General features: G+C 75.1%; 57 protein-coding genes (1 of these 57 cut by a window edge). 41 read left to right on the forward strand and 16 right to left on the reverse strand.

The window, feature by feature from the left end; translation table 11 throughout:
• The first annotated feature begins 316 nt into the window (after nucleotides 1-316).
• The 18 genes from Cph01nite_RS13770 to Cph01nite_RS13855 all read left to right on the forward strand — a co-directional run bounded on the left by Cph01nite_RS13770 (nucleotide 317) and on the right by Cph01nite_RS13855 (nucleotide 19,344).
• Nucleotides 317-1,201: a hypothetical protein gene (locus Cph01nite_RS13770; protein ID WP_239069267.1), complete on the forward strand. Its 885-nt coding sequence runs from the start codon at nucleotides 317-319 to the stop codon at nucleotides 1,199-1,201.
• On the forward strand, nucleotides 1,198-2,211 hold the full coding sequence (locus tag Cph01nite_RS13775) for an HAD-IIA family hydrolase (RefSeq protein WP_203675126.1): 1,014 nt from the start codon (nucleotides 1,198-1,200) through the stop codon (nucleotides 2,209-2,211). The genes Cph01nite_RS13770 and Cph01nite_RS13775 overlap by 4 nt, the downstream gene beginning before the upstream one ends.
• Nucleotides 2,212-2,353: 142 nt before the next feature.
• Nucleotides 2,354-2,611 (forward strand): hypothetical protein, encoded by a 258-nt coding sequence (locus Cph01nite_RS13780; RefSeq protein ID WP_203675269.1) that lies wholly within the window; start codon nucleotides 2,354-2,356, stop codon nucleotides 2,609-2,611.
• Nucleotides 2,608-3,456, forward strand: a complete 849-nt coding sequence (locus tag Cph01nite_RS13785) for a TlyA family RNA methyltransferase (RefSeq protein ID WP_203675128.1) — start codon at nucleotides 2,608-2,610, stop codon at nucleotides 3,454-3,456. The genes Cph01nite_RS13780 and Cph01nite_RS13785 overlap by 4 nt, the downstream gene beginning before the upstream one ends.
• On the forward strand, nucleotides 3,453-4,328 hold the full coding sequence (locus Cph01nite_RS13790) for an NAD kinase (RefSeq protein ID WP_203675130.1): 876 nt from the start codon (nucleotides 3,453-3,455) through the stop codon (nucleotides 4,326-4,328). Before Cph01nite_RS13785 ends, Cph01nite_RS13790 begins: the two co-directional genes overlap by 4 nt.
• The gene (gene recN, locus Cph01nite_RS13795; RefSeq protein WP_203675132.1) at nucleotides 4,325-6,061 is read left to right on the forward strand and encodes a DNA repair protein RecN; all 1,737 of its coding nucleotides are present in this window, start codon (nucleotides 4,325-4,327) and stop codon (nucleotides 6,059-6,061) included. The genes Cph01nite_RS13790 and recN overlap by 4 nt, the downstream gene beginning before the upstream one ends.
• Before the next feature lie 6 nt (nucleotides 6,062-6,067).
• Nucleotides 6,068-7,255 carry a putative cytokinetic ring protein SteA gene (steA, locus tag Cph01nite_RS13800; RefSeq protein WP_203675134.1) on the forward strand — a complete coding sequence of 396 codons (1,188 nt, stop codon included), beginning with the start codon at nucleotides 6,068-6,070 and terminating at the stop codon, nucleotides 7,253-7,255.
• Nucleotides 7,256-7,325: 70 nt separating this feature from the next.
• Entirely contained in the window at nucleotides 7,326-8,393 is a 1,068-nt protein-coding gene (locus Cph01nite_RS13805) for a copper transporter (protein WP_203675136.1), read from the forward strand.
• Entirely contained in the window at nucleotides 8,390-9,265 is an 876-nt protein-coding gene (locus Cph01nite_RS13810; RefSeq protein ID WP_203675138.1) for a hypothetical protein, read from the forward strand. Before Cph01nite_RS13805 ends, Cph01nite_RS13810 begins: the two co-directional genes overlap by 4 nt.
• Complete coding sequence (murJ, locus tag Cph01nite_RS13815) at nucleotides 9,214-10,896, forward strand: murein biosynthesis integral membrane protein MurJ (RefSeq protein ID WP_203675140.1); 1,683 nt, start codon at nucleotides 9,214-9,216, stop codon at nucleotides 10,894-10,896. The genes Cph01nite_RS13810 and murJ overlap by 52 nt, the downstream gene beginning before the upstream one ends.
• A gap of 72 nt (nucleotides 10,897-10,968) precedes the next feature.
• On the forward strand, nucleotides 10,969-12,633 hold the full coding sequence (gene pyrG, locus Cph01nite_RS13820) for a CTP synthase (RefSeq protein WP_275407405.1): 1,665 nt from the start codon (nucleotides 10,969-10,971) through the stop codon (nucleotides 12,631-12,633).
• Nucleotides 12,630-13,235: an NUDIX domain-containing protein gene (locus tag Cph01nite_RS13825; RefSeq protein ID WP_203675142.1), complete on the forward strand. Its 606-nt coding sequence runs from the start codon at nucleotides 12,630-12,632 to the stop codon at nucleotides 13,233-13,235. The genes pyrG and Cph01nite_RS13825 overlap by 4 nt, the downstream gene beginning before the upstream one ends.
• A gap of 167 nt (nucleotides 13,236-13,402) precedes the next feature.
• Nucleotides 13,403-14,140, forward strand: a complete 738-nt coding sequence (locus Cph01nite_RS13830; RefSeq protein ID WP_203675144.1) for a YqcI/YcgG family protein — start codon at nucleotides 13,403-13,405, stop codon at nucleotides 14,138-14,140.
• Between the two features lies 1 nt (nucleotide 14,141).
• The gene (locus Cph01nite_RS13835) at nucleotides 14,142-14,501 is read left to right on the forward strand and encodes a cupin domain-containing protein (protein ID WP_203675146.1); all 360 of its coding nucleotides are present in this window, start codon (nucleotides 14,142-14,144) and stop codon (nucleotides 14,499-14,501) included.
• Nucleotides 14,498-15,535, forward strand: coding sequence for an iron-sulfur cluster-binding domain-containing protein (locus Cph01nite_RS13840; protein WP_203675148.1), 1,038 nt, complete (start codon nucleotides 14,498-14,500; stop codon nucleotides 15,533-15,535). The genes Cph01nite_RS13835 and Cph01nite_RS13840 overlap by 4 nt, the downstream gene beginning before the upstream one ends.
• A 71-nt stretch (nucleotides 15,536-15,606) precedes the next feature.
• Nucleotides 15,607-16,824, forward strand: coding sequence for an ATP-grasp domain-containing protein (locus tag Cph01nite_RS13845; RefSeq protein ID WP_203675150.1), 1,218 nt, complete (start codon nucleotides 15,607-15,609; stop codon nucleotides 16,822-16,824).
• The gene (locus tag Cph01nite_RS13850; protein ID WP_203675152.1) at nucleotides 16,817-18,082 is read left to right on the forward strand and encodes an MFS transporter; all 1,266 of its coding nucleotides are present in this window, start codon (nucleotides 16,817-16,819) and stop codon (nucleotides 18,080-18,082) included. The genes Cph01nite_RS13845 and Cph01nite_RS13850 overlap by 8 nt, the downstream gene beginning before the upstream one ends.
• Nucleotides 18,079-19,344, forward strand: a complete 1,266-nt coding sequence (locus tag Cph01nite_RS13855; RefSeq protein WP_203675154.1) for an ATP-grasp domain-containing protein — start codon at nucleotides 18,079-18,081, stop codon at nucleotides 19,342-19,344. The genes Cph01nite_RS13850 and Cph01nite_RS13855 overlap by 4 nt, the downstream gene beginning before the upstream one ends.
• A 14-nt stretch (nucleotides 19,345-19,358) precedes the next feature.
• Here the strand turns inward: Cph01nite_RS13855 and Cph01nite_RS13860 are convergent, their stop codons facing one another.
• From Cph01nite_RS13860 to Cph01nite_RS13870, 3 genes are all read right to left on the reverse strand, one after another.
• Entirely contained in the window at nucleotides 19,359-20,327 is a 969-nt protein-coding gene (locus Cph01nite_RS13860; RefSeq protein ID WP_203675156.1) for a COX15/CtaA family protein, read from the reverse strand.
• A gap of 80 nt (nucleotides 20,328-20,407) precedes the next feature.
• Nucleotides 20,408-21,190 carry an ABC transporter permease gene (locus Cph01nite_RS13865; RefSeq protein WP_203675158.1) on the reverse strand — a complete coding sequence of 261 codons (783 nt, stop codon included), beginning with the start codon at nucleotides 21,188-21,190 and terminating at the stop codon, nucleotides 20,408-20,410.
• Nucleotides 21,187-22,122 carry an ABC transporter ATP-binding protein gene (locus Cph01nite_RS13870; RefSeq protein ID WP_203675160.1) on the reverse strand — a complete coding sequence of 312 codons (936 nt, stop codon included), beginning with the start codon at nucleotides 22,120-22,122 and terminating at the stop codon, nucleotides 21,187-21,189. Before Cph01nite_RS13870 ends, Cph01nite_RS13865 begins: the two co-directional genes overlap by 4 nt.
• A 162-nt stretch (nucleotides 22,123-22,284) precedes the next feature.
• Here Cph01nite_RS13870 and Cph01nite_RS13875 point away from each other — a divergent pair, with 162 nt between their 5' ends.
• The 9 genes from Cph01nite_RS13875 (at nucleotide 22,285) to Cph01nite_RS13915 (ending at nucleotide 30,060) form a co-directional block, all read left to right on the forward strand.
• Nucleotides 22,285-22,893, forward strand: coding sequence for a hypothetical protein (locus Cph01nite_RS13875; RefSeq protein ID WP_203675162.1), 609 nt, complete (start codon nucleotides 22,285-22,287; stop codon nucleotides 22,891-22,893).
• 178 nt (nucleotides 22,894-23,071) lie between these two features.
• Complete coding sequence (locus Cph01nite_RS13880) at nucleotides 23,072-23,857, forward strand: helix-turn-helix transcriptional regulator (protein WP_203675164.1); 786 nt, start codon at nucleotides 23,072-23,074, stop codon at nucleotides 23,855-23,857.
• The gene (gene sufB / locus Cph01nite_RS13885; protein WP_203675166.1) at nucleotides 23,854-25,311 is read left to right on the forward strand and encodes a Fe-S cluster assembly protein SufB; all 1,458 of its coding nucleotides are present in this window, start codon (nucleotides 23,854-23,856) and stop codon (nucleotides 25,309-25,311) included. The genes Cph01nite_RS13880 and sufB overlap by 4 nt, the downstream gene beginning before the upstream one ends.
• On the forward strand, nucleotides 25,311-26,624 hold the full coding sequence (gene sufD / locus Cph01nite_RS13890) for a Fe-S cluster assembly protein SufD (protein WP_203675168.1): 1,314 nt from the start codon (nucleotides 25,311-25,313) through the stop codon (nucleotides 26,622-26,624). The genes sufB and sufD overlap by 1 nt, the downstream gene beginning before the upstream one ends.
• Entirely contained in the window at nucleotides 26,621-26,953 is a 333-nt protein-coding gene (locus tag Cph01nite_RS13895) for a non-heme iron oxygenase ferredoxin subunit (RefSeq protein ID WP_203675170.1), read from the forward strand. The genes sufD and Cph01nite_RS13895 overlap by 4 nt, the downstream gene beginning before the upstream one ends.
• Before the next feature lie 20 nt (nucleotides 26,954-26,973).
• Nucleotides 26,974-27,738 carry a Fe-S cluster assembly ATPase SufC gene (gene sufC / locus Cph01nite_RS13900; protein WP_203675172.1) on the forward strand — a complete coding sequence of 255 codons (765 nt, stop codon included), beginning with the start codon at nucleotides 26,974-26,976 and terminating at the stop codon, nucleotides 27,736-27,738.
• A 116-nt stretch (nucleotides 27,739-27,854) separates the two neighbouring features.
• Complete coding sequence (locus tag Cph01nite_RS13905) at nucleotides 27,855-29,207, forward strand: cysteine desulfurase (protein ID WP_203675174.1); 1,353 nt, start codon at nucleotides 27,855-27,857, stop codon at nucleotides 29,205-29,207.
• Nucleotides 29,204-29,719: a Fe-S cluster assembly sulfur transfer protein SufU gene (sufU, locus tag Cph01nite_RS13910; RefSeq protein WP_203675176.1), complete on the forward strand. Its 516-nt coding sequence runs from the start codon at nucleotides 29,204-29,206 to the stop codon at nucleotides 29,717-29,719. Before Cph01nite_RS13905 ends, sufU begins: the two co-directional genes overlap by 4 nt.
• On the forward strand, nucleotides 29,716-30,060 hold the full coding sequence (locus Cph01nite_RS13915) for a metal-sulfur cluster assembly factor (RefSeq protein WP_203675178.1): 345 nt from the start codon (nucleotides 29,716-29,718) through the stop codon (nucleotides 30,058-30,060). Before sufU ends, Cph01nite_RS13915 begins: the two co-directional genes overlap by 4 nt.
• A gap of 85 nt (nucleotides 30,061-30,145) precedes the next feature.
• On the opposite strand, the gene ypfJ is transcribed toward Cph01nite_RS13915, so the two are convergent.
• The 4 genes from ypfJ to Cph01nite_RS13935 form a co-directional block, all read right to left on the reverse strand.
• On the reverse strand, nucleotides 30,146-31,021 hold the full coding sequence (ypfJ, locus tag Cph01nite_RS13920; protein WP_203675180.1) for a KPN_02809 family neutral zinc metallopeptidase: 876 nt from the start codon (nucleotides 31,019-31,021) through the stop codon (nucleotides 30,146-30,148).
• A gap of 67 nt (nucleotides 31,022-31,088) precedes the next feature.
• Nucleotides 31,089-31,724 (reverse strand): energy-coupling factor transporter transmembrane component T family protein, encoded by a 636-nt coding sequence (locus Cph01nite_RS13925; protein ID WP_203675182.1) that lies wholly within the window; start codon nucleotides 31,722-31,724, stop codon nucleotides 31,089-31,091.
• Nucleotides 31,721-32,473: an energy-coupling factor ABC transporter ATP-binding protein gene (locus Cph01nite_RS13930; protein ID WP_203675184.1), complete on the reverse strand. Its 753-nt coding sequence runs from the start codon at nucleotides 32,471-32,473 to the stop codon at nucleotides 31,721-31,723. Before Cph01nite_RS13930 ends, Cph01nite_RS13925 begins: the two co-directional genes overlap by 4 nt.
• Nucleotides 32,474-32,477: 4 nt before the next feature.
• Complete coding sequence (locus Cph01nite_RS13935) at nucleotides 32,478-33,146, reverse strand: biotin transporter BioY (protein WP_203675186.1); 669 nt, start codon at nucleotides 33,144-33,146, stop codon at nucleotides 32,478-32,480.
• Between the two features lie 142 nt (nucleotides 33,147-33,288).
• Here Cph01nite_RS13935 and Cph01nite_RS13940 point away from each other — a divergent pair, with 142 nt between their 5' ends.
• On the forward strand, nucleotides 33,289-34,887 hold the full coding sequence (locus Cph01nite_RS13940; protein WP_203675188.1) for an ABC-F family ATP-binding cassette domain-containing protein: 1,599 nt from the start codon (nucleotides 33,289-33,291) through the stop codon (nucleotides 34,885-34,887).
• On the opposite strand, the gene Cph01nite_RS13945 is transcribed toward Cph01nite_RS13940, so the two are convergent.
• The 3 genes from Cph01nite_RS13945 to Cph01nite_RS13955 are packed head-to-tail and all read right to left on the reverse strand — an operon-like array spanning nucleotide 34,860 to nucleotide 36,369.
• Nucleotides 34,860-35,795 carry an SURF1 family cytochrome oxidase biogenesis protein gene (locus Cph01nite_RS13945; RefSeq protein ID WP_203675190.1) on the reverse strand — a complete coding sequence of 312 codons (936 nt, stop codon included), beginning with the start codon at nucleotides 35,793-35,795 and terminating at the stop codon, nucleotides 34,860-34,862. The two genes, Cph01nite_RS13940 and Cph01nite_RS13945, sit on opposite strands and share 28 nt — an antisense overlap.
• Complete coding sequence (locus tag Cph01nite_RS13950; RefSeq protein WP_203675192.1) at nucleotides 35,792-36,037, reverse strand: hypothetical protein; 246 nt, start codon at nucleotides 36,035-36,037, stop codon at nucleotides 35,792-35,794. The genes Cph01nite_RS13945 and Cph01nite_RS13950 overlap by 4 nt, the downstream gene beginning before the upstream one ends.
• On the reverse strand, nucleotides 36,034-36,369 hold the full coding sequence (locus Cph01nite_RS13955) for a DUF3099 domain-containing protein (RefSeq protein WP_239069268.1): 336 nt from the start codon (nucleotides 36,367-36,369) through the stop codon (nucleotides 36,034-36,036). The genes Cph01nite_RS13950 and Cph01nite_RS13955 overlap by 4 nt, the downstream gene beginning before the upstream one ends.
• 145 nt (nucleotides 36,370-36,514) lie before the next feature.
• Here Cph01nite_RS13955 and fabG point away from each other — a divergent pair, with 145 nt between their 5' ends.
• From fabG to Cph01nite_RS13970, 3 genes are all read left to right on the forward strand, one after another.
• Nucleotides 36,515-37,267: a 3-oxoacyl-ACP reductase FabG gene (fabG, locus tag Cph01nite_RS13960; protein ID WP_203675194.1), complete on the forward strand. Its 753-nt coding sequence runs from the start codon at nucleotides 36,515-36,517 to the stop codon at nucleotides 37,265-37,267.
• Nucleotides 37,268-37,331: 64 nt separating this feature from the next.
• The gene (fabI, locus tag Cph01nite_RS13965; RefSeq protein ID WP_203675196.1) at nucleotides 37,332-38,099 is read left to right on the forward strand and encodes an enoyl-ACP reductase FabI; all 768 of its coding nucleotides are present in this window, start codon (nucleotides 37,332-37,334) and stop codon (nucleotides 38,097-38,099) included.
• An 80-nt stretch (nucleotides 38,100-38,179) separates the two neighbouring features.
• On the forward strand, nucleotides 38,180-38,701 hold the full coding sequence (locus tag Cph01nite_RS13970; RefSeq protein WP_203675198.1) for a SixA phosphatase family protein: 522 nt from the start codon (nucleotides 38,180-38,182) through the stop codon (nucleotides 38,699-38,701).
• A gap of 43 nt (nucleotides 38,702-38,744) precedes the next feature.
• Here Cph01nite_RS13970 and serB read toward each other — a convergent pair whose 3' ends face one another.
• Both serB and Cph01nite_RS13980 read right to left on the reverse strand, forming a co-directional pair.
• On the reverse strand, nucleotides 38,745-39,395 hold the full coding sequence (gene serB, locus Cph01nite_RS13975) for a phosphoserine phosphatase SerB (protein ID WP_203675200.1): 651 nt from the start codon (nucleotides 39,393-39,395) through the stop codon (nucleotides 38,745-38,747).
• 95 nt (nucleotides 39,396-39,490) lie between these two features.
• A complete protein-coding gene (locus Cph01nite_RS13980; RefSeq protein ID WP_203675202.1) occupies nucleotides 39,491-40,732 on the reverse strand; it encodes a glucose-1-phosphate adenylyltransferase in 1,242 nt (413 codons plus the stop codon).
• 107 nt (nucleotides 40,733-40,839) lie between these two features.
• On the opposite strand from Cph01nite_RS13980, the gene glgA reads away from it, so the two are divergent.
• Nucleotides 40,840-42,066: a glycogen synthase gene (glgA, locus tag Cph01nite_RS13985; protein WP_203675204.1), complete on the forward strand. Its 1,227-nt coding sequence runs from the start codon at nucleotides 40,840-40,842 to the stop codon at nucleotides 42,064-42,066.
• 32 nt (nucleotides 42,067-42,098) lie between these two features.
• On the opposite strand, the gene Cph01nite_RS13990 is transcribed toward glgA, so the two are convergent.
• Together Cph01nite_RS13990 and Cph01nite_RS13995 are read right to left on the reverse strand one after the other, a co-directional pair.
• Nucleotides 42,099-42,857, reverse strand: coding sequence for an Rv1486c family protein (locus tag Cph01nite_RS13990; RefSeq protein WP_203675206.1), 759 nt, complete (start codon nucleotides 42,855-42,857; stop codon nucleotides 42,099-42,101).
• Nucleotides 42,858-42,899: 42 nt separating this feature from the next.
• Nucleotides 42,900-45,377, reverse strand: a complete 2,478-nt coding sequence (locus tag Cph01nite_RS13995) for a DNA gyrase/topoisomerase IV subunit A (RefSeq protein ID WP_203675207.1) — start codon at nucleotides 45,375-45,377, stop codon at nucleotides 42,900-42,902.
• A 124-nt stretch (nucleotides 45,378-45,501) separates the two neighbouring features.
• Here Cph01nite_RS13995 and Cph01nite_RS14000 point away from each other — a divergent pair, with 124 nt between their 5' ends.
• The 4 genes from Cph01nite_RS14000 to Cph01nite_RS14015 all read left to right on the forward strand — a co-directional run bounded on the left by Cph01nite_RS14000 (nucleotide 45,502) and on the right by Cph01nite_RS14015 (nucleotide 50,822).
• Nucleotides 45,502-48,288: a GNAT family N-acetyltransferase gene (locus Cph01nite_RS14000; protein WP_203675208.1), complete on the forward strand. Its 2,787-nt coding sequence runs from the start codon at nucleotides 45,502-45,504 to the stop codon at nucleotides 48,286-48,288.
• Nucleotides 48,289-48,365: 77 nt separating this feature from the next.
• Nucleotides 48,366-48,938: a DUF5998 family protein gene (locus Cph01nite_RS14005; protein ID WP_203675209.1), complete on the forward strand. Its 573-nt coding sequence runs from the start codon at nucleotides 48,366-48,368 to the stop codon at nucleotides 48,936-48,938.
• Nucleotides 48,935-50,116 (forward strand): alkaline phosphatase family protein, encoded by a 1,182-nt coding sequence (locus tag Cph01nite_RS14010; protein ID WP_203675210.1) that lies wholly within the window; start codon nucleotides 48,935-48,937, stop codon nucleotides 50,114-50,116. The genes Cph01nite_RS14005 and Cph01nite_RS14010 overlap by 4 nt, the downstream gene beginning before the upstream one ends.
• 34 nt (nucleotides 50,117-50,150) lie before the next feature.
• A complete protein-coding gene (locus Cph01nite_RS14015) occupies nucleotides 50,151-50,822 on the forward strand; it encodes a thymidine kinase (RefSeq protein WP_203675211.1) in 672 nt (223 codons plus the stop codon).
• Nucleotides 50,823-50,829: 7 nt separating this feature from the next.
• Here Cph01nite_RS14015 and sepH read toward each other — a convergent pair whose 3' ends face one another.
• Nucleotides 50,830-51,927, reverse strand: a complete 1,098-nt coding sequence (gene sepH / locus Cph01nite_RS14020) for a septation protein SepH (RefSeq protein ID WP_203675212.1) — start codon at nucleotides 51,925-51,927, stop codon at nucleotides 50,830-50,832.
• A 165-nt stretch (nucleotides 51,928-52,092) separates the two neighbouring features.
• Here sepH and Cph01nite_RS14025 point away from each other — a divergent pair, with 165 nt between their 5' ends.
• From Cph01nite_RS14025 to Cph01nite_RS14035, 3 genes are all read left to right on the forward strand, one after another.
• Entirely contained in the window at nucleotides 52,093-52,677 is a 585-nt protein-coding gene (locus Cph01nite_RS14025) for a trimeric intracellular cation channel family protein (protein WP_239069271.1), read from the forward strand.
• A gap of 25 nt (nucleotides 52,678-52,702) precedes the next feature.
• Complete coding sequence (locus tag Cph01nite_RS14030) at nucleotides 52,703-53,569, forward strand: inositol monophosphatase family protein (RefSeq protein WP_203675215.1); 867 nt, start codon at nucleotides 52,703-52,705, stop codon at nucleotides 53,567-53,569.
• A gap of 219 nt (nucleotides 53,570-53,788) precedes the next feature.
• Nucleotides 53,789-54,088, forward strand: coding sequence for a DUF4193 domain-containing protein (locus Cph01nite_RS14035; RefSeq protein WP_013116932.1), 300 nt, complete (start codon nucleotides 53,789-53,791; stop codon nucleotides 54,086-54,088).
• Nucleotides 54,089-54,137: 49 nt separating this feature from the next.
• Here the strand turns inward: Cph01nite_RS14035 and Cph01nite_RS14040 are convergent, their stop codons facing one another.
• Nucleotides 54,138-54,671, reverse strand: coding sequence for a DUF3093 domain-containing protein (locus Cph01nite_RS14040; RefSeq protein ID WP_203675217.1), 534 nt, complete (start codon nucleotides 54,669-54,671; stop codon nucleotides 54,138-54,140).
• Nucleotides 54,672-54,774: 103 nt separating this feature from the next.
• Here Cph01nite_RS14040 and dut point away from each other — a divergent pair, with 103 nt between their 5' ends.
• Nucleotides 54,775-55,281, forward strand: coding sequence for a dUTP diphosphatase (gene dut / locus Cph01nite_RS14045; RefSeq protein WP_239069269.1), 507 nt, complete (start codon nucleotides 54,775-54,777; stop codon nucleotides 55,279-55,281).
• A 115-nt stretch (nucleotides 55,282-55,396) separates the two neighbouring features.
• Nucleotides 55,397-55,642, forward strand: partial view of a DUF3710 domain-containing protein gene (locus Cph01nite_RS14050; RefSeq protein ID WP_239069270.1) — the beginning only. 477 nt of this gene lie beyond the right edge of the window; 246 of the gene's 723 nt are visible here — the first part of the coding sequence; the start codon lies at nucleotides 55,397-55,399; its stop codon lies off the right edge, out of view.

Consider the following 55,642-nt stretch of genomic DNA (forward strand, 5'->3'; position numbering starts at 1 on the left):
CGGTGGTCGTCCTGCTGGCGGCGCGGGTCGGCGTCCCGGGGGTGCAGCTGGGTCCGGTCGTGACGCCTACCGTGACGGTGGGCGGCCGACCGGCGGCGGTGCGTACCGGGACGGGTCGGCGGACGCTCGCGACGGACGGTCGCCCTCGGCGCCGGGCTCGCGTCCCGAGCGCGGCGGGTCGTCGTACCGTGATGGCGGACGCCCGGCCGGGGGCGGCGGGCGCTCCTTCGGCGACGGTGGGCGCCCTGCCCGTCCGGGTACCGCCCGGACCTCGGCCGAGGGACGACGTCCTGACCGCGGAGGCCCGGACCGTCCCGTGCGCGAAGCGGCACGCGACACGCCGCGCGACGACCGCGACGTGCGCGTGCCGGACCCCGTGGTGCCCGACGACGTGACCTTCTCGCTGCTGGACCGCGACGTGCGCGGCCGGTTGCGCACGCTCAGCAAGGACAACGCCGATCGCGTCGGGCGGCACCTCGTGATGGTGGGACGCCTGCTCGACGACGACGCCGAGGCTGCGTACGAGCACGCTCAGGCCGCCGTCCGCAGGGCGGGACGCGTCGACGTGGTGCGGGAAGCAGCGGGCCTTGCCGCCTACCGCACGGGCCGGTACGCCGAGGCGCTGCGCGAGCTGCGGACCGTGCGCAGGCTGAACGGCTCGTCCGAGCACCTGGCGATCATGGCGGACGCGGAGCGGGGCCTGGGGCGGCCCGAGCGCGCCATCGCGCTCGCGCAGGAACCCGAGGCCTCGACCCTGGACGCCGACACGCAGATCGAGCTGGCCATCGTCGTCAGCGGTGCGAGGCTGGACCTGGGCCAGGCGGAGGCTGCTGTCGCGGCCCTGTCCGGCCCGTCCGTCCGTGCGGCGCGCGGCCTCGTCGCCGCCCGGGTCGCTCAGGCACGGGCGGCCGCGCTCGACGCGGCTGGACGCGCCGACGAGGCGGCGACCGAGCTCGCTGCCTACTCGCAGGAGACGCTCGACGAGTCGGCCGGGACGACCTTCGGGTACGACGAGGTCGTGGTCTACGACCTCGCCGAGGAGACGGACGGCGAGCCCGTCGACGGCGAGCCCGCCGACAGCGAGCCCGCCGACAGCGAGCCTGTCGACGTCGAGCCCGTCGACAGCGAGTCCGCCGACGTCGAGCCCGCCGACGGCGAGGCGGACGTCGACGGCACGACGGGTGACGGGGACGCCCGGTGAGCGCGCGCGGGCTGCTGAGCAGCGCGGAGCCGCTCGCGACCCGGTACGACCTCGCCCTGGTCGACCTCGACGGTGTCGCGTACCGCGGGCACGAGCCGATCGAGCACGCCGCGGACGGTCTCGCCGCCGCACGTGCGTCCGGTATGCGGCTCGTCTTCGTCACGAACAACGCGTCCCGGGAGCCCGAGGCCGTCGCCGAGCAGCTCACCGGGCTGGCGATCCCGACGCGCTCCGACGAGGTGATGACGGCTGCCCAGGCCGCGGCGGAGCTGCTCGCGACCCGCGTCCCGGCGGGGGAGCCCGTGCTCGTCGTCGGCGGTGCGGGTCTGCGCACGGCAGTCACGGCCAAGGGTTACCGCGTCGTGGCCTCGGCCGACGACGACCCCGTCGCCGTCGTGCAGGGGTTCGCGCCCGAGCTCGGGTGGGCTCAGCTCGCGGAGGCCGCCTACGCGGTGAGCCGCGGCGCGTGGCACGTCGCGTCGAACCTCGACCTCAGCCTGCCGACCGCCCGCGGCTTCGCTCCCGGCAACGGTGCGCTCGTCGGTGCGGTCAGGTCGGCCACCGGGGTCGAGCCGGCCAGCGCGGGCAAGCCGTCCCCGACGATGTACCACCTCGCGGTGCAGCGGGCGGGTGCCGCGCGCCCGCTCGTGGTGGGCGACCGCCTGGACACCGACCTCGCCGGTGCGCGGGCCGGTGACATCCCGGGGCTGCACGTCCTCACGGGTGTCAGCACGGCGCGCGACGCCGTGCTCGCCGCGCCCGGCGAACGACCCCACTACCTGGCGGCGGACCTGCGCGCGCTGCTCGTGCCGCACCCGGAGCCGGCACGGCAGGACGGGTGGTGGGTGTGCCGTGACGGGCGCGCCCGGATCGCCGCCGGAGCGCTCGAGCTGCACGGAGAGCCCATCGACCCGGTGGACCTGGTCCGCGCCGCGTGCGCAGCGACCTGGGACGCCGTCGACCGCGGGGAGAAGGTCGACCCGGCGACGGTGCCGGACCTGCTGCGCTGACGTCGCCGTGGTGCGGCCGCCCGGGGGTGGTCCGCACCGGCAGCGCCGCCTGTGGGTGGCGCACCGCCGTCGTCGCCGGCGGCAGGTAGCGTGGACGCGCGCCGCTCCGGCGAGAGGCACAGGGACGACGGAAGGACGTGACGTGAGCGAGCCCCAGCAGGGTGGCCCGGCGATCGACGCCGGGCCGGCGCCGGTCGGCGGCGCAGCTCGCGCGACCGCGTACGGAACCGCCGGCCCGCAGGCGACGGTGGACGACGCGCCGGTGACGGGTGACGACGCGGTGGACGAGGCGCTCCGGCGGCTGTCCGACCTCGCCGGTCAGGACCTGCGCCAGCAGGTCGCGGTCTTCGAGGACGTGCACGGCGCCCTGCAGGACCGGTTGGCGGACTCCGAGGGATGACGCCCACGATGACGGCTGCCCGGCTGGACGCCGAGCTCGTGCGGCGCGGGCTCGCGCGCTCGCGCGGGCACGCCTCCGACCTGATCGCCGCGGGACGGGTGCGGGTGGGTGGGACCACCGTCCGCAGGCCGGCCACCCTCGTCGACGACGGTCAGGACGTGCACGTCGAGCCCCGACCCGACGACCACGGCTACGCCTCGCGCGCTGCGCACAAGCTGGCCGACGCGCTCGACGCGTACGGACCGCAGGGCCCGCAGGTGGCCGACCGGGTGTGCCTGGACGCGGGAGCGAGCACGGGCGGCTTCACCGACGTGCTCCTGCGGCGCGGCGCGGCTCGCGTCGTCGCCGTCGACGTGGGTCACGGGCAGCTCGTGGACCGCCTGCGGCACGACCCGCGCGTCGACGTGCGCGAGCACGTCAACGTCCGGGACCTGCGCGCCGGGGACGTGCGTCCCGCGCCGGGACTCGTCGTGGCCGACCTCTCGTTCATCTCGCTGACGCTCGTGCTCGGACCCCTGCTCGCCGCGGCGAGCCCCGGCGCCGACCTGGTGCTGCTGGTCAAGCCGCAGTTCGAGGTCGGGCGCGAGCGCCTGGGGAGCGACGGCGTGGTGCGCGACCCCGCCCTGTGGCAGGCAGCGCTCACGGCGGTGTGCACGAGCACGACCGCGCTGGGCGCACGGGTGCGCGACGTCCGGCCCAGCACGTTGCCCGGCACGCACGGCAACGTCGAGTTCGTGCTGTGGGCCGTGGCGCCCGGTGGCGACCCGACCGCGCCCGTCGTCGACGTGGACCGGGCGGTGGCCGCGGCGGTCGGTCGCGCGACCGCGGAACAGGGCACCCGATGACGCGGCGCGCCCTCGTCGTGCGCCACAGCGGACGCCCGGAGGCGCTCGACGCCACCAAGGCCGTCCTGCGTGCGCTGCGGGACGCGGACGTCGAGACGGTGACCGCCTCGCAGCACACACGGGCAGAGGACCTGCCGCCTTTCGAGCTCGCCGTCGTCCTGGGCGGGGACGGCACGATCCTGCGCGCCGCCGAGCTCACCCGCGGCACGGACGTGCCGCTGCTGGGCGTCAACCTCGGCCACGTCGGCTTCCTCGCGGAGATCGAGCCGGCGGACGTCGCGACGGCGGTCCGACGGCTCACGGACGGTGACTACACCGTCGAGGAGCGCTCCACGCTCGACGTGCGGGTGATCGACGCCGCGGGCGAGGTCCTCGAGTGCTGGGCGCTCAACGAGGCGGCCCTGGAGAAGACCGACCCGGCGCGCATGATCGAGGTCGTCATCGAGGTCGACGGGCGGCCGCTGTCGTCGTTCGGCTGCGACGGGCTCGTCGCCGCGTCGGCGACGGGGTCGACCGCCCACGCCTTCTCCGCCGGCGGTCCGGTCGTGTGGCCGGACGTCCGCGGCATGGTCCTCGTGCCGCTCGCGGCCCACTCGCTGTTCGCCCGCCCGCTCGTCATGGGACCGAGCAGCGTGCTCGCGGTCGAGGTCATCGAGCGCTCGTCCTCGACCGCCGTGGTCACGTGCGACGGCCGACGCCAGCTGCCGCTCGCGCGCGGGACCCGCCTCGAGGTCCGGGTGAGCGACGTCCCGGTGCGCTTCGCGCGCCTCAACCCCGCGCCCTTCACGACCCGCCTGGTCCAGAAGTTCGACCTCCCCGTCGTGGGCTGGCGCGGCGCCCACCCCGACGACGACGAGGACGGTGCGCGGTGATCGACGAGATCCGGATCGACGACCTCGGCGTCATCGGGCGGGCGCACGTGCGTCTGGGCAGCGGGCTCACGGTGCTCACCGGTGAGACCGGGGCGGGCAAGACGATGGTGCTCACGGCGCTGGGCCTGCTGCTGGGCGGACGCGCCGACCCCGCGACGGTCCGCACGGGGGCCTCGAGCGCCGCCGTCGAGGGCAGGGTGCTGCTGCCCCCGGACTCGCCGGCGCTCGAGCGCGCGCGTGAGGCCGGCGCCGAGGTCGACGAGGACGGGACGCTCGTCGTGCTGCGCACGGTCGGGGCGGGGACCCCCGACTCCCCGGGCCGCTCGCGCGCGTACCTCGGTGGCCGCTCGGTCCCGCAGGGGCTGCTCGCCGAGATCGCCGAGGAGCTCGTGACCGTCCACGGCCAGGCCGACCAGATGCGCCTGCGGTCCGCCGCGCGGCAGCGAGCCGCCCTGGACTCCTTCGCCGGCGCGGCGCACGGTGCCGTGCTCGCGGAGCACGCGCGGGCGTGGGCGGAGCGCGCCCAGGTGCAGGCCGAGCTCGACGACCGCGTGGCGCGGGCGCAGGAGCGTGCCCGCGAGGCCGAGCTGCTGCGGCTGGGACTGGCGGAGGTGGAGCGCGTCGCCCCGCTCCCGGGCGAGGACCTCGAGCTCGCGACCGAGGCGGAGCGGCTCGGCAACGCCGAGGACCTGCGGGCCGCCGCCGCCGGTGCGCACGTCGCCCTCGTGGGGGACGAGGACGCCGCGGACGTCGGTGCCGCCGCGGTGGTGCTCGTCGAGGAGGCGCGCCGGTCGCTCGAGCTGGCCGGTCACCACGACCGTGCGCTCGCGGACCTGGCCGTGCGGGCGGCCGAGGCCGGGTACCTGCTGGCCGACCTCGCGACCGAGCTCTCCGCGTACGTCCAGGACCTGCAGGCGGACCCCGCACGCCTCGACACCGTGCAGCGCCGGCGGGCCGAGCTCACCGGTCTGACCCGCAGCTACGGGGAGGACGTCGCGGCGGTGCTCGAGTGGGCGCAGGACGCGTCGCGCCGCCTCCTGGACCTCGACGGCGGCGAGGAGCGCGTCGCCGAGCTCACGGCCGAGCGTGACCGGCTCGACGACCGCGTGCGGCGCCTCGCTGCGGACATCACCGGCACCCGCACCGACGCGGCGGTCCGTCTCGCGCAGGCGGTCACCGACGAGCTCGTCAGCCTCGCCATGGCCGGTGCCCACCTCGAGGTCGTCGTCCGGCCCGCCGACGAGCCCGGGCCGCACGGTGCGGACCACGTCGAGATGCTCCTGGTCCCGCACGCGGGCGCCCCCGCCCGCCCGCTCGGCAAGGGCGCCTCCGGTGGCGAGCTGTCGCGGGTGATGCTGGCGCTCGAGGTCGCGCTCGCGACGGCCGAGGGCTCTGGCGCGGCGACGCCCGGCACGTTCGTCTTCGACGAGGTGGATGCCGGGGTCGGCGGCCGGGCCGCCACCCAGGTGGGGGAGCGGCTCGCGCGGCTCGCGCGCGGCACGCAGGTCCTCGTCGTCACGCACCTCGCCCAGGTGGCGGCCTGCGCCGACCGGCACCTCGTCGTCACGAAGTCCGTCGCCGACGGCGTGGACGTCGTCACGGAGTCGGACGTGCGCGAGGTGGAGGGCGAGGCCAGGGTCCGCGAGCTCGCCCGGATGCTGTCCGGCCAGGACGACTCGTCGACGGCGCGCGCCCACGCGGCGGAGCTGTTGGCCCAGTCCGTGGGACGATGAGCCCCGATGAGAGTCTCCCTGCGCCGCCGCACGCCCGCGACAGATGACGCCGAGGTCGTCGGGCCCGCCCGCGTCGACCCCCGCACCAAGGGGCTGACGAAGCGGCTGAAGCCCGGTGACATCGCCGTGATCGACCACCTCGACCTGGACCGGGTGTCGGCCGAGGCGCTGGTCGCGTGCCGGCCCGCGGCCGTCCTCAACGCCGCCAGGTCCACGTCGGGCCGGTACCCCAACCTCGGCCCCGAGATCCTCGTCGAGGCGGGCATCCCGCTCGTCGACGACCTCGGCCCGGACGTCATGGCGCTCACCGAGGGCCACGTGCTCCGCGTCGTGGACGGCGCCGTCTACGACGGCGAGACGCTCGTCGCCGAAGGTGTGGCGCAGAGCGCCGAGAGCGTGGCCGCGACCATGGCGGAGGCCCGTGAAGGGCTGTCGGTGCAGCTCGAGTCGTTCGCGGCGAACACGATGGACTACCTGCGGCGCGAGCGCGAGCTGCTCCTGGACGGCGTCGGCGTGCCGGACATCGACACCCGCATCGACGGGCGCCAGGTGCTCATCGTCGTCCGGGGCTACCACTACAAGGAGGACCTGGTCACGCTGCGCCCGTACATCCGGGAGTACCGCCCGGTGCTCATCGGCGTGGACGGCGGTGCCGACGCGATCCTGGACGCCGGCTGGCGCCCCGACATGATCGTCGGGGACATGGACTCCGTGTCGGACCGCGCGCTGCAGTGCGGGGCCGAGGTCGTGGTCCACGCGTACCGGGACGGCCGCGCACCGGGGATCGCCCGGGTCGAGCAGCTCGGGGTGCCGCACGTCGTCTTCCCGGCCACGGGCACCAGCGAGGACGTCGCCATGCTGCTCGCGGACGACAAGGGCGCCGAGCTCATCGTCGCGGTGGGGACGCACGCGACGCTCGTGGAGTTCCTCGACAAGGGGCGTTCCGGCATGGCGAGCACGTTCCTCACGCGCCTGCGCGTCGGTGGCAAGCTCGTGGACGCCAAGGGCGTGTCCCAGCTGTACCAGCACCGGATCTCGAACGTGCAGCTCACGCTCCTCGTGCTGGCCGGTCTGTTCGCGCTCGGCGTCGCCCTGGCCTCGACCGCCGCCGGTCAGACCCTCTTCGGACTCGTCGGCGCGCGCGTCGACGACCTGACCTCCTGGGTGCGCGTGCTGTTCGGCGGGTCGCCGTGACCGCCCACGCCCGCCGTTCCCTCGCACGCCCCGCCGCGACCCGTCGCGCACCCGACCGAGAGCTCACCCTGTGATCGACTTCCGCTACCACATCGTCTCCCTCATCTCCGTGTTCCTCGCGCTCGCCGTCGGCATCGCGCTCGGTGCCGGGCCCCTGAAGGAGACCATCGGCGACACCCTGACGGGCCAGGTCGAGGCGCTGCGCGCCGAGAAGGAGGGGCTGCGGACGCAGCTCGACGAGACGGGCGGCGACCTCGCGGCCGCGGACGCGTTCGTGTCCGCGTCGGGCGAGCGGCTGCTCGCCGGTGCCCTGACCGACCGCCGCGTCGCGCTCGTGCTGCTCGACGAGGTGCCTGAGGAGCAGGTCACCGCCCTCACCGAGCGGCTCGCGCAGGCAGGGGCGAGCGTGTCGGCCACCGCGACCGTCAACGCGGCGTGGACGGACCCGGCGCTGGCCACGTACCGGCGCACGCTGGCCGGCACCCTCGTGTCCTACCTCGACGAGCCGCCCGCGGCCGACGCCGGGACCGAGGCCGAGCTGGCGGAGGCGCTCGTGGCCGGACTCGTCGGCGCGGACTCCGCGACGCCCGACACCCTCGCCGAGAACGCGTCGTCGCTCCTCGACGTCCTCGCCGAGGGGGACCGTGCCCTCGTCACGTTCACGCAGGACGTCACGCAGGCGGCCGACGCCGTCGTCGTCGTCTCGGGCACGGTGCCCGAGGCGGGGGACGCGACGCCGACGGCCGAGGCGACGCCCGTCACCTCCGAGCCCCGGCTCGCGCTCGTCCGTGCCGCGCAGCGGCTGTCGGAGGGCGTGGTCGTCGCGGGTGCGTCGCGTGCGGGGGACGACCTCGTGGCGGCGGTGCGGGCGGACGACGACCTCACCGGGACGGTGTCGACCGTCGCCGACGCGACGAGCGTGACGGGGCAGGTCTCCGTGCCACTGGCGCTGGCTTCCGGGATCGGCGACCGGCCCGGCCACTACGGGTACGGCGACGACCTCGCGGCGCTGCCGCCTGCCGTGCAGCTCGCGCCCGTCGACCGCACCCCGGGCGTCCCGGACGCCGGGGCGGGCGCGGGGGACGTGCCCGACGCCGAGGTGCCCGGTGACGGCGAGCAGCCCGGGGGTGAGGGGTGAGCGGCCCCCGCCGGGTCCTTGCCGCACTGGTCGCCGGCGCCGCGACGGCTGCGGCGCGCGGCGGGCTGGACTGGCAGCCGCCCGGCGGCGCGGCGACCTGGACGCGGACCAACCACCGGGGCGAGCCGGTGAGCCTCCTCGAGGGTCCCGCTGTGGCCGCCGGGGTCCTCGCCGGCGTCCTGGTCGGCAGCGACCGTCCGCGCGCGGCCGCGGCCGCCGCCATCGCCGTCACCGGGGCCGGCGCGTTCGGTCTCGTCGACGACCTCCGGGAGGACGCGAGCACGCGGGCCAAGGGGCTGCGCGGCCACCTGGGAGCGCTCGCACGCGGGCACCTCACCACCGGCGGGCTCAAGGTCCTCGGCATCGGGGCGACCGCGCTCGCGGCGGCGGCTGTGGCACCCCCGGCGGGAGGTGCAGCGGGTCGACCGCTGACCCGTGCCGCGGACACGCTCGCCTCGGCTGCGCTCGTCGCCGGCGCCGCCAACCTGCTCAACCTCCTCGACCTGCGCCCCGGGCGTGCCCTCAAGGCGGCGTCGCTCGCGGCAGCGCCGCTGGTGGCGACGCCTGGTGGCGGGGCGGCGTGCGCGGTGCTGGGTGCGGCCTCGACCGCCGTCGAGGCGGACCTCGCCGAGTCCGACATGCTCGGCGACGCCGGCGCCAACGCGCTGGGAGCCGCGCTGGGCACCGCGCTCGTGCTCGGGGCTCCCCGAGCCGTGCGGCTGACGTCGCTCGCGGTGGTGGTGGGACTGACGCTCGTCAGCGAGCGCGTCAGCTTCACGCAGGTCATCGAACGCACGCCCGTGCTGCGTGACGTCGACGCATGGGGGCGGCGCCCCGTGACGCCGCGGTCGGGCACGGGCCCGGCGACGTGACCCGCACGGACCTGCGCCGCGGGGTGCAGGGGCTCCTGGGCGCGGCGGCGATGATCGCCGTCATCACGGTGCTGTCGCGGGTGCTCGGGCTGGTGCGCGTGCTGGTGCAGGCGGGCACGGTCGGCGTCGGGGAGATCGCCGACGCGTACAACTCCGTGAACCTGCTGCCGAACATCCTGTTCGAGACCGCTGCGGGCGGTGCCCTGGCCGGTGCGGTGATCCCGCTCCTCGCTGCGCCGCTGGCCGCCGGGGACCGCGAGCGCGTCAGCCGGATCGCGTCCGCCGCCCTCGGGTGGGCCCTGTTCGTGCTGGTGCCCCTGGGGCTGCTGCTGGCGGCGTCGGCCGGCCCGATCGGCCGGCTCTTCGGTGGGGGCGACCCCGCGCTGGTCGCGGCGGCGCGGTACTTCGTGCTCGTGTTCTCCGTGCAGGTCCCGATGTACGGGATCGCGGTCCTGCTCTACGCCGTGCTGCAGGCGCACCGCCGCTTCTTCTGGCCCGCCTTCGCCCCCGTGCTGAACTCGCTGGTCGTCGTCGTCGCCTACGTCGTCTACGGGTCGATGGCCCGCGGTGAGGTGACGGACCCCTCGGCGCTCACGGCCGGAGCCCTCGAGGTGCTCGCCTGGGGGACCACCGCGGGTGTGGCCGCCATGCTCCTGCCGGTCGTGCTGCCCGTGCGCCGCCTCGGCGTGCGCCTGCGCCCGACCCTGCGGTTCCCCGGGGACAGCGGGCAGCGGTTCCGCGCGCTCGCCCTCGCGGGGGTGGCGTCGGTCGCGGCCCAGCAGCTGTCGGCCGCGGTGCTCCTGCTGCTCGCGAGCCAGCGGCTGCCGGGGAGCGTCGGCAACGGGTACTCGGCGTTCATGTACGCCCAGCAGCTCTACCTCCTGCCGTACGCCGTGCTCGTGGTGCCGCTCGCGACGTCGACGTTCCCCCGGGTCGCGACCTACGCGGCCGCGGGGGACCTGACGCGTCTCGCCCGCGTGTCGGCCGTGACGACGCGCGCGGTGCTGGCCGTGGCCACGCTGGGTACCGCCGCGATGCTGGCCGGCGGTCCGGCCCTCGCCGGTGTCTTCGCCGGGGTCGCACGGGAGTCGCAGGTGGTCGGAGGCATGACCGCGACCCTGCAGACGATGGCCCCCGGCGTGATCGGGCTCGGGGTGGTCTTCCACGTCTCGCGCACGCTGTACGCCGTCGAGCGCCCGCGCCTCGCGATCGGCGTCAACGCCGTCGCCTGGTCGGCAGTGACCGTGGCGAGCCTCCTCACGGTCCTCACCGTGCCCCCGGGTGCTGTCGTCTTCACCCGGCTGGGACTCGGGACCGCGATCGGCATGACCGTCGGTGGTCTGGTCGCGGTGCTGGTCCTCGCCCGGACCGTGGGCCCGGCCGCCCTGGCCGGGCTGGGTCGCACGACGGCCGTCGTGCTCGCGGGTGCCGGGGCCGGTGCGACGCTCGGCCGTCTGGTGTCCGACGCCGTCCTGGACCTGGTGGGCGACGACCCGTGGACGGCAGCCGCCGCGGCCGCGGGCGGTGCCGTGGTGGCAGCGGGCGTCGTGCTGTGCGCGGTCGCCCTGCTCGACCGCACGACCCTCACCGGCGTCGTGCGCGCCGAGCACGCTCCGCCGACGCCCCGCTGACGACACCGACGGCCCCGTCGTGCGCGGCGTCGACCGAACCGGGCCCGACGTCCGGTAGGGTCGAAGCCCGTGATGGATCGCGCACATCGGCTCTCCGGGCGGTCGGACTCCCTGACCCGGCACATCTTCGTCTCCGGAGGCGTCGCCTCCTCTCTGGGCAAGGGCCTGACGGCCAGCAGCCTGGGCCGACTCCTGCGATCGCGGGGCCTGCGGGTCACGATGCAGAAGCTCGATCCGTACCTCAACGTCGACCCGGGCACCATGAACCCGTTCCAGCACGGTGAGGTGTTCGTCACCGAGGACGGCGCCGAGACCGACCTGGACGTCGGCCACTACGAGCGGTTCCTCGACGTCGACCTCGTCGGCTCGGCGAACGTCACCACTGGGCAGGTGTACTCGAACGTCATCGCCAAGGAGCGGCGCGGGGAGTACCTGGGCGACACCGTGCAGGTGATCCCGCACATCACCGACGAGATCAAGGCGCGCATGCGCTCGCAGGCGTCCGACGACGTCGACGTGATCATCACGGAGATCGGCGGGACCGTCGGCGACATCGAGTCGCAGCCGTTCCTCGAGGCGGCACGTCAGGTGCGCCACGACCTGGGCCGCGACAACGTGTTCTTCCTGCACGTGTCGCTGCTGCCGTACATCGGCCCGTCGGGTGAGCTCAAGACCAAGCCGACGCAGCACTCCGTGGCGGCGCTGCGCAGCATCGGCATCCAGCCCGACGCGATCGTGCTGCGGGCCGACCGTGAGGTCCCCGAGTCGATCAAGCGCAAGATCGCGCTGTTCTGCGACGTCGACGTCGACTCCGTCGCGATCGCCAAGGACGCGCCGAGCATCTACGACATCCCCCGGGTCCTGCACTCCGAGGGGCTCGACGCCTACGTGGTGCAGCGTCTCGGGCTGCCGTTCCGCGACGTGGAGTGGAGCGGGTGGGACGCGCTCCTCACGCGCGTGCACGCCCCCGCGCACGAGCTGGAGATCGCGCTCGTCGGCAAGTACATCGACCTGCCCGACGCGTACCTGTCGGTCACCGAGGCGCTGCGCGCGGGCGGGTTCCACCACGACGCCCGCGTCACGATCCGCTGGGTGCCGTCCGACGACTGCCGGACGCCCGAGGGCGCCCAGGAGGCGCTCGGCGGGGTCGACGCGGTGCTCGTGCCCGGCGGCTTCGGCGTGCGCGGCATCGAGGGCAAGCTCGGCGCGCTGCGCTGGGCGCGCGAGCGCAAGGTCCCGACGCTGGGGCTGTGCCTGGGCCTGCAGTGCATGGTCATCGAGTACGCACGCAACGTCGCGGGGCTCGACGGGGCGTCGTCCTCCGAGTTCGACCCCGGGACGGCCCACCCCGTGATCGCGACGATGGAGGAGCAGCTCTCGATCGTCGACGGCGCGGGAGACCTGGGCGGGACCATGCGGCTGGGTGCCTACGACGCGACGCTGGCCCCCGGGTCCCTCGTGGCGGAGGTGTACGGCAGCGAGCACGTCTCGGAGCGCCACCGGCACCGGTACGAGGTGAACAACGCCTACCGGGACAGGCTCGAGGCGGCCGGGCTCGTGATCTCGGGGGTGTCGCCCGACACCTCCCTCGTCGAGTTCGTCGAGCTGCCGCGCGAGGAGCACCCCTACTACGTGGCCACGCAGGCGCACCCCGAGTTCAAGTCCCGTCCCACCCGCGCCCACCCGCTGTTCGCCGGCCTCGTCGGTGCAGCCCTCGCGGCGCGGACCGCGGGATGAGGGACGACGCGGTCGACACCCCGCGGGACCGGGAGGTCGTCGAGCACCACCTCGTGCACGCCGGCCGCGTCTGGGACCTCGTCTCGGACACGGTGCGGCTGGACGACGGGGACGTGGTGCGCGAGTACGTCGACCACCCCGGTGCCGTCGCGGTCCTGGCCCTCGACGAGCAGGACCGCGTCCTGCTGCTGTCGCAGTACCGGCACCCCGTCCGGCACGTCCTCTGGGAGCCGCCTGCCGGCCTGCTCGACGTCGCGGGCGAGGACCCCGTGACGGCGGCGGCGCGTGAGCTCGCCGAGGAGGCCGATCTGGTCGCCGGGCGGTGGTGGCACCTGCTCGACTACTTCAGCTCCCCGGGGGGCTCGAGCGAGCGGATCTCCCTGTACCTCGCCCGGGACCTGACTCCGGTGCCGGAGGCCGACCGGTACGAGCGGGGTGAGGAGGAGGCGGACATGGTGGCGACGTGGCTTGACCTGGACGACGCGGTCGCCGGTGTCCTCGCCGGCCGCTTGCACTGCCCCACCACGGTGGCGGGGGTGCTGGCGGTCGTCGCCGCACGGTCGGCCGGCTGGTCGGGACTCGTCGAGGTGGCTCCGCGCTGAGGTCGGTCGCACGGTCGCGCACCGTCAAGCCGTTGTTCTCCGAATGTTCTGGTCCACATTTCGGAGCCGGGGTTCCTCCTGCTGGGGCGGGCCGCTAGCGTCGCTCCCGCGAGTCGCACGACCCCTCCGTTCCGTGGGGTCGTCGGCCGCCGAAACAGGGGGCAACGATGAACATCTTCAGCGGCGGCGACGCCGAACAGTTGACGGGGTGGCGTCACGACGCCTACCAGCAGTTCAAGCAGCGGATGCTCGATCCGCAGCAGCCGTTCCCGTGCATCTTCGGGGTCGAGGCTGTCGTGCGCAGCACGCTGCGCTACGCGTTCGTGGACGACGCGGCGGGGCAGGCGCACGGCCTGGCTGCTGCCCTGTCCGACTTCACGCAGGTCAGCGCCTCGCTCGGCAAGCGCACCTCGCTCGTGTGCTTCTTCGAGAGCTGGTCGCAGGAGCGCTCCCACGAGGCGTACCACGACCACTTCTGGGATCTCCTGCGGCAGGTCTCCGCACTCGACGTGCAGGAGTGGCCGCAGGGGATCAGCGCGGACACCGACGACCCGTCCTTCGAGTGGGCCTTCGGGGGCGAGCCGATGTTCGTCGTCGTGAACACCGACCTGCACGAGAAGCGGCGCAGCCGCGCGTTCGACCGCGTCGCGATCACGTTCCAGCCGCGGTTCGTCTTCGACGACATCGCCGCCGGCACGGTCAAGGGCGACGAGGCGCGCCGCCTCATCCGGGCACGTCTGAGCGACTACGACGACGCGCCGGTGACGCCTCTGCTCGGCAGCTTCGGCGACGACGCCAACCGCGAGTGGCAGCAGTACTACCTCGACGACGGGCAGGACGTCGCCGCGCTGCGGACCTGCCCGGTCACCGGGTTCCGTGCGCTCGCCACCGAGGGGGTGAGCTGACGTGCCGCAGCCGACCATCACCCAGGACCGCATCGCGGGCGTCGAGGCGGCCCTCGCCGCCTACGCCCCCGAGCAGGGCGGGATCGAGTACCAGCGGGACCTGCCGGGCAAGATCCACGACTGGCACAGCCACGACGTGCACGAGCGGCTCGTCGTGCTGAGCGGTTCCATGCGCCTGTCGTGGTTCGACCCGACGGGCGCCGTGCAGCACGCCGCCGTGCAGACGGGGCACCGCATCGAGCTGCCGGCCGGCACCGTCCACCGCTCCGTCGCGGACGGCGAGGGGTGCTGCTACCTCATCTGTCCGGAGGGAGGACGGGCGGCGGTCACGACGTCCCACCCGACACTCGCGCAGCCGTGACGGCGACGTCTGCGCCACCCGTGCTGCGGCTGCGGGTGGCGGACAAGCGTGTGCTCTCGCGCAGCGCGGTGAGCGTCGACCTGGTCCCGGAGCTCACCACCGAGCTCACCGACTACCGTCCGGGCCAGTTCCTCACGCTGCTGGTGCCGCACGGCGACGGGGCTCATGTCGAGCGCTCGTACTCGCTGTCGAGCTCTCCCGACGTCGACGCGCGGATGTCCATCACCGTCGCACGTGTGCCCGGTGGTCGCGGGTCGTCGTGGATCCACGACGACCTGGGACCCGAGGACGTCGTGCAGGCGCGGCCTCCGGCCGGGCGCTTCGTGCCCCGGTGCCTCGACGAGTCCGTCGTGATGGTGGCGGCCGGCACGGGCATCGCGCCGGTGTTCTCGATCATCAAGTCCGTGCTGGCCGCGGGCCGTGGTCGGGTGGACCTGCTGCACCTGGCGCGCGATGCGGAGCACCTGTACTTCCGCAGCGAGCTCGCCGCGCTCGCGCAGGCGCACCCGGACCGCCTCACGGTGACGGCGTGGCTCAGCGGAGCACAGGGACGGCTCACCGAGGCGCACCTGCGCGAGCAGCTCGCACCGCACACGTCGCGTCGGCTGTTCGTCTGCGGTCCGGTGTCCCTGATGTCGAGGGTCGTCTCGGTCGCGACGTCCCTGGGCTACCCGCCCGGGCGCATCTCGACCGAGGAGTTCGTCGCCCAGGGTGCCGGCGCGCCCACGGTGCCCGGTGAGCGGGGCGACGCCTCCGTGCTCTCGGCGACGTACGGGGGGACGCGCTACACCGTGGCGTCGGCGGTGGGCGAGCGGGTCCTGGACGCGCTGCTGGCCGCGGGCGTCCCCGCCCCGTTCAGCTGCCGTGCCGGGATCTGCTCCGCCTGCCGCTGCACCGTCGTGCGCGGCGAGGTCACGATGCTCCGCGACGACGGGCTGGACGAGGAGGAGCGCGCCGCCGGCTACCACCTGGCGTGCCAGTCCGTCGTCCTGGGAGGCGACGTCCACGTGGACTTCGACGCGCAGGCGCCGTGACGCCGCCCGGCCGCCCCGTACCCCCGGCGCCCCGTGCGGCGCCCACACCCACAGCACCACAGGAGGCACAGATGGACGCGGAGCCGTTGCTGGCGATCGTCGGCCAGGTCCCGCGCGCGTTCCGCGAGTACGCGCTCGCGGGCGCACGGCACGCCGCGCGCGTGTGGCTCGTGACGCCGAGCGCGCAGGCGTGGCACGGCGGCTACTGCGAGCGGGTCGAGGAGGTCGACCTCGACGGCGCGCACGCGCTGCGGGAGGTGAGCGCGCTGCTCGCCGGCCAGGTCGACGGCGTGCTGACCTTCGACGAGCGCTACGTCGAGCTGACGGCGGCCCTGGTCGAGCGTCTGGGCCTGCCGGGAGCGACGGTCGAGGCGGTCCGCGTGCTCAAGGACAAGGCGGCGCTGCGCGAGGCCACGGCCGGACGGCCGTACGCGGTGCGGTTCGGGATCGCGCGCACCGTGGCGGAGGCGCACCGGGTCGTCGCGTCGATCGGCTACCCGGTCGTCCTCAAGCCACGTGCGCTCGGGGGCAGCATCGGGGTGGTGAAGGTCGACGGGCCCAGCGGGCTCGACGCGGCGTTCCGGCTCGCGGACGGCGCCCGCGTCGGTGACCTCGCGAGCGCCCACGCCGGTGTGCTGGTCGAGGAGTTCGTCGACGGTCCCGAGATCAGCATCGACGCGTCGGTGTCCGGGGGGCGGACGCACGTCCACTTCGTGGCCGACAAGCTGCTCGGGCCCGAGCCGTACTTCGAGGAGGTCGGGCACGTCGTGCCGTCGGCGGTCGGCGACCTCCAGGAGGTGCTCGACACCGTCGAGGACGTCCACCGGCTCAGCGGCTTCGACGACGGCGTGAGCCACGTCGAGCTGCGCCTGACCGACCGGGGACCGCGGCTCATCGAGGCGAACGCCCGCCTGGGCGGCGACCTCATCCCGTACCTGGGGCTGCGGGCGACCGGCGTCGACCTCGCGCGGGTCGCCGCGCAGATCGCCGTCGGACGCCCGGTGCCCGTCGAGGCCGCGCGGGACGACGCGGCGGCCGTGCGGTTCGTCTACGCCGACCGGCCGCTCGTCCTGGCCGGCGTCACGTGGCCCGAGGCCGCACACCCCGGGGTGGAGGTGGAGCGCGCCGGGCTGCTGGCCCCGGGGTCGTGGACCGCGCCACCGCCCGACGCGTTCCTGTCCCGGGTGGCGTACGTGCTGGCCCACGGGTCCGACCGCGACCTCGTGGTCGGCGCCGTCGAGCGCGAGGCCGGTGCGGTGCGCGTGGACGGGGAGCAGGCACGTGTCTGAGCCGCGGACCGGGGTGGTCGCGGCGCTGCGCCAGGCGCCGTCGGCCCTGTACGTCCTGGGTGCCGCCACGTTCGTCAGCCGCTCGGGCGGGTTCCTGGCGATCTTCGGGTCGATCTACCTGACGTCGCTCTCGATCACCCCGGCGCAGGTGGTCGCCGTCCTGACCGCGGTCGGGGTGGCGGGGATGCTCGGGTCGCTCGCCAGCGGACGGCTCGCGGACCGGTTCTCCGCCCGGAGCGTGCTCGTCGTCGTCTCGGCGACCAACGCCGTCGTGCTCGTGGTGCTCGCGACGAGCTCCGACGTGACGACGGCCCTGGTGTCGATGGTCCTGGCGGCCTCCCTCACCCAGTCGTTCGTGCCGCCCGCGGCTGCGGTGGTGGGGAACCTCGCGCCCGACGCGTCGACCCGCACGCCGTTCTTCGCGTTCTTCCGGCTGTTCCTCAACGTCGGCGCGACGGCCAGCCCCCTGATCGCGGTGGTGCTCGGGGAGACGCAGTTCTCGCGGCTCTTCTGGTACAGCGCGGCGGCCAACCTGGTCGTCGCGGTCCTGCTGGCGACGACCCTGCGCGTCCCTCCCGTCGACGTGGTCGTCCCGGCCGGGGGGACCGGTGCGCCGGAGGCCGCGTCGGCCGCGCTGCGCAGCGAGTCGCGTGCGCGCTGGGTGCGGGCCGTGCTCCTGTTCGCCGTGCTCGGCGTCGTCGCCGGCATCTACGCGCAGTACCAGTCGACGCTGCCGCTGCGCATCCGCGACGAGCACGAGGCGCTCACCCTGTACAGCACGCTGATCGTGCTCAACTCGGTGCTCGTCATCGTCGGAGAGCTCCCCGTGAGCACGCTGACGCGGCGGTTCCCGCTGCGCTGGCCGCTCGCGGGGGGAGTGCTGGCGATGACCGTCGGCCTCGCCGCCTCCGGCCTGCTGGCCGGCTGGCCCGTGTGGCTGGTCGTCGCCGGACTGCTCTTCACGTTCGGCGAGATGGTCTTCGCACCGGTGACGAACACCGCGGCGGCCGCGATGGCGCCGCCGGGCCGCGCGGGGACCTACCAGGGCTACCTCAGCTCGGCGCAGGCTCTCGGGTTCGCCCTCGGTCCTGCGGCCGGCGTGGCCCTGTACTTCGGCCTCGGCGTCGGAGCGTGGGGGGTGCTGCTGGCCGTCGGCGTCGGGTGCGCGGTCCTCCTGACGGTCGTCCTGCGACCACGCGCGGACGCCCGCGACGAGCCCGTCCCTGCACCCCTCACCGCCACCGGGAGCGAACGTTGAGCACCGCCACGCCACCGCGCACCGCGCACGTCCTGGTCGTCGACCCCGTGAGCACGGGCCGGATGTACGCCCCGCTGCTGCTCGCGGCGGGCGCGACCGTCAGCGAGGTGCTCACGCCCCGCAGCGCCCGGCTGGGTCGCCCGCCGGCTCACCCGGGCCTGTCCCACCGCGTCGTCCTCGCCGACGGCGTCGAGGTCGGGGACGTGGTCGAGCGGTGCCGCACCTGGGGGGTGGACCGAGTGGTCGCCGGCTCCGAGCCCGGCGTCCCGCTCGTCGCGCTCCTCGACCGGGCCCTGCGCGGCGTCGAGCTTCCCGCTGCCGGCGGCCGTGCGCTGTACGACAAGGCCGCCACGGCGCAGGCCCTCGAGCGCGACGGCGTGCCCGCGCTGGCGTCGGCGGCGCTGTCGTCGCTCGAGCAGGGCGACGCGTTCTTCGACGAGTTCGACTTCACCACCGGGAGCCTCGTGCTCAAGCCGACGGTGAGCGCGGGGTCGGTCGGCGTCGTGCGCGTCGACTCGGCACCCGCCGCAGCGCGGGCGCTGCGCGGCCTGCTGGGGGGATCGAGCTCGTTCGGCGAGCCCGTCGACCTCGTCCTCGCCCAGGAGTTCATCGGCGGCGAGGAGTACGTGGTCGACACCTACTCCTACGGCGGCCGGCACACGGTCGCCAACGTGTGCGTCTACACCAAGGTGCTCTCCCGCGCCGGGCACTTCGTCTACCGCGGTGTGCGGTGGTTGCCGCCCGACGCACCGGAGGTCCGGCAGGTCGTGGACCACACCCGTGCGGTGCTCGACGCGGTCGGTCGCACCGACGGGTGCACGCACCTCGAGATCATCGCGGACGGCGACCGCCTGCGCCTCATCGACCTCGGTGCCCGGGCGCACGGCGCCGGGCACCCGGAGAAGACCTACCTGCTCACCGGCGACTCCCAGGTGCACCGCGAGGTGGCGCACCTCGTGCACGGGACGGTGCCGCCCGACGACTACACGCTCGCCCGTCGGGGGCGGATCGTCTTCTTCGACCGCGAGGAGCGGTCCGTCGTCGTCCGGGAGGATCCCGCTGCCGCGTTCGACGGGGTGCCCGCCGTCGAGTCGCTGACCCTGCTCGTGCAGCCGGGCGACGTCGTCCCGCCGACCGTCGACCTCGCCGACGGGCTGGCGATCGGCATGTGCTTCCTCGTCGCGGACTCCGAGCACGAGCTCGACGCGGCCGAGGAGCAGGTGCGCCACGTCGTGGACGGGCTGTTCGCGCCGGTGCCGTGAGCCGGTGACGGACGTCAGCGCCCGCCGACGTCCGTCACCGGGCTGCCACCCCGGACGCGCAGCGTCCCGAGGAAGGTCGCGAGCATCGCCGTGAGGCCGGCCGCCCCCAGCATGTGCAGGTTGACGAGCGCGATGGGCAGTCCGGTGAGGACCTGCACGTACCCGACCGCGCCCTGGGCGAGCGTCACGACGAGCAGCGCCGTGCCGGAACGCAGCGGCCGTGCCGCTGCGGTGCGGGGCGCACGCGCGAGCAGGACGAGGACGGCGACGAGCGCCCCGACGAACGCCCACACGGCCAGCGCGTGCCACCGCGCCATGGCGTAGGGGTCGACCGCGAACCGGTACCCCACCTCGTCGTCGCCCGAGTGCGGGCCCGCGCCCGTCACGACGACGCCGAGCACCAGCACGACCACGCCGAGGACCACCAGGGCGCGGGCGAGGGCGCGGACCCGGCTCTCGACGAGCGGCGTCGGCGGGCCGTCGCCCTCGCGCGTCCGGACCAGCAGCCACGCCGACGCGGCGATCAGCACCATCGAGATGAGGAAGTGCGACCCGACGACGGCCGGGTGCAGCTCGACGAGGACCGTGATCCCGCCGACGACGGCCTGGACCGCGACGCCCACCAGCGGTGCCCACGCCAGGAGCCGGTAGCCGCGCGACCGTGCGCGGTCCCGACCTGCCAGCAGCGCGACGGCCAGGGCGAGCACCACGAGGACACCGGTCAGGGTGCGGTTGCCGTACTCCAGCGCGGCGTGGATCGACATCTCGGCGTGGAACTCCGGAGCGAACTGGCCGGGCTCGCACTCCGGCCACGTCGAGCAGCCCAGGCCGGACGACGTCAGGCGGACCGCGCCGCCGGTCACCACGATGAGGACCTGCGCGACGAGGTTCGCGACGACCGCGCGGGTCGTCCAGCGCGGGCGCAGCCTCCCGAGCAGGCTCGACGACGACGGCGAGGTGGGGGCGGGTGCGGTGCCGGTCACGTGGTCCAGGGTAGGTCGCGAGGGCGGCCCCGAGGGCGCGTGCACGCGCTCCGGCGGTGCGGCGTGCGTCTCACCGTGGCTCAGTGCCAGCGGAAGAACCGCGCCGCCAGCGCTCCGAGCCCGACGGCCCAGGCCGCGAGGACGAGCACGGGCAACAGGGGCAGGCTGCCGTCGAGCAGGGCGCCGCGCAGGACGTCGCCGAACGCCCCGGACGGCAGCCACGACGCGAGCGCGGCGAACGGGCCGGGCAGGCGGTCGGCGGGCACGATGACCCCGCCGCCGAGGGCCAGGACCAGCAGCAGGAGGTTCGCCAGCGCGAGCACGGCTTCGGCCCGCAGCGTCCCCGCGACCAGCAGCGCGAGCGCCGTGAACGCGGCGGTCCCCAGCACCACGCCGACGAGCGCGAGCACGACGCCCGCGACGCCGGGGCGCCACCCGAGCACGACGGCAGCGGCGCCCAGCAGCAGCACCTGCACGGCCTCGACGGCCAGCACCCCGAGGACCTTGCCGGCCAGGAGCCCGCCGCGACCGAGCGGGGTCGTCGCCAGCAGGCGCAGCACGCCGTTGCGCCGGTCGAACCCCGTGGCGATGGCCTGCGAGGTGAAGGACGCGGTCATCACGGCCAGCGCGAGCACGCCCGGCGTGAGGAAGTCGACGCGCGAGGAGCCGGCGGTGTCGATCTCGACGAACGTCCCCTGCACGAGCCCGACGAGCGCGAGCACGGGGATGACGACGGCGACGAGCACCTGCTCGCCGTTGCGCAGGATCATGCGCGCCTCGAACCCGGCCTGGGCGAGCACCCGGCGGGCGCCCGGCGCCGCCGCGTGGCGGCCCGGTGCCGGGTGTCCGGCGGGGGCGGTCATCGCAGGCTCCGTCCGGTGAGGTCGAGGAAGACGTCCTCGAGCGTGCGCCGCCCGAGGTCGAGGCGTGTGACGAGCACGTCCTGCGCGGCGAGCCACGCCGTGACCGTGGCGACGGTCGACGGGGTCACCTCGCCGGTGACGGCCAGCGACGTGGCGGAGCGGTGCTCGACGGCGTACGACGGTCCCAGGCGCTCGCGCAGGCCGGTGGCGGCGACGTCGTGGGCCGTGTGCACGACGAGGGTCGCGGCGCCCCGGCGGTCGACGTCGGTCGCCAGCAGCTCGGGGACGCTGCCCTGCGCGATGACGGTGCCGTGGTCGACGACGACGACGTGGTCGGCCAGGTCCTCGGCCTCCTCCATGAGGTGGGTGGTGAGGATCACGGCGGCACCCTCGTCGCGCAGCTCGCGGACGAGCTGCCAGACGGCGAGACGGGACTGGGGGTCCATGCCCGCGCTCGGCTCGTCGAGGAAGACCACGCGGGGGCGGCCGACGACCGCGACGGCCAGCGCGAGCCGTTGCCGCTGGCCGCCCGAGAGGCGGCGCACGGTGGTCCGCGCGAACCCGTCGAGGCCGAGGCGCTCGGCCAGCGCGTCGGTGTCCCACGGGTCGGCGTACATGCGGGCGACGTGGTCGAGCATCTCGCGTGCCCGCACCCCCGTCGGCAGGCCGCCGTCCTGGAGCATGACACCGACGAGCGGACGCAGGGCCGCACCGTCCGCGACGGGGTCGAGCCCCAGGACCCGGACCGTGCCGGCGTCGGGCGGGCGCAGGCCCTCGCAGCACTCGACCGTGGTCGTCTTGCCGGCCCCGTTGGGGCCCAGGACCGCGGTGACGCGGCCGGCGGCGGCGGACAGGTCGAGCCCGTCGACGACCGCGCGTCCGTCGTACCTCTTGACGAGGCCGCGGACCTCGACGGCGGGGGAGTGCGGCACGGGGCGCGAGTCTAGGTGGTCGCGGTCCCGGCGCGCGTCGCGGTCGCTGCGTGTCCTGGTGGTGGACACCTTGCGCGGCGGGTGGTGCGGGCGCCCTACGGTACGCCGCCAGGGGGCGCGTCCGGATCGTCCCGTCTGTCCGAGCCAGGCCGGGGAGGCCCCGTGGTCCCGTACCGCATCGACACCGTGACGCTGCGGGAGGTCCCGCAGGACGTGAGGGCGACCTGGGAGCACGTGGAGCAGCTGGAGCGTCGCGGACCCGACGGTGACGGCGAGCGCGTCGTGTGGCTGCGGATCCTCGGTGCGCTCGTCTCGGCCGAGCAGCTCGCGTGGTCCGACGTGGTCCGGCACGGCGGGCCCGCGTCGCTCGGCGACGTGCCGCGACCCGGTGGCCCCGACGTCCCGGCAGCGGCGTGGCGGCCGCTGCTGCGCCTCGCCCAGGTCCTGCACTGGCGGGGTCGCCTCGACGCCGCGGACCTCGTGGTGGACGCGGTGCGCCGCGCGGCCCAGGGTGCCGCGGTCGCCGAGGGCGTCGACGACGCGACCCTGCGTGACTGCTCGGCGGTCCTCGCGTTCGCCGACCAGGGGCAGGGCAAGGTGCGGTACGACGCCGGCCGGTGCGGCGAGGCCGCCCAGCTGTTCGCGTCGGCGCTCGAGCGGCGCACGCGCGACGGCGCACCGGCCGACCAGGTCGACGCGAGCAGGACCGCGCTCGCGGCGGCGTCGGCGCGGGTCGCCCACCCGACGGCGGGGGTCGCTGCCGGCGTCTGAGCCGGCCCGTCGGCCCGGACGGCCGGCACGTGGGACCGGGCAGGAAGGCTCGCCTTGCTTGCGGGGATGGATTTCGGCAACAAGGATGTTGCCGATATCGAGCGCTGCTGTGCGCTCGTCGCGGTGGGCCCGGTCCGGGCCGCGCGCCGCGCCCACGTCGCCGCTCGGGGAGGTACGCATGACAGGCTCCACGCCGGTCACCGACCACGCCCCGGGCGCCGTGCTGGACCACGACGCGTCGACCCGGCGGCGGATCCTCCAGATCGTCGCTGCCGACGGGCCCGTCAGCGCGGCGACGCTCGCCTCGGCGCTCGACCTGGCCGCCGCCGGGGTGCGTCGTCACCTCCAGGCGCTGGAGCAGGCCGACCAGGTCGCCGTGCACGTCGGCCACGCCGGGTCCCGCGGACGCGGCAGGCCCGCGCGGCGGTACGTCGTCACCGGCCAGGGCCAGGCGGCGCTGTCCCACCGCTACGCGGAGATCGCGTCCGACGCGCTGAGCTTCCTGGCGCAGGCGGCCGGCCCGCAGGCCGTCGAGCAGTTCGCCGAGCACCGGGTGCGCCTCCTCGAGGAGCGCCACACCGCCGCGGTGGACGCCGCGGGGCCCGACGTCACGGCACGTGCCGAGGCGCTCGCCCGCGCGCTCGCCGGGGACGGCTACGCCGCGTCGGCCCGGCCCGTGCCCGGCGCGGGCGTCGTGCAGCTCTGCCAGGGTCATTGCCCCGTGCAGGACGTGGCGGCGCAGTTCCCGCAGCTCTGCGAGGCCGAGACCCGCGCGTTCGGCCGGCTGCTCGGGGTGCACGTGCAGCGGCTCTCCACGCTGACCTCCGGCGGGCACGTGTGCACCACCAGCATCCCGACGGTCGCGGCACGCACCGCGTCCGCCGGCGCCGGGCCGCCCGACGACCTCGCACCCAGCACGCCCCCACCCGCCCCCGTGCACTCGACGGAAGGACCGACACGATGAGCGCACCCACGGACGACACGGCCACCCGGCCGGCGACCGCAGAGCCGTTGAGCCAGGACGAGGCGATCGCCTCCATCGGCAACTACACCTTCGGCTGGCACGACCCGGACGTCGCCGGATCGGTCGCACGTCGCGGCCTGTCCGAGGACGTCGTGCGCGACATCTCGCGGCTCAAGAACGAGCCCGAGTGGATGCTCAAGATGCGTCTGAAGTCGCTGCGGCTGTTCGACAAGAAGCCCATGCCCTGGTGGGGCGCGGACCTGTCGGGCATCGACTTCGACAACATCAAGTACTTCGTCCGGTCCACCGAGAAGCAGGCCACCAGCTGGGAGGACCTGCCCGAGGACATCAAGAACACGTACGACCGCCTCGGCATCCCGGAGGCGGAGAAGCAGCGCCTGGTCGCGGGCGTCGCCGCGCAGTACGAGTCCGAGGTGGTGTACCACCAGATCCAGGAGTCGCTCGAGGAGCAGGGCGTCATCTTCCTCGACACCGACACCGCGCTGCGCGAGCACCCGGAGATCTTCGAGCAGTACTTCGGCTCGGTCATCCCGCCCGGGGACAACAAGTTCGCCTCGCTCAACACCGCCGTGTGGTCGGGCGGCTCGTTCGTCTACGTGCCGCCGGGCGTGCACGTCGACATCCCGCTGCAGGCCTACTTCCGGATCAACACCGAGAACATGGGCCAGTTCGAGCGCACGCTGATCATCGCGGACGAGGGCTCGTACGTGCACTACGTCGAGGGCTGCACCGCGCCGATCTACCAGTCGGACTCGCTGCACTCCGCGGTCGTGGAGATCATCGTCAAGAAGAACGCACGCGTGCGGTACACGACCATCCAGAACTGGTCGAACAACGTCTACAACCTCGTCACCAAGCGGGCCACCGCGGCCGAGGGCGCCACCATGGAGTGGGTCGACGGCAACATCGGCTCCAAGGTCACCATGAAGTACCCGGCGATCTACCTCATGGGCGAGCACGCGCGCGGCGAGACGCTGTCCATCGCGTTCGCCGGCGAGGGCCAGCACCAGGACGCGGGCTCGAAGATGGTGCACGCCGCACCGCACACGTCGTCGTCCATCGTGTCGAAGTCGGTCGCGCGCGGCGGTGGCCGGACGTCTTACCGCGGGCTCGTGCAGATCCTCGAGGGGGCCGAGCACTCGGCGTCCAACGTGCTGTGCGACGCCCTGCTCGTGGACCAGATCTCGCGCTCGGACACCTACCCCTACGTCGACGTCCGCGAGGACGACGTGTCGATGGGGCACGAGGCGACCGTGTCGCGCGTGAGCGAGGACCAGCTGTTCTACCTGATGTCCCGAGGCATGGCCGAGACCGAGGCCATGGCGATGATCGTGCGCGGGTTCGTCGAGCCCATCGCGCGCGAGCTGCCCATGGAGTACGCGCTCGAGCTCAACCGCCTCATCGAGCTGCAGATGGAAGGGGCCGTCGGCTGATGACGACCACCACGAACGAGCCGGTCTCCGCGACCGGCCTGTCGACGGACCACTCGCGTGCCGTCGCCGACGGCGCGCACACGCACGGCGTCGGCGGCGTGCCCGCGTCGTCGCGCGCCTCGCGCGCCACGAGCTTCGACGTCGCGGACTTCCCGGTGCCCACCGGGCGCGAGGAGGAGTGGCGCTTCACCCCGGTCGACCGCCTCGCCGGGCTGTTCGCGGCCGCGACGGACGGCGTCCTGACCGGGCGCGGCGTCCTGACGACGGTCGTCGAGGCTCCCGAGGCGCGGGTCGAGATCGTCGACCGCGACGACGCGCGGCTCGGGACCGCCGGGCGCCCGGGCGACCGTGCCGCGGCGACGGCGTGGGCCTCGTTCGAGCGCGCCACGATCCTCACGCTGCCGCGCGAGTCCGTGTCGTCGAAGGTCACCTCGATCGTCGTCGAGGGGGTGGAGGGCGCCGGACTCGCGGAGGCCCCGCTCGAACCGACGGCCGCCCACCTCCTCGTGCACGCCGAGCCGATGTCGCAGGGCGTCGTCGTGCTCGACCACGTCGGGCACGCCAACCTCACCGAGACGGTCGAGATCGTCGCCGAGGACGGTGCGCACCTCACGGTCGTCTCCGTCCAGGACTGGGCCCCGGGCTCGGTGCACGCCGCGAGCCACCGGGTCCGCATCGGGCGCGACGCGACCGTCAAGCACATCGTGGTCACGCTCGGCGGCGACGTCGTGCGGATCACGCCCGACACGGAGTTCGTCGGCGAGGGGGGCACGGTCACCGCGCTCGGCATGTACTTCGCCGACGCGGACCAGCACCAGGAGCACCGCCTGTTCGTCGACCACGCGGTCCCCAACTGCGTGTCGCGCGTGACCTACAAGGGCGCGCTGCAGGGCGTCGGCGCCCACACCGTCTGGGTCGGCGACGTGCTCATCCGCGCCGCCGCCGAGGGCACCGACACCTACGAGCTCAACCGCAACCTCGTCCTCACCGACGGGGCGCGGGCGGACTCGGTGCCGAACCTGGAGATCGAGACCGGTGTCATCGAGGGTGCCGGCCACGCCAGCGCCACCGGCCGGTTCGACGACGAGCAGCTGTTCTACCTGCGGGCGCGCGGCATCCCCGAGACCGACGCGCGACGGCTCGTCGTGCGCGGGTTCTTCGCCGAGCTGATCGGCGAGATCGGCGTGCCCGAGGTCGAGGAGCGGCTCGTCGCGTCGATCGACGCGGAGCTCGAGAAGTCGATGAGCGAGATCCTCGGGATCGCCCCGCAGCTCGAGGGCTCCGGCGCCGCGGCCACCACGGAGCGTGCATGAGCGCCCAGCTGGCCTGCACCACCGCGGACGTGCCGGTCGCCGGCGCGCTGCGTGTCGAGCTCGTGGGCGACGCGGGACCCGTCGAGGTCGCCGTCGTCCGCGACGAGTCCGGCGAGTGGCACGCGATCAGCGACGTCTGCTCGCACGGTGCCGTCTCCCTGTCGGACGGCGACGTCGAGGACTGCGCGATCGAGTGCTGGCTGCACGGGTCGAGGTTCGACCTGCGCTCCGGCAAGCCCCTGACGCCGCCCGCGATCCGTCCCGTCCCCGTCTACCCCGTGACCGTCGACGGCGAGCGTGTGCTCGTCGACGTCGACGCCCCGCTCTGAGCACCCGAGGAGTACCCCCGATGTCCACCCTGGAGATCCGCGACCTGCACGTCAGCGTCGAGACGAAGGAGGGCGCCAAGCCCATCCTGCGCGGCGTCGACCTCACCGTGAACAGCGGCGAGACCCACGCCATCATGGGCCCCAACGGGTCCGGCAAGTCCACGCTGGCGTACTCGCTGGCGGGCCACCCCAAGTACCAGATCACCGCGGGCACCGTCCTGCTCGACGGCGCCGACGTGCTCGAGATGAGCGTCGACGAGCGTGCGCGGGCCGGGCTGTTCCTCGCCATGCAGTACCCCGTCGAGGTCCCCGGCGTCTCGGTGTCCAACTTCCTGCGGACCGCCAAGACGGCGATCTCCGGGGAGGCCCCGCCGCTGCGCTCGTGGGTCAAGGACGTCCGCACGGCGATGGACGACCTGCGCATGGACCCCACGTTCGCCGAGCGCTCGGTCAACGAGGGGTTCTCCGGCGGCGAGAAGAAGCGCCACGAGATCCTGCAGATGGAGCTCCTCAAGCCGCGCTTCGCGATCCTCGACGAGACCGACTCCGGCCTTGACGTCGACGCGCTGCGCGTGGTGTCCGAGGGCGTCAACCGCGTGCGGTCGACCGGTGACGTCGGGATGCTGCTCATCACGCACTACACGCGCATCCTGCGGTACATCACGCCCGACTTCGTGCACGTCTTCGTCGACGGACGGATCGCCGAGGAGGGCGGCCCCGAGCTGGCCGACCGCCTCGAGAACGAGGGCTACGACAGGTTCCTGCCGGCCGGCACCTCGGTCTGAGCACGTCACGGCGACCGCCGGGGTGACCCGGCGGTCGCCGTCCCCTCGTCCCGCCGACCCCCGTCCCCGCGCACGCCGCGGGGACCGGTCGGCTCCCGCTCCGCACGGAGGACCCCATGACCAGCACGCTGGAGCCGCTGCTCCCCGGTGACACCACCGACGGCTCGCCGCTGTCGGCCGCCGAGCTCGTCGCCGTGCGGGCCGACTTCCCGCTGCTCGGTCGCACGCTGCGCGACGGCCGCCCGCTGGTGTACCTCGACAGCGGTGCGACCTCGCAGAAGCCCGACGTCGTCCTCGACGCCGAGCAGGACTTCTACGTGCGGCGCAACGCCGCCGTGCACCGCGGCGCGCACCAGCTCGCCGAGGAGGCGACGGAGGCGTTCGAGGGCGCCCGCGCCCGCGTCGCCGGCTTCGTCGGCGCGTCGCCGGGCGAGCTGGTCTGGACCTCCAACGCCACGGCCGCGATCAACCTCGTCGCGTACGCGATGTCCAACGCCTCCCTGGGGCGCGGGGGAGAGGCGGCGCGTCGGTTCGCGCTCGGTGCGGGCGACGAGATCGTCGTCACCGAGGCGGAGCACCACGCCAACCTGGTGCCGTGGCAGGAGCTCGCGGCCCGCACGGGCGCGACGCTGCGCTGGCTCGGGGTCGACGACGACGGGCGGATCCGCACCGACCAGCTCGCCACGGTCGTCACCGAGCGGACCCGCGTCCTGGCGTTCACGCACGCGTCGAACGTGACCGGGGCGATCACCCCCGTCGAGGCGTTCGTCGCGCGCGCGCGCGAGGTCGGGGCGCTCACCGTGCTCGACGCGTGCCAGTCGGTGCCGCACCTGCCTGTCGACCTGCCCGCGCTCGGTGTGGACTTCGCCGCGTTCTCCGGCCACAAGATGTACGGCCCCACGGGAGTGGGCGCGCTGTACGGGCGCCGCGAGCTGCTCGAGGCCATGCCCCCGGTGACCACGGGCGGGTCCATGGTGGAGGTGGTCACGATGGAGGCGACGACGTACGCGCCGCCGCCGCAGCGGTTCGAGGCCGGCACGCAGATGGTCTCGCAGGCCGTCGCGCTGGGCGCGGCCGCCCAGTACCTCGCCGAGCTCGGCATGCCGGGCGTGGCCGCGCACGAGCACCACCTCGCGGGCGCGCTGCTCGACGCCGTGGCGTCCGTCCCCGGCGTCCGGGTCGTGGGGCCCACGGAGAACGTCGACCGCCTCGCCGCGGTGTCGTTCGTCGTCGACGGCGTCCACGCGCACGACGTCGGGCAGGTGCTCGACGACGCGGGCGTCGCGGTGCGCGTGGGCCACCACTGCGCGCAGCCGCTCCACCGCCGGTTCGGCGTCGCCGCGACGGCCCGCGCCTCGGCCGGCGTGTACACGACGGACGACGACGTGGCGGCGTTCCGGGAAGCACTGGCGGGGGTCCGGACGTTCTTCGGACTGGACGGCACGGCGACGGACGGGAGGCCCGCATGAGCTCGGCCATGGAGCAGCTGTACCAGCAGGTCATCCTCGACCACGCCAAGCACCCGCACGGCCGGGGGCTGCCCGAGGGCGTGTCGGCCGTCGGGGTCGCCGCCGCCGACCACGGGACGTGCGCCGCGACGTCCCACCAGGTCAACCCCACCTGCGGTGACGAGGTCACCCTGCACGTCGACGTCGACACCACCGGCGACGTCCCCGTGGTGCGCGACGTCGCGTGGGAGGGCCAGGGCTGCTCGATCTCCCAGGCGTCCACGTCGGTACTGCACGACCTGGTCGTCGGTCAGGACCTGCCGGCCGTCGACCGCGTCGCGGCGACCTTCCGCGAGATGATGCAGTCGCAGGGCGCGAGCCTGTCGCCGGACGCCGAGGAGCTGCTGGGGGACGCCGCCGCGTTCGTCGGGGTCTCGCGGTACGCGGCCCGCGTCAAGTGCGCGCAGCTCGGCTGGGTCGCCCTGAACGACGCCCTCATCCTGTCCGGTGCCCGTACGACGGAGGACGCATGACGACCGAACCGACCACCCCTGCCCCCACCACCGCGCCGACGGCCGCGGACGTCGAGGAGGCGATGCGGGACGTCATCGACCCCGAGCTCGGCATCAACGTCGTCGACCTCGGCCTGGTGTACGGCGTCGTCGTCGACCAGACGAACACCGCGGTCATCGACATGACGCTCACGTCGGCGGCCTGCCCCCTGACGGACGTCATCGAGGACCAGTCGGCGCAGGCGCTCGACGGCCTCGTCGACGGGTTCCGCATCAACTGGGTGTGGATGCCGCCGTGGGGCCCCGAGAAGATCACGCCCGACGGTCGCGAGCAGATGCGGGCGCTGGGCTTCAACATCTGAGCACGCCAGCACCGCACGACGCCCCGCCCCCGCTGCGCGGGTGCGGGGCGTCGTGCGTGCGAACGTGAACCGGTCCGGCGACGCGTCAGAGGTCGGCTGTGGCGAAGGTGTCGCACGCCGCGAGCGACCCCTGCTCGTAGCCGATGATGAACCACTTCTGGCGCTGCTCGCTCGACCCGTGGGTCCACGTGTCGGGGTTCACGCCACCGCCGGACTGCTCCTGGATGTGGTCGTCGCCGACCACGGCCGCGGCGTCGAGCGCCTGGGCGAGCTCCTCGGCGGTCGGGGGCTCGAGGAACGTCACGCCGGGCCGGTCCGGGTCCTCGCGCGTCGCGGCGTCACCGGCCCACATGCCCGCGTAGCAGTCGGCCTGGAGCTCGACGCGCACGGAGTCGGACTCGGCGCCGCCACCGCTGCGGTCGGCGGCGTCGAAGACGCCCGTGAGGTTCTGGACGTGGTGCCCGTACTCGTGCGCGTAGATGTACATCTCCGCCAGGGGCCCGCCCTGGGCCCCGAACTGCTGCTGCAGCACCTCGAAGAACGAGACGTCGAGGTAGATGCCCTGGTCGGCCGGGCAGTAGAACGGGCCGGTGGACGACGACGCCTGGCCGCAGCCCGTGGCGATGCCGCCGGTGAACTCGTTGGCCGTGGGGGCCACGAACGCCGTGCCCGCCGGGAGGGTCGCCTGCCAGAACGCGTCGAGGGACTGCACCGTGGCGGAGAACCGGCACAGCGGGTCGGTGTTCGCCTGCTCGACGGTGCACGCACCGACGTCACCGGTGGGCGCGCTCTGCCCGCCCGGCTGCCCGCCGTCGAGGACGCCGGACACGTCCTGCCCGGTGAACAGGTAGATCGCCAGCGCGATGATCCCGATGAGACCGCCGCCGCCCGCGGCGGCACGTCCGCGGCCGTGGCGCCTGACCCGGCCGCCCTCGAAGCTGCCACCCTCGCTGAAAGTCACGGGCACACGGTAGTGGGGGACCGAGGTGCGCGCGCGGGCAGCGGCCGGCCCGCCGGCGGGCGCCGCGTCAGTCGGTCAGCCCGCGCGCGGCGAGCGCGTCGCCCGTGGTCCGGGCGTGGCCGACCATGCGCACGGCCGCGGGGACGACGACGGCCCGCGGGTCACGGTCGAGCCCCCGGGCGCGCGCGGCGTCGCGTGACTCACCCACGACCTGCACGAGCACGGGCACGGTCCGCAGGAACAGCCCCACGGTCAGCGCGACCGTCTCGGGCGGCAGGCCGACGTGCCGCAGCGGACGCGCGGCACGGGCGACGACCGCCAGGAGGTCGTCGGCACGGGTCGTCGCGGTCACGAGGGCGCCGGCCAGGACCAGCGTGAGGAGGTCGAGCGCGACCTCCGCCCCCGTCGCCGGGCCCCGCACCCACGCCTGGTAGGTCCCCAGCGCCCCCGCGGTGAGGACCACCGGCAGCAGACCACGGGTCGCACGGTGCCACGGCACCCGCGCCAGCGCCGTCAGGAGGACGACGACCCCGAGCCCGGCTGCGGCCACCCACGGACCGAGCGGCAGCACGACGACGACCCCCGTCGCGGCCAGCAGCAGGAGCTTGAGCATCGCCGGCAGCCGGTGGACCGGTCCGGCACCGGGGTGGTGCAGCCCCAGCGGACCCGCCCACGGCGGTCGCAGCGGACGACCCTGCGTCACGACGCCGCCGGCCCGGCGCCTCGCGCGGCGTGGTCGGGGCGCGGGGCCCCCATCAGCTCCCGGTAGTGCGCCAGTGCCGGCCCGGGGGCGTCGTCGGCCACCACCAGCCCCTCGTCGACCACCAGCACGCGCTCGGCCCGTGCGGCGGCCTCCAGGTCGTGGGTGACGACGACGACCTGCTGGTCGAGCGTCGCGAGCAGCGCGTCGACGTGCGTGCGCCAGCGCAGGTCGAGCAGCGTCGTCGGCTCGTCGCACACCAGCACCGCGGGCTCGGTCGCCAGGACCGCGGCGAGGGCGAGCAGCTGGCGCTGGCCCCCGGACAGGGCGTGCACGGAGACGTGGGCGCGCTCGGCCAGCCCGTACCGCGCCAGCACGTCGAGCGCTCGTGCCTCGCGCTCGCGGGCGTCCGGGACCGTGCGCCGCAGGGACAGCGCGACGTCCTCGACCGGCGTCGGCATGACGATCTGCGCGTCGGGGTCGGTGAACACGAACCCGACGCGGCGGCGCACGGCCGGGCCGTCGGACGCGGTGTCGAGCCCGTCGACGCGCACGTGCCCCGCCGAGGGCAGCACCAGCCCGTTGAGCAGGCGCGCCAGGGTCGACTTGCCCGACCCGTTGGCGCCGACGACGGCGACGTGACGCTCGGCCAGCCGCAGGGACACCGGCCCCAGGAGCCGCACGACGCGGTCCGGGCCACCGGCCGGGTCCGGGGACCAGGCGGTGACCTCGGCCGCGTCGAGCTCGATCACGGCGTCAGCGCCGGCCGCGGCGCAGGTCGGGGAACGCGCGCAGCACCGCGAGCGTCACACCGGCGGCGAGCAGGTTCTTGACCACGTCACCCGGCCAGTAGACGACGTCGATCGCGAGCGCCTCGGCCGGGGAGACGCCGAGCCGGGCGACCAGCCCGAGGATGCCGGCGGGGTGCGTCACGAGGAACGACGAGCCGAGCCCGGCCGCGACGAGCAGCGGGTACCGCCACGCGGCCCGCGGCACGCGCAGCGCGAGCCCGCCGAGCCACCCGGCGACGGCCGCGGCCAGCGGGAACGCGAGCAGGTAGCCGACCGACGGCTTGCCGAGCACGCCGAGGCCACCGGTCATCTCGGCGAAGACGGGGACCCCCGCCAGGCCCACGACCAGGTAGAGCGTCACGGCGAGGAACCCGCGCCGTGCCCCGAGGACGAGGCCGGCGACGACCACGCCGAACGTCTGGAGCGTGATCGGCACGCCGGAGCCCGTGGGGATCGCCGGCACCAGCGCGCACGCCGCGACGAACGCGGCGAACGTCGCGACGAGGGCGACGTCCGTGCTCGTCCGTCGAGCGGGCTGCGGGGGCGGGGGGTCGGTCAGGAGGCCGGGGACCTCCGCCGCGGTCGCCGACGGGACCGTCCGGGTGGTGCTGTCGTCCGGGGAACTGGTGGACATGTGGTGGCTCCCGCCGGTGAGGATGGGGTGGAGGGTCGGCGCCCGACCGCTCGCCACGCTAGCGGCTGGGTACGATGGTCGGCGTTTGTGCCGGGGGCCAGAACCCGCCCGGTCTTCTCGTAGGAAACCGAGGAACACCCCTGTGATCACCGCTTCGGGCGTCGAGCTGCGCGTCGGCGCCCGCGTCCTGCTGGAACCGACGACGTTCCGGATCGCCTCCGGCGACCGGATCGGGCTCGTGGGCCGCAACGGCGCGGGCAAGACGACGCTCACGCGCACGCTGGCGGGGGAGACCCAGCCCACGGGCGGGACGATCTCCCGCAGCGGCGAGGTCGGCTACCTGCCGCAGGACCCGGGCTCGGGCGACCTCACGCAGCTCGCGATGAACCGGGTGCTCTCGGCGCGCGGGCTGGACGCGGTGCTGGCGTCGATGCGGGAGACCGAGGGCCTCATGGCCTCGGCCGACGACGCGACGCGCGACAAGGCGATGGAGCGGTACACGAAGCTCGAGGCCCGCTTCACCGCGGCCGGCGGCTACGCGGCCGAGAGCGAGGCGCACCGCATCACCGCGGCGCTGGGCCTCGACGACCGGGTGCTGGGCCAGGACCTGGGGACGCTGTCGGGTGGTCAGCGTCGCCGGGTCGAGCTCGCCCGGATCCTGTTCTCGGGAGCCGACACGCTGCTGCTCGACGAGCCGACGAACCACCTCGACGCCGACTCGATCGTGTGGCTGCGCGAGTACCTCAAGAGCTACCCCGGCGGGTTCGTCGTCATCAGCCACGACGTCGAGCTGCTGCGCGCCACCGTCAACAAGGTGTTCCACCTCGACGCCAACCGCTCCCAGCTCGACCTGTACAACCTCGGCTGGGACGCCTACCTGCAGCAGCGGGAGACCGACGAGAAGCGCCGCCGGCGCGAGCGCGCCAACGCCGAGAAGAAGGCGGCCACGCTCCTGGCCCAGGCCGACAAGATGCGCGCGAAGGCCACCAAGGCCGTCGCGGCGCAGAACATGGCCCGCCGCGCCGAGCGCATGCTGTCGGGCCTGGACGCGGTCCGGGTCAACGACAAGGTCGCCCGGCTGCGGTTCCCCGACCCGGCGCCGTGCGGGCGCACGCCGCTCACGGCCGAGGGGCTGTCGAAGTCCTACGGCTCGCAGGAGGTCTTCACGGACGTCTCGCTGGCCATCGACCGGGGCAGCAAGGTCGTCGTCCTGGGGCTCAACGGCGCCGGCAAGACGACGCTGCTGCGCATGCTGGGAGGGCTGCAGGAGCCGGACACGGGCGAGGTGAAGCCGGGTCACGGGCTCAAGCTGGGCTACTACGCGCAGGAGCACGAGACGCTCGACCTGTCGCGCACCGTCCTGGAGAACCTGCGCACCGCCGCGCCGGACCTCACGGACACGCAGGTGCGGTCCGTCCTCGGGTCGTTCCTGTTCTCCGGGGACGACGCCGACAAGCCGGCCCGGGTCCTGTCGGGCGGGGAGAAGACCCGTCTCGCGCTGGCGACCCTGGTCGTGTCGAGCGCCAACGTCCTGCTGCTCGACGAGCCGACGAACAACCTGGACCCGGCGTCCCGCGAGGAGATCCTCGCGGCGCTGCGCGGGTACCAGGGCGCGGTCGTGCTCGTCAGCCACGACGAGGGCGCCGTCACCGCGCTCGAGCCCGAGCGCGTCCTGCTGCTGCCCGACGGCGACGAGGACCTGTGGGGTCCGGACTACCTGGACCTCATCGCGCTGGCCTGACGGGCGTCGCCCGGGTCCTGCTGGGCGGCGATCTCGGCGTCCTCGGCGAGCTCGTCGCGGCCCGGCGACCGGCGGGGTCGCGCGGGGCGCAGCGTGGGCGGTCCGTCCCCCACGGTGACCACCGACGTCCACTCGCGCCGGGCCGCCACGCTGAACGCCACGAGCCCGCCGAGCGCGAACACCCACCACTGGAACGCGTACGACAGGTGCGAGCCGGGGTCGGTGCTGGGCGCGGCGAGCGCACCGAGCGGCTCGGCCGGTGCGGGGTCCTCCCGCACGAGCGACCCGTAGGCGGCGTACGGCGCGCCCTCGACGCCGCCGGCGGCGAGGACCTGGGCGGGGGCGATCGCCTGCACCTGGCCGGCCGGGGCGTCGCGGCGGCTCGTCGCCTCGCCGGGTCGCAGCCGGACCGTCACCGTGACCTCACCCGGTGGCGACGCGGGGACCTCGACGTCCACCGAGCCGTCCGCGCCGGTGGGCACCCAGCCGCGGTCGACGACGAGCACCCCGCCCGCGCCGACCGGGGCGCCCGCGGACGTCGGGGCGGCGTCCGTGACGAGCAGCGGGACGAGCGCGTGGTAGGCTGGCGTGCTGTCGACGGGACGGTTGCGCAGCAGGACGGTCGCGTCGTCGAGGTACCGCCCGCGGACCTGCACCGAGCGCCACGCGTCGGCGTCGGGGAGGGCGGCCGCGGGATCGGCGACGACGTCCGCCAGGTCGACCGCCGGCGCGGCGTAGTTCGCCTCGACGACGGCGATCGCCGCGTCCCGGTCGACGTGCCGCTGCCACTGCCACCGCCCCAGCAGGGTGCACACCACGGCGACGACGACGGCGAGCACCAGCAGCACGACCGCTTGCCGACGGGCCGCGGCGCGCAGGTCCACGGCCGCGGGTGGTGCGTCGGTCACGGCTCGGCCCGGACCAGCTCGTCGACGGGGACGACGTCGCGCAGGAAGTCGCGCACGCGCAGGTACTCGCCGAGGTGCTCGCGGTGCGCGTCGCACGCGAGCCAGACCTTGCGGCGCTCCGGCGTGTGCAGCTTGGGGTTGTTCCACAGCACGCCCCACGCGGGCTGCGCACGGCAGCCGCGGGCGCTGCACACGAGCTCGCCGACGGGGTCCGCGGCGGGCCCCGGGGTCGGGAGGGTCACCGGCCACCTCCGAGCTCGTCGTGGCGGGGCGCGGCCTCGATCGCACGCGCCTCGAAGTACACGCCGGGCTCGTCGCGCCGTTCGCGGCCGGCGTTGGCCAGCAGCACCGCGATGTACGGCAGCACGGCGGCGGCGGCGATCAGCGCCAGCGACACGGCGACGGGCACGTACGACCACAGCAGGCCCGCGGCGACGAAGCACACGACCCGGATGCCCATCTGCCACAGGTAGCGGCGCTGGCGGCGCGCGAGGTCGTCGGCCAGCGGCTCGGGCGCGGACGTGATGCGGTACACCTCCGGCTCCGCGGGCCCGCTGCGTCGACGTGTGCTCACCACCTGATGGTAGGCGCCCTGCACGGGTCGGGCCCTGCGACGTGGTCGGCCCCACACTTTGTGGAGCTCCCACAACCCGGGGCCGGCAACTCGTCACGGCGGACACCCCCGCGCAGGGGTCGGTGGTCGGCTAGCGTCGTGTCCCGTGCCTGCGACGACACCCCCGACCACGCCCGCCGACCCGACCGCCCGCGCCCCGCGCAGCGTCCTGGTGACCGGCGCCAACCGCGGCATCGGCCGCGCCATCGCCGAGCGCTTCCTCGCCGAGGGCGACCGGGTCGCCACGATCGTCCGGTCCGGAGGGTCGCCCGAGGGGGTGCTCGAGGTCATCGGCGACGTGCGCGACACGGCCTCCGTCGACGCCGCGTTCGCCCAGGTCGAGGCTGCCCACGGGCCGGTCGAGGTGCTCGTCGCCAACGCGGGTGTCACCCGCGACGGGCTGCTGATGCGCATGACCGACGAGGACTTCGCCGACGTCCTCGACGTCAACCTCACCGGGGCGTTCCGGGTCGTGCGCCGGGCGAGCACGGGCATGATCCGGCTGCGTCGCGGCCGCGTGGTCCTCATCTCCTCGGTCGTCGGGATGTACGGCTCGCCCGGGCAGGTCAACTACGCGTCGTCCAAGGCCGCGCTCGTCGGCATGGCCCGCTCGATCACCCGGGAGCTCGGGGGGCGTGGCATCACGGCGAACGTCGTCGCGCCGGGGTTCATCGACACCGACATGACCAAGGCGCTGCCGGAGGACCGCCAGCAGGCGTACCTCGGTTCGATCCCGGCCGGCCGCTTCGGCCACGCCGACGAGGTCGCGGCCGCCGTCCAGTTCCTCGCCTCCGACGCCGCCGCCTACGTCTCCGGCGCGGTCCTGCCCGTCGACGGCGGCCTCGGCATGGGGCACTGACCCCCTCGACCTCTCCCGCCGGCGCCCCGCGACCCGGCCCACCCGACCGAAAGGCACCTGGACCATGGCACTGCTCGAGGGCAAGACCCTGCTCGTCACCGGCGTCCTGACGGACAGCTCGATCGCGTTCCACGTCGCCCGCCTCGCGCAGGAGCAGGGCGCCACCGTCGTCCTGACCTCGTTCGGGCGGCAGCTGCGCCTCACGCAGGCGATCGCCCGGCGGCTGCCGCAGGCGGCGCCCGTCGTCGAGCTCGACGTCACCTCCGACGACGACCTCGCCGCGCTCGCGGACCGTGTCCGTGAGCACGCCGACCACCTCGACGGGGTGGTGCACTCCATCGGGTTCGCCCCGCAGTCCGTGATGGGCGGCAACTTCCTCGCCGGGCAGTGGGAGGACGTCGCCACCGCGGTGCACGTCAGCGCCTACTCGCTCAAGGCGCTGGCCGTGGCCACCCAGCCGCTGCTCACGCGCGGGTCGAGCCTCGTCGGGCTGACGTTCGACGCCCGCTACGCGTGGCCCGTGTACGACTGGATGGGCGTCGCCAAGGCCGCGTTCGAGTCCACCGCCCGCTACCTGGCCCGCGATCTCGGCCCGCTGGGCGTCCGGGTCAACCTCGTGTCCGCCGGTCCGATCCGCACGACGGCCGCCAAGTCGATCCCCGGGTTCGAGGCGATGGAGGGCGGCTGGCCCGACCGCGCTCCGCTCGGCTGGGACGTCAGCGACCCCGAGCCGACCGCCCGCGCGGTCGCGGCGCTGCTCTCCGACTGGTTCCCGGCGACGACGGGCGAGATCGTGCACGTCGACGGTGGCGTGCACGCGATGGGGTTGTGACCCCCGGACGTCGCGTTCGTCACGCCACGCGGGGCCGTGGGCAGTACCTCGACGACGGTGCGGGATGGGACCCTGGTCCCGTGACTCCGCACCGTCTCGTCCTCCTGCGGCACGCGAAGGCCGAGCCGGCCGGCGCGGTCGTCGACCACGAGCGCCCGCTGGCACTGGCCGGGCGCCGGCAGGCCGCAGCCGTCGGGGGCGCGCTGGCCGCCGCCGGTCTCGCGCCCACCCACGTGCTGTGCTCGTCGGCCCTGCGGACGCGCCAGACGTGGGAGATCGCGCGGACGGCGCTGACGACCGCCGGCGCGGCCGACCCCGAGGTGGCGGTGACCGACCTGCTGTACGACGCCTCGACGGGTGACCTTGCTGCCGTCCTGCGCACGCAGCCCGCGGAGGCGTCGACCGTCCTGGTCGTGGGGCACGAGCCGACGGTCTCGCACGCGTCGGGGGTGCTGGCGGGTCCCGGGTCGGACGAGGCCGTGCTCGCACGGGTCCAGCGCGGGATGCCGACCGCAGCCTGGACGGTGCTCGAGCTGGACGGTGCGTGGGACGCGGTCGCGCCCGGCGCGCTGCGGCTCGTCCACCTGGACCGCCCCGACTGACGGTCCGGCGCCACCGCGCCGCCCGGCTCCGTGCGCAGGCTCCTCAGCCGGTGAAGGGGGCGAGCGCGAGGACGGCGTCGAGACGTCCGTCGACCGCCGCGTCGGCAGCCTGCGCCACGACGGGCTTGGCGTTGAAGGCGATCCCCGTGGCCGCGGCGGCGAGCATGTCGAGGTCGTTGGCACCGTCGCCGATGGCGACGGTCCGGTCCATCGGCACGCCCAGCTCCGCGGCCCACGCCGTGAGGGTGGCGGCCTTGGCGGCGCGGTCGACGACGGGGCCGTCGACGCGTCCGGTGAGGCGGCCGTCGCGCACCTCGAGCCGGTTGGCGTGCACCCGCGTGATCCCCAGGCGCGCGGCCAGGGGGCGGGCGACCTCGACGAAGCCGCCCGAGACCAGGCCGACGGGCCAGCCCCGTCGCTGCAGCTCGGTGACGAGCTCGGCGGCGCCCGGGGTCAGCTCGACCTCCGCGAGCACCTCGTCGAACACCGACACGGGCAGTCCCGCCAACGTCGCGACGCGCTCGCGCAGCGACCGGGCGAAGTCGATCTCGCCACGCATCGCTCGCTCGGTGATCTGCGCGACGAGCGGACGGGAGCCCGCGTGGCCGGCGAGCATCTCGACCACCTCGCCCGTGATGAGCGTGGAGTCGACGTCCATGACGACGAGCCGGGCAGCAGCCGTACGGGTGTCCACGCCCGCAGGCTAGCGGCCGGTGCCGGGGACGGGCGCAGGTGTCCGCCAGGCGTCCGGACCGGGCGGGCCGGGCCCGCCGGCCCGGCCCCCGGTCGTCAGTCGGTGATGATCGTGCCCTTCGGGACGACGGTGATGCCGCTGTCCGTGACCGTGAACCCGCGTGCGCGGTCGTGCTCGTGGTCCAGACCGACACGCGCCCGCTCGGGGACGATGACGTTCTTGTCGAGGATCGCGTGGTGGATCTGCGCGTACCGCTCGACCTGCACGCCGTCCATGAGGACCGAGTCCGTCACCTGCGCCCACGAGTGCAGCCGGATGCCGGGGGACAGGATCGACCCCGAGACGGTCGCACCGGAGACGACGACGCCGGGGGAGACGATCGAGTCGGCCGCGTGACCCAGGCGGCCCGCGCCCGCGTGCACGAACTTGGCCGGGGCCAGGCCCGTGTACCCGGTGTGCAACGGCCACTCGTCGTTGTAGAGGTTGAACACCGGCTCGATCGAGATGAGGTCCTGGTTGGCGTCGAAGTACGAGTCGAGCGTCCCGACGTCGCGCCAGTAGTCGCGGTCGCGGTCCGTCGATCCCGGGACGTCGTTGCGGATGAAGTCGTACACGCCCGCGGTGCCGCGCTCCACGAACCACGGGACGATGTCGCCACCCATGTCGTGCCGCGAGTTCACGTCCTCGGCGTCGACCGTCACGGCGCGGACCAGCGCGTCCGCGTCGGCCACGTAGTTGCCCATCGACGCGAGGATCTCCAGCGGCGACCCGGGCACCGGTGTCGGGTCGACGGGCTTCTCGCGGAACGCCGCGATGCGTGAGGGGTCGCCCGGGACCGTCTCGATGACCCCGAACTGGTCGGCCATGTCGATGGGCTGCCGGATGCCGGCGACCGTCAGCTCGGCGCCGGACTCGATGTGCGCGTCCACCATCTGGGAGAAGTCCATGCGGTACACGTGGTCGGCGCCGACCACGACGACGATGTCGGGACGCTCGTCGTCGATGATGTTGAGGCACTGGTAGATCGCGTCCGCGCTGCCCAGGTACCAGTGCTTGCCGACGCGCTGCTGCGCGGGGACGGCCGCGACGTAGTTGCCCAGCAGCGCCGACATGCGCCACGTCTTGGAGACGTGCCGGTCCAGCGAGTGGGACTTGTACTGGGTCAGCACGATCACGTGCAGGTAGTGCGAGTTGATGACGTTCGACAGGGCGAAGTCGACGAGGCGGTAGATGCCGCCGAAGGGGACGGCGGGCTTGGCGCGGTGCGCCGTCAGCGGCATGAGCCGCTTGCCCTCCCCTCCGGCGAGGACGATGGCAAGGACACGCGGCGCTGGCATGGACCCAACCTAGGCCCGCGCGCGTCCCGCAGCCATGCGCAGGCGCGTCCGGGCGCTAGCGTGTCGCCAGACGACCGGCGGTGGGCCGGTCACGACTGGAGGCACCGGTGCGCGTCGACCTGCTGACCCGCGAGTACCCGCCGCACGTGTACGGGGGTGCGGGCGTCCACGTGGCGGGCCTGACGGCCGTCCTGCGCGAGCTGATCGACGTCCGGGTGCACGCCTTCGACGACCCGGTCGCCGAGCCCGGCACGCACGGGTACGCGGTGCCCGGCGGCCTGGCCGGCGCCAACCCCGCGCTCGCGACGATGGGCGTCGACCTGGCCGTGGTCGACGGGATCGGGCGCGACACCGCCGAAGGCGGCACCGACCTGGTGCACTCGCACACCTGGTACGCGAACCTCGCCGGGCACCTCGCGTCGCTCCTGTACGGCGTGCCCCACGTGCTCACGGCGCACAGCCTCGAGCCCCTGCGGCCGTGGAAGGCGGAGCAGCTCGGTGGCGGGTACGCGCTGTCGTCGTGGGTCGAGCGCACCGCGTACGAGGCCGCCGACGCGGTGATCGCGGTGAGCGGCGGCATGCGGGCGGACATCCTGCGGTCCTACCCGGCCGTCGACCCGGCGAAGGTGCACGTCGTCCACAACGGCATCGACCTCGACGGCTGGCAGCGGCCGGCGTCCGACGAGGGCCTGGCGCGGGCACGCACGGTCGTGCAGGACCTGGGGATCGACCCCGACCGCCCGGCGGTCGTGTTCGTCGGGCGGATCACGCGCCAGAAGGGCCTGCCGTACCTGCTGCGCGCGGTCGAGGCGCTGCCCACCGACGTGCAGGTCGTGCTCTGCGCCGGGGCGCCCGACACCCCCGAGATCCTCGCCGAGGTGAACACGCTGGTCGCGGACCTGCGCACGCGGCGCTCCGGGGTCGTGTGGATCGACCGGATGCTGCCGCGCGACGAGCTCGTCGCCGTCCTGGCGCACGGCACCGTCTTCGCGTGCCCGTCGGTCTACGAGCCGCTGGGCATCGTCAACCTCGAGGCCATGGCGGTCGGCCTGCCCGTCGTCGGCACCGCCACCGGCGGGATCCCCGAGGTCGTCGACGACGGCGTCACGGGCGTGCTCGTGCCGATCGACCAGGTGCAGGACGGCACGGGGACGCCCGTGGACCCGGACACCTTCGTCGCGGACCTCGGCACGGCGCTCGCCGACGCGGTCGCGGACACGGACCGCGCGGCCCGGTGGGGCGCGGCCGCACGCCGGCGCGTCGAGGACCACTTCTCGTGGCACGCCGTCGGGCAGCGCACGCTCGAGGTCTACCGGGGCGTCCTCGGCGGCTGAGGCACGACGGCCGGCGTCCTCGACGCCGGCCGTCAGCGCGGCGTCAAGGACGTCGCCGCCGCGGCCATCGCCCGGCGGGCCACCCGGTCGACCTCCCGCAGCGCGGTCGCGCGCTGGTCCGCCTGCCACGTGTTGACCGCTCCGCCGTCGTCGTGCGCGGCGAGAGCGACGATGCCACGCAGCCGCGCCGCGCTCGACAGCACCCGCAGCCGCTGGGGCTCGACCCCCGGCGGGATCCGACGCTCGGGCAGGGCGCCGTCGCGGACGCCCGCGATGTCGTCGGCCGCGTCGGGCCGCCACCGCTCGACGCCGAGCGAGACCAGTGCCTCGGTCGCGGTCAGCAAGCCGTGCCGCAGGGCGCGCTCGGCGTCCTCCAGCGACCCGACCTGCGCCCACACGGCGGTTCGCCAGTCCGGCACCGTCGTGGCCCGCCACGTCACGAGGTGCCCCGGCTCGAGGTCCGACCCGAAGCGCTCGACCTGCGGGACCGCCGCGACGATCCGCTCCCCTGCGCGCAGCAGCACGCACTCGCCCGCATCGACCGCCGCGCCCGAGACGCCCGGCGGCGCGGCGACGGGCTCGCCGGGCACCGGCAGGACCACGGCGACCTCGTCGACCGGGCCGGCGAACCACCGGACCCAGTCGCGCATCGGCAACGACTCGCCGTCCGCCTCGACGGTGTGCGGCTCGTCGTCGGCCTGCACGGCGGTCACCGCGGCGTCGGGCCCGGCGGACGAGGCGAGCCACAGGGCGAGCAGGACGGAGCGGGGCAGGTCGAGTGCAGCGGCCACCCCACCACGGTAGGTGGTGGGGTGGCCGGTGCGGGGCAGGTGTCAGCCGATCGCGTGCACCGGCGCCGCCAGCGGCGCTCCCGAGCCGTCGCGGCGCTCGTCGACGGGCGGCAGGTCGACGGGCTGCCCGCCCGAGCCCGTGGCCCGGGCCGGTGCCGGTCCGACGTAGGCGAGGATCAGCGCGTCCTCGCCCTTGAGGAACCGGTGCGAGCGCACGCCGCCGGTCGCGCGGCCCTTGCCCGGGTACGTCGCGAACGGCGTGACCTTGGCGGCGCCCGTCTGCGTCCCGGGGAGCGCGGACGACGACCCGGAGACCGTCACGACGACGGCGTCGTCACCGGGCCGCACGACACCGAACGCCACGACGCGTGCGCCCGCCGCCAGCTTGATGCCGGCCATGCCGCCGGCCGCCCGACCCTGCGGGCGCACCTGGCTGCCGGGGAAGTGCAGCAACGAGGAGTCCGACGAGACCAGCACGAGCTCGTCGTCCTCGGACGCCGGACAGGCTCCCACGACCTCGTCGCCGTCCTTGAGCGTGATGGCCTCCCAGGAGTCGCGGTTGGCCGGGGCGTCGCCCGGCGTGACCCGCTTGACCACGCCCTGCGCCGTGGCCAGCGCGAGCGGGGGGGCGTCCTCGCCGAGCGGGACGAGCGCGACGACGCGCTCGTCCTTCTCGAGCGTGACGGCCTCGCCGACCGGCAGCCCGCCCGACAGGGACGGGGGACCGTCCGTCGGGGGCAGCGCCGGCAGCTCCAGGACCGAGAACCGCACGACGCGCCCGCGCGACGTCAGCGCCCCGACGTCCGCCCGGGCCGTGGTGGCCACGGCGGAGGCGACCACGTCGTGCCGGCTGCGGGTCGCCCCGTCGCCGCGCACCGGCGCGACGTCCTCCGCGGTGCGGGCCACCAGACCGGTGGCCGAGAGCAGCGCCCAGCACGGCGTGTCGGGGATCTCCAGGGGGGCGCCGGCCTTGGCGGACGTCGGCGCTCCCGCCGCCCCGGCCACTCCCGTGCCGCCCGCGTGCTCGAGCAGCACGGTCCGGCGCGGCGTGCCGTACGTCGCCGCCACCTCGGCCATCTCGTCCGACGTCACGGTGCGCAGCAGCCCGTCGTCCGCGAGGATCGCCTGCAGCCGGGCGATCTCGTCGATGAGCTCGTCGCGCTCGCGCTCGAGCTCGATCCGCGAGAACCGGGTCAGCCGGCGCAGCCGCAGCTCGAGGATGTACTCCGCCTGCGGCTCGGACAGGTCGAAGACCGTCCGCAGCCGGGTCCGTGCCGCGTCGGCGTCGTCCGACGCGCGGATGACCTGGATGACCTCGTCGATGTCGAGGATCGCGATGAGCAGGCCCTCGACCAGGTGCAGCCGCTCCTGGCGCTTCGTCAGCCGGTACGTGGTCCGCCGTCGCACGACCTCGAGCCGGTGCTCGACCCACACCCGCAGCAGCTCGACCAGCCCCAGCGTGCGCGGCTGCCCCTCGACGAGGGCGACGTTGTTGATGGAGAACGAGTCCTCCAGCGGGGTGTGCCGGTAGAGCTGCTCGAGGACCGCCTCGGGGTGGAAGCCCGTCTTGACCTCGATGACGAGCCGCAGGCCGTGCGCGCGGTCGGTGAGGTCGACCGCGTCGGCGATGCCGGAGAGCTTCTTGGACTGCACGCCCTCCTTGATCTTCTCGATGACCTTCTCCGGGCCGACCGTGTACGGCAGCTCGGTGATGACGATGCCCTTGCGCTTCGGCGTGACGTTCTCGACCCGCGCGGTCGCGCGCGTGCGGAACGCGCCGCGGCCCGTCCGGTACGCGTCGCGCACCCCGTCGAGGCCGACGATCTTGCCGCCCGTCGGCAGGTCCGGCCCGGGGACGAACCGCATGAGGTCCTCGAGCGTCGCGTCGGGGTGCCGCACGAGGTGGCGGGCGGCCGCGACGACCTCGACGAGGTTGTGCGGCGCCATGTTGGTCGCCATGCCGACGGCGATGCCCGTCGCGCCGTTGACCAGGAGGTTCGGGATCGCGGCGGGCAGCACGGACGGCTGCTTGAGCTTGTTGTCGTAGTTGGGGACGAAGTCGACGACGTCCTCGTCGAGCCCCTGCGTCATCGCGACGGCCGCGGGTGCCATGCGCGCCTCGGTGTACCGGGACGCCGCCGGGCCGTCGTCGAGCGACCCGAAGTTGCCGTGCCCGTCGACCAGCGGCAGGCGCAGCGAGAACGGCTGCGCCAGGCGCACCATCGCGTCGTAGATCGCGGAGTCCCCGTGCGGGTGCAGCTTGCCCATGACCTCGCCGACGACGCGCGCCGACTTGACGTACGGGCGCTCCGGACGCAGCCCCATGTCGGCCATCTGGTAGATGATCCGGCGCTGCACGGGCTTGAGGCCGTCGCGCGCGTCCGGCAGGGCGCGCGAGTAGATGACCGAGTACGCGTACTCGAGGAACGAGCCCTCCATCTCCGTCGTGACGTCGACGTCGACGATCCGCTCGACGAGGTCCTCGGGCGGCAGGTCGGGGCTGGCGGGGCGACGCGCCATGGGCTGGTGTGCTCCTCGGGTGCTGCGGTGGCTCGGTGGCGGACGGTCGGCGCGGGGTCGCGCGGCGACCATTGTCCCCGGGTCCGGGCCGCCGCCGGTGCAGCCGCGCCGCTAGCCTGGCGGTATGGCCGACGTCGTCCCCGCAGGCGGGCACCCCGGCCCGGCGACCGCGACCGGGTCCGTCGGCGCACCCTACCCGGCGGGCTGGGAGGCCGACGTCGTGCTGACGGACGGCTCGACGACGCGCCTGCGCCCCATCCGCCCCGACGACGCCGACGCGCTGCAGGCCTTCCACGTCGCGCAGTCGGAGCGGTCGACGTACCTGAGGTTCTTCGCGTCCCTCGAGCGACTCCCGGACCGCGACCTCGAGCGGCTCGTCACCGTCGACCACGTCACCCGCGTGGCGCTCGTCGCGGTCAGCGGCTCGCCCGAGGCGGGGACGCCCGAGCGCATCCTCGGCGTCGCACGCTACGACCTGGTCGAGCCCGAGACCGCCGAGGTCGCGTTCAACATCTCCGACGCCCATCAGGGCAAGGGGCTGGGCTCGGTGCTCCTGGAGCACCTCGCCGCGGCGGCGCGCGAGCGCGGCGTGCGGCGGTTCGTCGCGGAGGTGCTGCCGCAGAACGGGCGCATGCTCGCGGTGTTCAAGGACGCCGGCTACGCGGTGCGGCAGCGCACGGAGGACGGCGTCGTGCAGGTCGGCTTCGACATCGACCCGACGGACCGGTCGCTGGCCGTGGCCGCCGACCGCGAGCACCGGGCCGAGGCCCGGTCGATGCGGGCGCTGCTGTGGGCCCGGTCGGTCGTGGTGGTGGGACCCGGCACCGCGGACGCCGCCGAGGCCTCCTTGCCGGCGCGCCAGGCCGCCCGCGTCCTGGCGGGCCTGGTGCCCGAGGTGCGCTCGGGGCGGCTCACGGTGCACACCGTGGGTGTCGGCGACGGCGCCGGTCTCGACGACACCGGCGTCCACCACCACCTGCGCATCGACGACGTGCCGGGTCCGGTGGAGCTCGCCGTCGTCGCCCTGCCCGCCACCCACGTGCTCGACGCCGCGCGCCGCCTCGGTGCCCTGGGCGTGCGCGGCCTGGTCCTGCTGTCGGGCGGCTTCGCGGAGGCGGGGCCGGAGGGCCTCGCCCGGCAGCGGCTGCTGCTGGGCGTCGCGCACGGCGCGGGCATGCGCGTCGTCGGGCCGTCGTCGTTCGGGCTGCTGGCGACCCACGACGGCACGACGCTCGACGCGTCGCTCGTCGACCGCCCGCCACGCGCCGGCCGCCTCGGGCTCTTCTGCCAGTCGGCACCGCTGGCCGTCACGCTGCTGGCCGCCGTGGAGCGCCGCGGGCTCGGGCTGGCGCAGCTGGTCTCGGCCGGGCACCGTGCCGACGTGTCCGGCAACGACCTCATGCAGTTCTGGGGCGAGGACGACGACACCGACGTCGTCGCGCTCTACCTGGAGTCCATCGGCAACCCGCGCAAGTTCTCCCGGGTCGCGCGGCGCCTCGCGGCGCACAAGCCGGTGGTCGTGCTCACCGCCGGCCGCTCCGGGCACGTCGTGCCACCGGGGCACGCGGTCCGCCCCACGCGCGCCCCGCGCCGCACCCTCGAGGAGGTGCTGCGCCAGTCCGGCGTGGTCCGGGTCGAGAACGTCCACCAGATGCTCGACGTCGTCCAGGTGCTCGCGCACCAGCCGCTGCCCGCGGGCCGGCGCACCGCGGTCCTCGCCAGCTCCACCGGCGTCGCGGCGCTCGTCGCGGAGGCCGCCGCCGCCGCCGGGCTCGTCATGACCGGGCGCGTCGAGCTGCTCGCGGAGGACGCCAGCCCCGCGCAGGTGCAGGCGGCGGTCGAGCGCGTCTACACCGATCCCGAGGTCGACGTCGTCGTCGTGGTCCGCATCCCGACGCTCGGCGTCGAGGACGCCGTGCTCCCGGGCGAGGTGGCCCGTGCCGCGGCCCGGACGGGACGCACGACCGTGACGTGCATGTACGACCTGCACGGCATCACCGCCCAGCTCACGGCCGACGACCCGCAGGGCAGGGCACGGACCGTGCCCGCCTACGCCGCACCCGAGGACGCGGCCCTCGCCCTGGGCCACGCCGCCCGCTACGCGGCCTGGCGCGCCGCCGACCGTGGCGTGCCCGTGCACCCTGACGGCGTCGACACCCGCGCCGCGGGCCGCCTCGTCGCCGGTCTGCTGGCCGCGTCGGGGGCGACCGACGGCGCCCCGCTCGCGCTCGACCCCACGCAGACGGCGGAGCTGCTGACGGCAGCCGGCATCCACGTCTGGCCCTCGGTCCGCGTCCACGACGCCGACGAGGCCGTCGCCGCCGCCGACCGCCTCGGGTGGCCCGTGGCCGTCAAGACCACCGTGCCCGCGCTGCGCCACCGCGCCGACCTCGGCGGGGTACGGCTCGACGTCGCCGACGAGGTCGAGCTGCGCGCCGACGTGGCCGGGATCCTGGCGCTCGCGGGCGACCACGACCCCGGTGAGGACGTCCCGCCGCTCGAGGTCCAGGCGATGGCGCCGCACGGGGTCGCGTGCGTCGTGCGGTCGGTCGAGGACCCGCTGTTCGGTCCGGTCATCAGCCTCGGCGTCGCGGGCGACGCCTCGGACCTGCTGGGCGACGTGGCGTACGGCGTGCCCCCGCTGACGGACGTCGACGTGGCCGACCTCGTCCGCACGCCGCGGGCCGCGCCCCGGCTGTTCGGCTACCGCGGCCTGCCCGCCCTCGACGTCGCCGCGCTGGAGGACCTGGTGGCGCGGGTGTCGGTGCTGGCCGACGCGCTGCCCGACGTGCGCTCCCTGGAGCTCAACCCCGTCGTGGTGTCCCCGCAGGGGCTCGCCGTGCTGGGGGCGTACGCCTCGGTGGCACCGGCCGACCGTGCCGACGCGGCGCGCCGGCTGGCGCGACCGTGAGCAGCGCCGGCCGGCGCCCGTGGCGCGGCCTGGCGCGGTCGCACCGCGACCGTGCGCGGGGATGGGAAGATGGTCGGGTGCCTGCACTCTCCACCCCGCTGCGCGACGACCTGCACCGTGCCGGGTACTACCCCGAGCTCGTGGGCGAGGTCCTCGAGGTCGCCCTGGCCGGCGAGGACGCCGTGGCGCACCTCGTCCACCCCGAGACCACGTTCGACGGCACCGAGGTGCGTCGGCACGTCACGGTGCTCGCGCTGACGGCCACCCGGCTGGTCGTCGCCCACGTCGACGACCACCCCGCGGACTCCGAGCACCCGTCGGCCAGTGCGCAGGCGACCACCGAGGCGGTCCCGCTGCGCGAGCTGCGGTCCGTCGCGTTCACGCACGTCGTGACCGACCCGCAGCAGCACCGCGCCGGCGACGGCGCCTCCGAGCTGACGCTCGCGATCGGCTGGGGCGCCGTCTCGCGCGTCGAGCTCGAGCCCGCGGGCTGCGGTGACCCGCAGTGCGACGCCGACCACGGCATGACCGGGTCGATCACGCCCGACGACGTGGTCGTGCGCGTCAGCGCCGCGGCCGAGGGGCGCGAGGCCGTGCGCGCGGCCGTCCGGTTCGGTCGCACCCTCTCGGCGGCGACGACGCAGCGGTGAGCGCCCCCACGACCCGCCCCCCGGCCGCGGGGCCGGGCCCGGAGCCCGAGGAGCTGCTGGTGCCCCGGGCCGGGGTCCCCGCGCTCACGCACGTCCTGCCGGCGGTCGCCTCGGCGCTCGGCGTCGACGTGCCGGACGGCGCCGCCGCACGCACCCTGCTCGGGCTGCCGACGGCGCGCCGTGCGTGCGTCGTGCTCGTCGACGGCCTCGGGCACCTCAACCTGGCGGAGCGGGGCGGGCACGCGCCGTTCCTGCGCTCGTTGCTCGCCTCGTCGCAGGCGCTGCTCAGCACCTTCCCGTCGACCACGGCGACGGCGGTGGCCGCGTTCGGCACGGGTCGGGGTCCGGGCGCCACCGGCATGCTGGGGTACACCGTGCGCGTGCCGTCGACCGGGCGGCTCGGCAACCTCGTGTCGTGGACCGAGATGCCCCCGCCCGGGCAGTGGCAGCCCCATCCGACGGTGTTCGAGCACCTCGTCGCGGCGGGCGTGCGGGTCACGAGCGTCGGCCCGGCGCGGTTCCACGGCTCGGGGCTGACGGGCGCGGCGCTGCGCGGCGCCACCTACGCGCCCGCGGAAGGGCTCGGGCAGCGGGTGGACACCGTCGTGCGCGCCCTGCGCGAGCCCGGCCTCACGTACCTGTACTGGCACGACGTCGACAAGACCGGCCACCACCACGGCTGGGGCTCGTGGCAGTGGGGCGAGGCCCTCGCCGAGCTGGACGCCGAGCTCGGGCGGCTCGCGCGCTCGCTGCCCCGGGACACGCTGCTCGTCGTGACGGCCGACCACGGCATGGTCGACGTGGACCCGGCACGTCGTCGGGACGTCGGCACCGACCCCGCCCTGGGGGCGCAGGTCGCGACGACCGGCGGCGAGCCGCGCGCGCTGCACCTGCACGTCGAGCAGGGCGCCGACCCCGAGGACGTGGCGGCGCGCTGGCGCGACACGCTGGGGGAGGACGCCGTCGTGCGCACGCGCGAGCAGGCGGTCGACGCGGGGTGGTTCGGGCCGGTGGAGCCACGCGTGACCCCGGTGATCGGGGACGTGGTCGTGGCCATGACCGGGGCCGCGACGGTCGTCGACTCCCGGACGCAGTCGTCCGCCTCGATCGCCCTGCGCGGCGTGCACGGGTCGTTGACGGCGCGCGAGATGCTCGTGCCGCTGCTGGTGCTCGCGTGAGGACGCGCCGCGTGCGCGGGAAGGGCTGAGAGCCGTGGCCGAGCTGGTGTTCTTCTCCGGGACCATGGACTGCGGCAAGTCGACCCTCGCGCTGCAGATGCACCACAACCACGCCGCGCGGGGGCGCGACGGTGTGCTGTTCACGCGCCAGGACCGGGCAGGCTCGGCGACGATCTCCTCGCGCCTGGGCCTGCAGCGCCGCGCGGACGAGGTCGACGACGCCACGGACTTCTGGGCGGAGGTCGTGACGCGGCGGCGGCGCGGCCGGCCCGTGGACTACCTCGTCGCGGACGAGGCGCAGTTCTACACCGCCGCCCAGGTGGAGCAGCTCGCCCGCGTCGTCGACGAGCTGTCGGCCGACGTGTTCGCGTTCGGGATCACCACGGACTTCCGCGCGCGGCTGTTCCCGGGTTCGGCACGGCTCGTCGAGCTGGCGGACCGGGTCGAGGTGCTCCAGGTGCGTGCCCTGTGCTGGTGCGGTTCGCGGGCGACCCACAACGCGCGCACCGTCGACGGGGTCATGGTCGTCGAGGGCGACCAGGTGGTCGTCGGCGACGTGGGTCCGGGCGCCGGGGAGGCGGCCTACGAGGTGCTGTGCCGCCGGCACCACGTCCGGCGCATGACGGCGCGCATCGCCCGGGCGACCGGACCGTCCGGGCAGGACCTGCTGTTCGACGACGCGAGCGGCAGCGGCCCGGGTCGCTGAACGGACGTCACTCCGGCTTGGCGCCGAAGACGATCTCGTCCCAGCTCGGCACCTTCGCGCGGGTGCGTCGGGGTCGCCGCTCCGCGGTCGCGGGCCGAGGGTCGCCGCCCGCGGCGACGTCCGTCCCGGCGTCGTCGGCGTCGTCCGTCGCGGCCGGGGCGGCGGGGGGCCGCGGGGCGGGCTCGGAGCGCGGGGGAGTCGTGCGCTCGCCGCGCGGCGGTGTGAGCACCACCGCCTCGCGTGCCGGGTCCGCGTCGCGCGGGTGGGCACCGGGCGCGCTCGCCTCGTCCACCCCCGTCGGACCCTCCGCGGGCGCGGCACCGCCACCCGCGAAGTCGAACGCGTGCTGCGGTCCGAAGCCCTCGAACTCCTCGTCGTCGCCCTCGAGGTCCAGCGGCTGGCGCACCCCGCGCCGCGTGCGCAGCTCGTCGAGCAGGGCGTGCGTCGGCTCGGGCTCCTCGGCGGCCACGTCGCCCACCGCGTCGATGTCGAACACGACGTCACGCACGGCCGCCAGGTGACGCCGGGACACGGGCTCGTCGAGCTCGGTCTCCGAGAGCCAGCGGGCCTCGTCCTCGTCCGCGACGACCGTGCGGCGCACCGGGTCGTACGTCCACCGCGCGAGCGACGGCTCGTCGGCCACGACGAACCGGGCCAGGACCGTCCACGGTCCGGCGCCCTCGCGCGCCGCGTCCCACGCCAGCGAGCCGACGTCGACGCCGCGCGCCGCCAGACGGTCCGTCACCAGGTCCCCGAGCAGCGGGGCGCCCGAGTCGCGCCCGACGCGCGTGCCCCGGGCCTGCTCCGCGATGTACTCGCGCTCGGCGAGCACCGGGCCCTCGTAGCGACGCACGGCCTCGACGGCGACCCCGGCGGCGTCGGCGACCTCCTGGGCGGTGGCGCCCGCCCGGATCCGCGACTGGATCTCCCGCGGGCTCAGCGCGCTCGCCTGCTCGGCGCGCAGCTGCTCCAGCTGCGGGCGGTCCCGCCGCACGGCGGCCCGCAGCGGGTCGTCGATGCGCAGGCGGAAGCGCTGTCCGTCGGGCGCGACCACGACGAGGTGCTCGCCGTCCTCGTGCAGACCGACCAGCTCCAGCTCACCCATACGACCTCCCCGGGCTCCAGGGGGGAGCCTGCCACCTCTCGGCCCCGGACGCGCGCACCCGCGCCGGTGTGCCGCGCAGTCCGGCTCCTGCGCCAGGATGGGGCCGTGCTGAACGAGCTGCCCGTCGGCCAGGTCCTCGAGGTCCTGGGCGTCGTCGTCGGAGCGATGTCCGGCGCGCTCGCCGCCGTGCGCAAGCAGTTCGACGTCTTCGGCATCCTCGTCCTCGCGTGGGCGGCGGGCCTCGGCGGCGGCGTGCTGCGCGACGTGCTCATCGGTGCGGTGCCGCCCGTGGGCATCAGCGACGGGCGCCTCATGGCCGCCGCGCTCGTCGGCGGGCTCGTCATGTACTTCGGGCACCCGCGCCTCGAGCGGGCGCGCCGCATGATCGTCGTGCTCGACGCCGGCGCGCTCGCGCTGTTCAGCGTCGTCGGCACCGTCAAGGGCCTGGAGTACGGGGCGACCCCGCTCGCGGCCGTCGTCGTGGGCGTGCTGACCGGCGTCGGCGGCGGCATGCTGCGCGACCTGCTCACCGGGGAGGTGCCGGTCGTGCTGCACCACCGCCAGCTGTACGCCGTGCCCGCGCTGCTCGGGGCCCTGGCGACCGCGCTGCTGTGGCACCTCGAGCTGGCGGGCGTCGTCGGCCTGTCCGCCGTGGCCGCCGGCGTCTTCGGTCTGCGGGTCGCCGCGCTGCGGTTCCGGCTCAACGCACCCGGACCGTGGCGGGGCAGCGGTCCGGGCGGCGGCCGCTGACGGTCCCCTGCGGCAGGATGGGGGCGTGAGCAGCCCCCTCGATCCGGTGCCCGCGCACCCGCCCGTGGCCGACCTCGTGGCCGTCGCGCGGGACGTCGCCCTGGCCGCCGGCCGCCTGGTCCACGACGGCCGACCCGAGACGGTGGACGTCGCCTCGACCAAGTCCAGCGCCGTCGACGTGGTGACCGCGATGGACCTCGCCAGCGAGGACCTCGTGCGTCGCATGCTGGCCCGCCTGCGGCCGGACGACGGCATCCTCGGTGAGGAGGGCGGCCACCGGCCCGGCACGTCCGGCGTGACCTGGGTGGTCGACCCGATCGACGGCACCGTCAACTACCTGTACGGCCTGCCCGCGTACGCCGTGAGCGTCGCTGCCGTCGTGGGTGAGCCGACCCCTGCGACCTGGACCGCGCTCGCGGGCTGCGTCCACGCGCCGGCCACGGGGGAGACCTGGACCGCGGGCCGCGGGCTGGGCGCCCACCTCGGCGGGCGTCGGCTGACGCTCGGTGCCGCGCCGTCGCTGGACCGCTGCCTGGTCGGCACGGGGTTCGGGTACGTGGCCGAGCGTCGTCGATCGCAGGCGCGCGTCCTGGCGGAGCTGCTGCCCCGGGTGCGGGACGTCCGTCGCATGGGGGCCGCCGCCCTCGACCTGTGCCAGGTGGCCGGCGGTCGGCTGGACCTGTACTACGAGCGCGGCCTGCAGCCGTGGGACCTCGCCGCGGGCGCGCTCGTCGTGACCGAGGCGGGGGGTGTGGTGACGGGCCTGCGCGGAGCCGCGGCGGGCGCGGCGATGACGGTCGCGGGTGCCGCCGACCGCGTCGCCGAGCTCGTCGAGGTGCTCGAGGAGCAAGCCGCCGACGCCCCCGACGCGCCGGGCGCCGACGCCGGGTGAACCGGACGTCGCGCCCGCGGGTCGCCGGTCCCTGACCTGCGCAGACGCCGTGGCGCGGGGTGTCGCCGGTCACGTGCGGCGACATGGGCACGTGTCCGTGTTCGCATCCGCGCCCGCGGTGATGCACAATCCGTCCGCGCGGGGAACAAAACGCTGTCGTGGCGCATTGATCCCGCGTACCACGACACTGCTGCAGAAGACGGAGTGTGACGCTCTCACATGGCAACCGACTACGACGCCCCGCGCAAGACCGAGGAGGACCTGAGCGAGGACTCGCTCCAGGAGCTCCAGGCCCGGCGCTCCGACAAGAACTCGGGCGTGGTGGACGAGGACGAGACGGAGGCCGCCGAGGGGTTCGAGCTCCCCGGCGCCGACCTGTCCGGCGAGGAGCTCTCCGTCCGCGTCCTTCCCCGCCAGGCCGACGAGTTCACGTGCTCGAAGTGCTTCCTGGTGCACCACCGCAGCCAGCTCGCCTACGAGCGTGAGGGCTCGCCCGTGTGCTCGGAGTGCGCGGCCTGATCCCTCCCGTGCGCGGCCCGCGGCCCGCACCGACCGCCCGACCGGCCGGTCACCCCTCGGGGTGCCCGGCCGTCGTCGTCCCCCCGGCGCGGTCGCTGCCGAGCGCGGCGACCAGCGCGTCGGGCCGTCGCGTGGACACGATCCAGTAGGGCGTCGGGTCCTGCGGGTCACGGACCTCGACGCGCACGGCGGTGCCGATCCACGAGCGCAGGCACGCGTACGCCCGGGCATCGAGCGCCGGGCCCAGCTCGGCGCGCAGCCCGGCACGGTCCAGGACCCGGGGGTCGGCGAGCAGGTCGACGGGGATGCGTGCGGCCCCCGCGCGCAGCACGCCGTGCTCGACGTCCACCCGCGGGGTCGTCAGGACGGCCCCGACCAGCCCGACGACCAGGGCCACGACGCCCACGACCAGCGACAGCACCAGGTCGACGGGCACGAACGCCGCGCCCAGCACGGCGGCGAACGCCACCACGCCGCCCCATCCCAGCGGTCCGGGCCACAGCCGCTCGTGGTGCCGGGCCGTCACGCCGGCCGACGGCGTCGGCGCCGCGGGGGACGTGGCGGGGTCGGGTGTCGTCGTCATGCCCACAGGATCTCACCGCCCTGGCGCGCCGTGGGGCGAGGCGGGGTACCGGCACCGCCCGCGGGTGCCCCGGGCGCCGCCCGGCGCGGTAGGGTCGGCCCCCGTGACAGCGACCAGCCATCCCGGCCAGGACCACCCCGACGCGGGCGTCCAGGTGCAGCTGCGCCGGCTCGACCCGGACCTGCCGGCACCGGCCTACGCGCACCCGGGCGACGCGGGTGCCGACCTCGTCGCGCGCGAGGACGTGACGCTGGCGCCCGGAGCGCGGGCGACGGTCCCCACGGGTGTGTCGATCGCGCTCCCGCCGGGGTACGCGGCGTTCGTCCACCCGAGGTCGGGCCTCGCGGCCCGGCACGGCCTGACGGTCGTCAACGCGCCCGGGACGGTCGACGCGGGCTACCGGGGCGAGATCGCCGTGACGCTGCTCAACACGGACCTCGAGCAGCCGATCGTGCTGCACCGGGGCGACCGCATCGCCCAGCTCGTGGTCCAGCGCGTCGAGCACGTGCGCTTCGTCGAGGTCGACGTGCTGCCGGACTCGGTGCGGGGCGAGGGCGGGTTCGGGTCCAGCGGCGGCTGGACGGCCGCCGTCGGGGCGTCCACGGCGTGACCGTCACCCGGCCGCCGGCCGGGGACGGAACTACTGTCGTCATGACCGTCGTTGAGGGTCGTGAGGACCTTGGTGCAGGACGAGGGCGTGCGAGCGCCGGTCGGAGGAAATGAACGTGGGTCTGTTCCGTCGTGGCCCGAAGGAGGGCGGCGCGGCCGACGCACCGGCCGACGTCCCGCAGGTCGAGGCGGTCGTCGACACGCCGGCCGAGGACGAGGCCGCCGACGTCGACGCCCGGGGCCCCTGGGACGCCGAGGCGATCTTCCCCGCGGCACCCCGCGTCGACCTCGGCGCCATCCTCCTGCCGCCCGTCGAGGGCATGGAGGTGCGCCTCGAGGTCGACAAGGCCACCAACGTCGTC

Origin of the sequence: Cellulomonas phragmiteti (assembly GCF_016862775.1) — a bacterium.
GTDB classification, from domain to species: domain Bacteria; phylum Actinomycetota; class Actinomycetes; order Actinomycetales; family Cellulomonadaceae; genus Cellulomonas; species Cellulomonas phragmiteti.

Excerpts from the sequence above, each read along its gene's own strand:
- Cph01nite_RS13785 (WP_203675128.1), top strand. The coding sequence starts at position 2,608 with ATGACGCCCACGATGACGGCTGCCCGGCTGGACGCCGAGCTCGTGCGG.
- Cph01nite_RS13790 (WP_203675130.1), top strand. The coding sequence starts at position 3,453 with ATGACGCGGCGCGCCCTCGTCGTGCGCCACAGCGGACGCCCGGAGGCG.
- steA (WP_203675134.1), top strand. The coding sequence starts at position 6,068 with ATGAGAGTCTCCCTGCGCCGCCGCACGCCCGCGACAGATGACGCCGAG.
- murJ (WP_203675140.1), top strand. The coding sequence starts at position 9,214 with ATGGGGGCGGCGCCCCGTGACGCCGCGGTCGGGCACGGGCCCGGCGAC.
- pyrG (WP_275407405.1), top strand. The coding sequence starts at position 10,969 with ATGGATCGCGCACATCGGCTCTCCGGGCGGTCGGACTCCCTGACCCGG.
- Cph01nite_RS13825 (WP_203675142.1), top strand. The coding sequence starts at position 12,630 with ATGAGGGACGACGCGGTCGACACCCCGCGGGACCGGGAGGTCGTCGAG.
- Cph01nite_RS13830 (WP_203675144.1), top strand. The coding sequence starts at position 13,403 with ATGAACATCTTCAGCGGCGGCGACGCCGAACAGTTGACGGGGTGGCGT.
- Cph01nite_RS13845 (WP_203675150.1), top strand. The coding sequence starts at position 15,607 with ATGGACGCGGAGCCGTTGCTGGCGATCGTCGGCCAGGTCCCGCGCGCG.
- Cph01nite_RS13865 (WP_203675158.1), bottom strand. The coding sequence starts at position 21,190 with ATGACCGCCCCCGCCGGACACCCGGCACCGGGCCGCCACGCGGCGGCG.
- Cph01nite_RS13880 (WP_203675164.1), top strand. The coding sequence starts at position 23,072 with ATGACAGGCTCCACGCCGGTCACCGACCACGCCCCGGGCGCCGTGCTG.
- sufB (WP_203675166.1), top strand. The coding sequence starts at position 23,854 with ATGAGCGCACCCACGGACGACACGGCCACCCGGCCGGCGACCGCAGAG.
- sufD (WP_203675168.1), top strand. The coding sequence starts at position 25,311 with ATGACGACCACCACGAACGAGCCGGTCTCCGCGACCGGCCTGTCGACG.
- Cph01nite_RS13895 (WP_203675170.1), top strand. The coding sequence starts at position 26,621 with ATGAGCGCCCAGCTGGCCTGCACCACCGCGGACGTGCCGGTCGCCGGC.
- sufC (WP_203675172.1), top strand. The coding sequence starts at position 26,974 with ATGTCCACCCTGGAGATCCGCGACCTGCACGTCAGCGTCGAGACGAAG.
- Cph01nite_RS13905 (WP_203675174.1), top strand. The coding sequence starts at position 27,855 with ATGACCAGCACGCTGGAGCCGCTGCTCCCCGGTGACACCACCGACGGC.
- sufU (WP_203675176.1), top strand. The coding sequence starts at position 29,204 with ATGAGCTCGGCCATGGAGCAGCTGTACCAGCAGGTCATCCTCGACCAC.
- Cph01nite_RS13915 (WP_203675178.1), top strand. The coding sequence starts at position 29,716 with ATGACGACCGAACCGACCACCCCTGCCCCCACCACCGCGCCGACGGCC.
- Cph01nite_RS13935 (WP_203675186.1), bottom strand. The coding sequence starts at position 33,146 with ATGTCCACCAGTTCCCCGGACGACAGCACCACCCGGACGGTCCCGTCG.
- fabI (WP_203675196.1), top strand. The coding sequence starts at position 37,332 with ATGGCACTGCTCGAGGGCAAGACCCTGCTCGTCACCGGCGTCCTGACG.
- Cph01nite_RS13980 (WP_203675202.1), bottom strand. The coding sequence starts at position 40,732 with ATGCCAGCGCCGCGTGTCCTTGCCATCGTCCTCGCCGGAGGGGAGGGC.
- Cph01nite_RS13995 (WP_203675207.1), bottom strand. The coding sequence starts at position 45,377 with ATGGCGCGTCGCCCCGCCAGCCCCGACCTGCCGCCCGAGGACCTCGTC.
- Cph01nite_RS14000 (WP_203675208.1), top strand. The coding sequence starts at position 45,502 with ATGGCCGACGTCGTCCCCGCAGGCGGGCACCCCGGCCCGGCGACCGCG.
- sepH (WP_203675212.1), bottom strand. The coding sequence starts at position 51,927 with ATGGGTGAGCTGGAGCTGGTCGGTCTGCACGAGGACGGCGAGCACCTC.
- Cph01nite_RS14025 (WP_239069271.1), top strand. The coding sequence starts at position 52,093 with ATGTCCGGCGCGCTCGCCGCCGTGCGCAAGCAGTTCGACGTCTTCGGC.
- Cph01nite_RS14035 (WP_013116932.1), top strand. The coding sequence starts at position 53,789 with ATGGCAACCGACTACGACGCCCCGCGCAAGACCGAGGAGGACCTGAGC.
- Cph01nite_RS14040 (WP_203675217.1), bottom strand. The coding sequence starts at position 54,671 with ATGACGACGACACCCGACCCCGCCACGTCCCCCGCGGCGCCGACGCCG.